A 57,058-nucleotide genomic window follows, 5' to 3' on the forward strand; every position below is an offset into this window, starting at 1 on the left:
TAGCCCGGCCAGCAAAGTAGACATGCGAGCGACGTTGCGATTGTCCTCACCCGCCTGGTTGGCACAACCCAGCAGGACGTCATCAATCAAGGCGGGGTCGATGTTTTGGTTGCGAGCGATAAGCGCGCGAATGGGGATTGCACCGAGGTCATCGGCCCGGACGCTGGATAACGCGCCTGCGTAACGGCCAATGGGGGTGCGTACGGCATCGCAGATAAATGCGTCTGACATGGATTAATCCTTGGGTTCGGTAGTGAAGGGCGGTCGGCTCAGGCCTGATCGTAATCCAATTCGACGGAATCGGTCAGCGGCATGGATTGGCAAGTGAGTATGAAGCCCTTCTCAACTTCCCACGGTTCCAGCGAGTAGTTGATCGCCATTTCGACTTCGCCTTTGCTGAGCTTGACCCGACAAGTGGAGCAAACGCCGCCCTTGCAAGAGTACGGCAGGTCGAGGCCAGCGTCTGCAGCGGCATCGAGAATTGACGGTTCATTGCCGGTCATATGGAATGTTTGCCGATGACCGTCGAGCAGTACCTGAACTTCGATACCCTCGGCAGGAACTTCCTGGCGCCGTGGCGATGCCGGTATTGGCTCGCGGAGGATCGCCCGAAACCGTTCGGCGTGCACTTGTTCTTGCGGGTAATTCAGAGAGGTCAATGCAGCGCTTACGGCATCGATCATTGCGTTCGGACCGCATATGAAGATGTCATCAGGGCGATTTTGCTCAAGGAACGCGGCATGGAGTGCCTGTACTTTGTCGCCGTCCAGTCGGCCCTGATACAACTCAACTTCGCTCGGTTCCTGGCTCATGATGAAGTGCAGGGAGACGCGTGCCGGGTATTGATTTTTCAATGCCCACAAATCTTCCATGAACATTGTGGTCGCGCGGCTGCGGTTGCCATAGAAGATAACAAAGCGACTTTGCGGCTCGGTCTCGAGCGCGGTTTTCGCAATCGAAAGTACCGGCGTAATACCGCTGCCGGCGACGAACGCTGCGTAAACCTTGGCCTGCGTCGGCTTGAGTTCGGTGTAGAAGTGTCCAGAGGGCGGCATGATCTCCAGCGTGCCAGCAGGCTGCAGTTCATCTGCCAAATAATTGGAGAAGATGCCATCCGGCTGTACGCGCACACCGATACGCAGCGTGTCTTCAGCAACGCTGCTGCAAATCGAATACGTGCGCCGTACGTTGTTCTCGCCAATAACCGCACGAACGGGCAGGTGCTGGCCTTGTTGATAGCGAAAGTCCCCACGAATTTCATCGGGCACAGCCAGTTCGATGCAGACAGCGTCATTGGCCGTTGCGGTTTTGCTCACTACGGTGGCGGGATAGTACTTACGCATGTTTTGTTCTCAGATACATTTGAAGTACTCGAACGGCTCCAGACAGTCGCCGCACTTGTACGCTGCTTTGCAGGGGGTGGATCCAAATTCGCTGACTTTCACAGAGTTCGTGCTGTTACACCGCGGGCAAGCGATTCGCAACTCATCGCCGCGCAATGATTTTTTTGCCGTGCTGCCGGCTGGTGGGGCAATCCCGTACTCGGCAAGCTTCTTACGACCATCAGCGCTAATCCAGTCGGTGGTCCACGGCGGTGACAGTACCCGGCGCACGTGGACGTCAGTGATCCCATTGGCCCGCAAGTGCTCGTAAACACTGGCTTCGATTACCTCGGTAGCCGGGCAGGCGGAGTAGGTGGGGGTCAGCGTCACGGTAACTTTATCGCCGTCGATTGCAACGTCACGAATGATACCGAGATCGGCAATGCTCAGGATCGGGATCTCGGGATCGGGTACTTCGCTTAGTAACTTTTGGACGTCCGCTACTACCACGCTGCACCTGGGTAGGCGCGCTGCATATGCTGCATCTCAGCAAGCAGGTAGCCCAGGTGTTCTGTGTGCCGGCCGTTTTTGCCGCCGGTATCCATCCACCCGTCCTGTGGCCTCGTTAAGGTCGCTTCCTGCAGTGCTTTTTGCACGTACTCATTCCACGGCGCTTGCAGCGTTGTCGGATCGGGGCCGACCTTCTCTGCGGCCGCCCACTCGTCGATTTCGTCCGCAGTAAACATTTCACCGGTGAACCGCCAGAGGTCATCAATAGCTTTTTGCATGCGGTGATGGCTCTCGTCCGTGCCATCGCCGAGACGTACGAGCCACTGACGTGTATGCCGTAACTGGTACGCAACTTCTTTGACGGCGCGCGCAGCAATTTCGGCAATACGTACGTCCGAGGAACGCGTCAGCGCTTCGAGCTGAATCTGATAGGCGCTCAAGTACAGGAACTGGCGTGCGATGGTGCAGGCGAAGTCGCCGTTAGGTTGCTCCACAAGGAGAATGTTGCGGAAGTCGATCTGGTCGCGCAAGAACGCCAGTTGATCTTCATCGCGACCCTGACCCTCGATTTCGGCAGCGTACGTGTAGTACATCCGGGCCTGACCAACGCAGTCGAGTGCGAAGTTGGCCAACGCCATTTCCTCTTCGAGTTCTGGAGCGCGGGTAACCCACTCGCCCAATCGTTGGCCGGAGATCAGGGCGTTGTCGCCCAACCTGAGCAGGTATTCGAAATGCGGCATTGTGCTCACAGGTTTTCAATTCCGTCCGGTACTTCGTAAAAAGTAGGGTGCCGGTAAATCTTGTCTTCCGCCGGTTCGAAAAGTGCAGAAGAGTCCGCCGGGTCTGAAGCCGATATGTCGGTAGAAGCGACGACCCAGATGCTAACTCCTTCGCTGCGTCGCGTGTACAAGTCGCGGGCATGGTCAAGGGCCATCGTCCGGTCAGCTGCGTGCAAGCTACCGACGTGACGGTGGCTAAGCCCGGCCCGTGCCCGAATGAAGACTTCGTACAGCGGCCATTCCTGTTTACTCATTTTCGTATCCTGTGATTCAGGCAGCTTTGCGTGCTGCTTGTTTGGCGGCATAGGTGCGTGCAGCTTCGCGTACCCAGGCGCCATTTGCATGTGCCTCCTGGCGTCGACTCAGTCGTTCGCGATTGCACGGTCCGTTGCCAGCCAATACATCGAAGAACTCCTGCCAGTTAATTTCGCCGAAGCGGTAATGCCCTGCTTCTTCATCCCACTCCAGATCGTCGTCCGGGATGCGCAGGCCAAGGTGTTCTGCTTGCGGTACCGAGGCATCGACGAATTTCTGGCGCAGCTCGTCATTGCTGAAGCGTTTGATCTTCCAGGCCATCGACTGTGCGCTGTGTTCGGAGTCAGCATCGCTGGGACCAAACATCATCAGTGCAGGCCACCACCAGCGATTCAGTGCATCCTGCGCCATCCGCTTCTGTTCGGCGTTGCCACGGCTCAGGCTCAACATGATCTCGAAGCCCTGACGCTGATGGAAGCTCTCTTCCTTGCAGACCTTTACCATCGCGCGAGCGTAGGGGCCGTAGGAGCAGCGGCACAGCGGAATCTGGTTCATTATCGCAGCGCCGTCGACTAACCAGCCTACGGCACCGATGTCTGCCCAGGTCAGGGTGGGGTAGTTAAAAATGCTGGAGTACTTGGCCTTGCCACTGAGCAGTTGGTCTGTGAGTTCATCACGCGATACGCCCAGCGTTTCGGCGGCGCTGTACAGGTAGAGCCCGTGGCCCGCTTCATCTTGTACTTTGGCAAGCAGGATAGCTTTGCGGCGCAGGCTGGGTGCGCGCGTTATCCAGTTGCCCTCCGGCAACATGCCCACAATCTCGGAGTGAGCGTGCTGCGATATTTGTCGAATCAATGTCTTGCGGTAGGCTTCCGGCATCCAGTCTTTGGGTTCGACCTTCTCTTCAGCATCGACATGCTGCTGGAAAGCCGCCATGCGTGCCGCTCCGTCCACTGGCTGAGCGACGGGGTCGCCTTGTTGGTCGAGGCCTTGCGTGTACATGACGTTCTCCTGAATGCTGGCCGGCGATTATGAAACAAAAAATCGAGAATCTCAAACAAAACTGTATCAGATAGTGACTGCCCGGTAAGACCGCTTAGTCTGGTTCCGGCAGCAAGGGTTCGTTCCGGGCGTGCGAGTGGCCGCGAAAGAGGCCAACCGTCCTGCCATCGTCCGTTTTGACCTCCACATCGTAGACACCCCGCCGTCGACCGCGGACCTGTTCTTGGGCACAGGCGAGCAAGCGATCGCCCAAATAGGCCGGTGCCAGGAATTCTATGCTCGCACCGGACGCTACAGTAACGTTGTTATAGGTATTGCAGGCAAAGGCAAAGGCAGAGTCGGCCAACGAAAATATGAAGCCGCCGTGGCAGCTGCCATGCCCATTCAGCATGTCCTTACGAACGGTCATGCGCGCTTCAGCATAGCCGGGCTGAACCGCCGCTATTTCGATGCCGAGCCCTTGCGTGGCTGGATCGCATGCAAACATGTGTTTGGCGCACGCATTAGCCAGCGTATCTGCGGCGTCGTCAGACATGCCGTCAGCTCCCGTATTGTTGAGCATTCTTGGGCGTCAAGCCGCCAAAGCGTTGATAAAAGTGTGCATCAGCGGGGGGCAAAGGGCCATCCGTCGTTTCCAATTCCGAAACGAGATAAGGTTCGGCGGGGCCGGCCACCGCACTGTACAGATTTCGACATAATTGGTACGCGGCCGCACCGTCCCAGCGTCGGGGTAACAGTTCTTCCGGTAATAATGGGTCGCGCAGGTGAATTTTGCGGTACTCGTGGATCAACAAGGTTCGGACCTGAAAGCAACGCTCTGCATCCAGCGGACCTCTCTGTCTGCAGGCACTGGCGTAAACCGGCTGGAATTCGTTCAGGAACTTTCGGTAGCGACCGGCAATTTCGTCCAGCGACCAGGCAGCATGCACTTGCTTCATCAATTGCGATTGCTGCCGTTCATTGCTTACGCGGGATTCCATTAGCATAACGCGATCACTGCAGCCCGCGGCAGCGAGGCATTCCTGCACCGCAGCCAGGTCGGGCGCGGGATGTGCGAGCACGCACGTGGAAAATGGCGCAAAGCCAAGCCAGCCAAGCTCTTTGCGCAGCGTATCGCGTTCCTCTGCGGAAAGGGCTCCGGTCATGACCAGATACCACGTGCCGGGCCATGCGTGCTGTGGCTCCGTGTAGATGCGCTTGCTGGCTTGATCGAAACGGTGACGGCCGCTGGCGGTAAGGCGGTAGAAACTGCGCCGACCGAGTTGCTCGGAGTCGAGCCAGCCATCTTTGGCGAGGCGGAAAACAGAAGTACGCACGAGGCGTTGGTTGACGCCGAAACTTTGCAGGGCCTGAATCAGGTTGCCGAGCCAAACGGTGCCGCCGTGTACAGCAATGGAGTCGCCGAAGACACTGATGACGAGCGAACTCGCCCGAATCGGCCTTCGCTGCACGAAATGGCTCAGCAGTCGGTCACAGGCGAGGGCAAAGCTGCTTCGGCCCGGGGCATTGTTTGTGGTTTGGCGGTGCGTCTTTCTCATTATTATTGTGTTGTTGTACACGCGCAGTTCGATATGATACTAATTATATAGCAATTCCAAAAATTTTGTTTCATAACAGGGGTGGTGCATGAAGCTCGGGTGTTACGCAGAGAATCAGTGGGTAACGGGCGGTGGCGATGGCGTAGTGTTGCGCAGTGCTGTCGACGGCGAGCCGATTGCGACGGCCAGCAGTGACGGGATCGATTTTGGTGCGATGCTCCAGTTCGCTCGCCAGAAAGGCGGTCCGGCACTCAGGGCAATGACATTCCATCAGCGCGCGTTGATGCTGAAGGCGCTGGCGCTGCATCTCAATGAATGCAAGAAAGAACTCTATGCGCTGTCGACCCAGACCGGCGCTACGAAAGCCGATTCATGGATCGACATCGACGGCGGAATCGCCACCATGTTCGTGTATTCGAGCAAAGGTCGTCGAGAACTGCCGAATGATCATGTGCTGGTTGACGGTCCGGCGGAAGTCATATCCAGGCAAGGTACCTTCACTGGTCAGCACATCTTTGTGCCGCGTCGCGGCGTCGCCGTACAGATTAATGCATTCAACTTCCCTTGCTGGGGCATGCTCGAGAAGCTGGCACCCACGTTGTTGGCGGGTATGCCGGTCATTATTAAACCGGCGACCAGCACCGCGTACCTGACGGAACTGGTCGTTCGCAAAATGATAGAGGCCAATGTGCTGCCTCCCGGAGCTGTACAGCTCGTGTGCGGCAGTGTTGGCGATTTGCTGGATCGGCTCGATTGCCAGGACGTGATTGCTTTCACGGGTTCCAAAGGCACGGCCGATTACTTGCGCAAGCATCCGAATGTAATGGAGCAAAGTGTTCGTTTTACAGCTGAAACGGATTCGCTCAATTGTTCGGTACTCGGGCCTGACGCCGGAGCGGGCACGCCGGAGTTTGATCTCTATATCGATGAGATCGTTAAAGAGATGACGACGAAGGCCGGCCAGAAATGCACAGCGATTCGTCGCATCATCGTGCCTGAACAGCACAGCGCCGATGTGGTGCGTCGATTGTCCGAGCGGCTTGCCGCAATCAAGGTCGGCAATCCTGCGAATCCGGACATGGATATGGGCGCTCTGGTGAGTCAGGGGCAGCGTGATGAAGTTATTGAGCGCATCGCCGACTTGCAAAAAGACGGCACCATCGTGCATGGCTCGCCGGACAACTTTACGGTTGCCGATGGCGACGTAAAAAAAGGCGCCTACTTTGCGCCGGTATTGCTCGAATGTGCCGATCCTCTGTCAGCCACAACACCGCATAGCGTTGAGGCTTTCGGACCAGTAGCTACAGTGTTGCCGTACCGTGACCTGGAAAGTGCTGCAGAGCTGGTGCGAATGGGCGGCGGCAGTCTCGTTTGCTCTCTGTTCACCAATGACAACGCGGTAGCCCGCGAACTGGTTCTGGATTGTGCGGCGTACCACGGCCGCATCATGACCATCAATCGCGATTGCGCCGCAGAATCCACTGGCCACGGTTCACCGTTGCCGCACCTTGTGCACGGCGGACCCGGTCGCGCCGGTGGTGGTGAGGAACTGGGCGGAATCCGCGGAGTACTGCACTACATGCAGCGCACCGCATTGCAAGGTTCTCCATCGACCTTGTCAGCGATCACTAATCAATGGATACGCGGCGCTAAAGAAATCCGCGACGCTGTGCACCCGTTCCGCAAGACGTTCGAAGAATTGCAGATTGGCGAAACCGTGCATACTGCCGCGAGAACGATCACTCTTGATGACATTGAAAAATTTGCCGAGCTGAGCGGCGACAAGTTCTACGCGCACATGAGTGAGCCTGACGCCGCGCGCAACCCGTTCTTCGAGGGGCGTGTGGCGCATGGCTATTTCATCGTTTCCGCGGCAGCGGGCCTGTTCGTTGATCCGGCCCCAGGTCCGGTACTGGCAAACTACGGCGTGGATAATCTGCGCTTCGCTGCGCCGGTCAATCCGGGTGACACGCTCAAAGTGCGCCTGACCTGCAAGCAGAAGAAGTGGCGCGAAGCCAGCGGCTACGGTGAGGTGTATTGGGATACCGAAGTCATCAATCAGGACGATGAAATCGTTGCTACCTACGATGTTCTGACCATGGTCGCGTCCGCGGAAACCATGCAGGAAATCGAGAGTGCTTGAAGCAACAAGCTGATGCTCCGCTGCTACGGTTGTTCCGGCGGCGTGCAATAGCTCGCTAAGAAATCATTTTTTATCAATGTGTTATGAGGATCACTGACCGCGTTCGCAAGCGGTCAGTGAGCTGATCTCGATCTATACTCCTCGCTGAAACGGCGGGTTGGCGCCAAATGCCTGCTTGATGTGGCAGGTCCGCAATACTATTCACTCGACCGGCTCGGTACCGCGGACGCTGGTGTTGCTGAGCGGGAATTGCCAGATATGCTAACGTAGCGTCGCCCGAAACCGGCCGTGCCTCCGGTGTTCCGGCGACACACAATCCCGTTCCTGTAAGTTCAGGCATAACATCGGCAGGTCGACTTAGTGAAAAAATTCAAGAAAATTCTTGTTGCGAATCGCAGCGAGATAGCGATCCGAATCATGCGCGCGGCGCGTGAACTCAATATTCCCAGCGTAGCGGTCTACTCGACAGAGGACCGCCTGACACTGCATCGATTCAAGTCTGAAGAGGCTTATTGCATAGGCGTTGGTAAGTCTCCGCTCGAAGCCTATCTGGACATCGACGAAATCCTTCGGGTTGCGTTGCAGACCGGTTGTGATGCGATTCACCCGGGTTACGGCTTTTTGTCAGAGAACCCGGATTTTGCCGAACGCTGCGCAGAGCAGGGTATAACGTTCATCGGTCCACTGCCTGATGTCATGCGGCGTCTCGGGAACAAGGTCGAGGCGCGTGCGTTGGCGGTTGCAGCCGATGTGCCGGTCATGCCGGCAAGCGAGCCTTTACCGGCAGACCCCGCCGCGGCATTGGAAGTGGTCAACGCTATTGGCTTCCCCGTCATGTTGAAAGCCAGTTGGGGTGGCGGTGGCCGTGGCATGCGGGTGTTGGAAAACGCAGCGGAGTTGCGGGATCAGCTCGAGATGGCGAAGCGCGAAGCGAAGTCGGCCTTCGGCAACGACGAAGTGTATGTCGAGAAGCTGGTACGCAATGCCCGGCATGTGGAAGTTCAGGTCATTGGCGATCAGCACGGCAACGTCGTTCACTTGTTCGAGCGCGATTGTTCCGTGCAGCGACGGCATCAGAAAGTGGTCGAACGCGCGCCAGCGCCGTACCTGAACGAGGATCAGCGCGATGAGATCTGTGCCGCTGCATTGCGGTTGGCGCGCTCGGTGAATTATTCCAATGCAGGTACTGTCGAGTTCTTACAGGATGTGGATACCGGGCGCTTTCACTTCATCGAGGTGAATCCGCGGGTACAGGTTGAACACACAGTAACCGAACAGATCACAGGGCTGGATATCGTCAAGTCACAAATACGCATTGCGGCGGGCGCGCGAATTGGCAATGTGACGGAATCCGGCATCCCGGCGCAGGCTGAGATTTCCCGAGTGGGGTCTGCCGTGCAATGCCGTGTGACCACCGAGGACCCGCACAACAACTTCATCCCGGACTATGGCCACATCATCGCGTACCGCAGTCCTGCCGGACCTGGAATCCGCCTCGACGCAGGTACCGCGTACTCCGGCGCTGATATCACACGCCACTACGACAGTTTGCTCGTTAAGGTAACGGCATCAGGTTATTCGGACGATGAAGCAATTGCGCGTATGAGTCGCGCGCTCAGTGAGTTCAAGGTACGGGGCGTTGAAACCAATCTCACGTTTCTGCTTGGACTGATATCGCACCCACAATTTGTTGGCGGTGATTACAACACTCGTTTCATAGACGACACACCGGAATTGCTGCAACTGCCACGACGCAAGAGCAACGGAAGTTTACTTACCGAGTTCATTGCCGATGTCATCGTGAATGGCAATACGCAGGTTCAAGGTCGTCCTGAACCGCGAGTACGGCGCACGCCGGTTCCGCCGGAAATCGCTCGCGGCGATAGACCGGACGGCTTGCGGCAGATGCTGCAGAAGAGCGGGGCAGGTGCAGTAGCCAGCTGGCTCAAAGCGCAGCCCGTACCCCAGATCACCGATACAACCTTTCGGGACGCACACCAGTCATTACTTGCGACCCGCTTTCGTTCCGCAGACATGTTGCGAATTGCGCCGCACTACTCACAGTGGCTGCCCAACCTGTTTTCGGTAGAAAGCTGGGGTGGCGCGACGTTTGATGTATCGATGCGTTTTCTGAATGAAGACCCCTGGCAACGCCTGTCTGATCTGTCGGAGGCTATGCCGAACCTGATGCAGCAGATGTTGCTGCGCTCCTCGAACGGTGTCGGCTACCGGAATTACCCGGACAATGTTGTGCGCTATTTCATTGCGCAATCGGCTGAAGCTGGCGTGGATGTATTTCGTATTTTCGACTGCCTGAACTGGGTCGAGAATATGCGTTTGGCAATTGATGCTGTCGCCGAAAGTGGCAAGCTGGCTGAAGCTGCAATTTGCTACACCGGCGACATACTTGATCCGGCGCGCTCAAAATACGATTTGAAATACTACGTGACGATGGCCAAGCAATTGGAAGCGGCCGGTGCTCACATCCTCGGTATCAAGGATATGGCAGGGTTGCTCAAGCCCGCAGCGGCCCGCCTGCTGGTGCGAACTCTGAAGGAAGAAGTGTCACTGCCAATTCATTTTCACACGCATGACACGAGCGGTGCCGCAGCGGCTAGTATTCTCGCCGCGGTGGAGGCCGGTGTGGATGCCTTCGATGCCGCCATGGACTCTATGAGCGGCTTGACGTCGCAACCGAATCTAGGTTCGCTGGTTGCAACCCTGCAGAACTCAGAGAAAGACAGCGGATTGGATCTGAAGGCAATCCGTCGTATCAGTGATTACTGGGAAGAAGTTCGGGGCCAGTATGCGGCGTTCGAACCCGATGTGCGTTCCGGTGCGTCTGAAGTCTACTTGCACGAAATGCCCGGCGGCCAGTTCACCAATCTGAAAGAACAGGCGGAGTCACTGGGTATAGGTCGGCGCTGGCACGAAGTGGCTCGTGCGTACGCCGACGTAAATCTCGCGTTCGGCGACATTGTCAAAGTGACTCCATCGTCGAAAGTGGTGGGTGACATGGCATTGATGATGATCACCTCGGGTATCACCATTGACGACGTCGTAAACCCCAATACGGAAATCGCGTTTCCGGAGTCCGTGGTGTCCTTCTTCGCGGGCGACCTGGGACAGCCGCCGGGCGGCTTTCCTCCGTCCCTGCAAAAGAAAGTATTGCGAGACAGACAGCCAATTACAGTTCGTCCTGGCAGCCAACTGAAGAACGTTGATCTGGATGCGGAGCACGCGGTACTAAACAAGGCAGGTCGTACTGCGGTCAGCAAATACGATCTCGCATCGCATTTAATGTACCCCAAGGTTTTTGACGAATTCCGAAGCCACCGCGATACTTTTGGCGATGTCAGTGTCTTGCCCACTCACGTTTACTACTATGGGATGGAGCCTCGTGAGGAGTTAACGGTCACAATGGAGGGCGGCCGTCAGGTTGTCATACACTACTTGACGTCGACCGAACCGAATGAGCAAGGCTATCGGCGCTTGTTTTTTGAAATCAATGGTCAGCCAAGTTCGGTTCGTGTTCTGGATCGCAAACTGGCCAGACCCGAACTTACTCTGGAGAAAGCGGACCGTAACAACTCCGCGCACGTTGCGGCACCAATGCCCGGCTTGATAACAACCATTGCCGTGGAAGAAGGGCAGAAAGTCAAACGAGGCGATGCCTTGTTAACCATGGAAGCCATGAAGATGGAAACGGCGGTATCGGCGGATCGCGATGGAACGGTCAAGCGCATTGTTGTCGCTGTCGGAACCCAGGTGGACGCCAAAGACTTGTTGGTCGAACTCGAATAGCACGCGTTCAACCGCTGGTAGCTGGTACAGCACGGAAGCAATAGAAGAAAAAGTCATGAGAAAGTATGTTGGCCTGGTTTGTTTGCTATTGGTTTCCGCATTCGCGGAGGCATCGGCGATTTCTATTGAGAATGCGTGGGCAAGAGCAACGCCACCTGGGGCTCGGAACGGTGCCGCCTATTTCGCTCTCAGGAATGACGGGCCAGCGGATCGCCTCATTGGCGTCAAAAGTCCGACCGCCGAAAAATCGGAAATTCACACGCACGTGGCCGAGGGCGGCATGATGCGTATGCAGCACGTTCCGGTACTGGATGTCGCTGCTGGAAGTGAAGTCGAGTTTGGGCCGGGAGGACTGCATGTCATGCTGATGGGGCTCCATGCGCCGCTACGTGCCGGAGAAAAGCTGGAACTGACCCTGGTTTTTGAGCAGGCAGGAGAGATGGAGATAACGATCGGTGTTATCGATGCTCGCAAGGACATACCGTAATGCGCCGATTGTCGCTGGTCGTTGTCGGTGCTGTCGCATTGGCAGCGGGTTTGTACTTTCAAATTCAGCGCACGGCACCGCTGGGACGCCCCGAGATTGGCGGGTATGTGCTCGATACGCCGCGTGGTTTGCCAGAATTGTCGCTAGTCGATGCCAACGGCAATGCGGTTAGCGAGAAAGATTTTCTCGGTGACTGGTCGTTCGTGTACTTTGGATACACGTACTGTCCCGATGTATGTCCGCTGTCGTTGGTCGAACTGGCGAGGGTCAAACGAGCTTTCGCGGAAACCTTGCCTTCGATCTCGGATCGCTACTATTTGGTGTCTGTCGACCCACATAGAGATACGCCGGAGCGGCTGCACGAATACGTGACTTATTTTGATCCGGAGTTTCGCGGTCTTAGTGGGGACGGTGACGATCTGGCGAAGTTCGCATTGGCCGCTGCGGTTGTGTACGAGGTCCCGGAATCACCTGCCGATCAAAATTATCTCGTCGGCCATACCTCCAGCGTGACGGTAATTGACCCGCAAGGCCGCGTGTACGCGATCTTCACTCAACCTCACACCGCGGCGCAAATAACGGCAGACTTCCCACACATCCTTGAGTACTACAACCAGCAGCAATGAGAGAGTGGACTGCAGGGATAAACCGCGGCAGTAGTCTTCACGACGTTTCGGCGATTAACGGTGAGCTTCTGTCCGGCGACCGATGGTCGCCCATGAACTGAGGACAGGCGAATTCATAGCGCCTTCGGCTGAACGCCGCGTCGAAGCCACTAGCGTGAAGTCCTGACTACATTATTCCAACAGTTCCGTTAGACTTTGCCGCTGTCGTTCAGGCAAAGCCGTATCAAGTGTCAAACGGCATTGAGCAATCTGAGCGCAGATTTTATGTGAATACGGCCAGGTTCAGGTGGCTCTATGTATTATTTCGCTAAATATCCATCGCCTGCAGTTCTTGAATTATTCGGCGACTGCAGAAGCATGCTAATAGTAATCAAGGATGCAGAACTTGATTGAAAAAACCCGAGAGTACCTGCCCGGTATCATGTTGAGCGCACTAATTGCGCTTGCTTCAGCGTATCTTTCGGAACATTACGGCGGCCCCTCCATGTTGTTTGCCCTGTTGTTGGGCATTGCGTTCAATTTCCTGGCTGACAACAGTAAGACCGGGCCTGGGCTGCAGTTTAGTTCCAAACGAATCTTGCGTGTCGGTGTGGCGTTGCTGGGCGCACGGATCACGTGGACAGAGGTTCAGAACCTCGGTGGAGAGACGGTCCTGCTGGTGATATCCGGCGTGCTTGTCACTCTGGTCGTTGGTACGGGCATAGCCCGGCTCCTCAAGTTGCCGCGCAGCTTCGGAATTCTCACGGCAGGTGCGGTAGCGATTTGTGGGGCGTCTGCCGCGCTGGCAATTTCGTCGGTACTGCCGAACGATACTCGCTCGGAGCGGTGGACGATTGTTACAGTAGTCGGCGTCACTACGCTCAGTACCATCGCGATGATGATCTACCCACTAATCTCCGCGTTTCTGCAGTTCGACGACACGTCGGCCGGAGTATTCATCGGAGCAACGATTCATGATGTTGCACAGGTTATTGGTGCTGGCTACACAATATCCACGGAAGCCGGCGACACGGCTGCCATAGTTAAGCTGCTGCGTGTGTCGTGTCTGCTTCCTGTGGTCGTCGCAATAGGTTTCCTGCAACGAGGTTCGAAATCTGCAGACTCGCCCAAAGTGCCGCTGTTGCCATTGTTCCTTGTTGCCTTTGTCGTGCTCGTTGCGGTGAACAGTTTCGGCCTCATCGGACCGGATCTGGCTGCTCTTTTGGGTGAGGCCTCAAGGTGGTGTCTGCTTTGTGCTGTCGCCGCGTTGGGCGTCCGAACGTCACTGGGCGAACTCGCCGTAGTCGGGCCGGGACCGTTGCTGGCAATGGTGGGACAAACGTTGCTGCTGGCCCTGTTCGCAATTTGTGGTTTGCTGTACCTGGGCTAAGGTAGCCGGATGGCATGCGCCGTTCAACTGTCTGAATGCTGGCGGTGAGGCCGAACAGGTGGTTAAGGCCAGCCTGTTCGACGTCCTCCGATAGGCATTGAGCCGTTGCTGCGTAGCGTTATCGACCTTCGCGAATCTTAATGCCTTCGATAGCGGCAACCGTCATCCGATTCACGGCATTAAGCGTAATGTCGTCCGGGTCATTGGCGGGGATTGACGCGAAGCCAATTGCAGCGGCTTTGGGGTACTTCGCAAAGATTTCTTTGAACATTGCTGCCAGTTCATAACTGGTGGGGCCGTTCTCCGTCGGATAGTTATGAAACGGCACTTCTTTGGCGTCGAGAATGTCGAGATCAATGTGAATATAGATCTTGTCGGATACGGCGCTCAGCGCATCCATCTGATCGTAAACATTCTGAGTAATTCCGCGAATATCATCCACTGTGATGTTCTCGATGCGGTTTACATCAAGCAGATGTTGCTCGCCCGGATCTACGTCGCGTAGGCCAGCTGTGACTATATGATTGGCAGGGAGGGGCGGTTCCACTTTCGAGTCGCGGCGCACCTGGTGCAGCCCAAGGCCGTTTGCAATGGCCAGCGGCATTCCACCCATGGAGCCGGAGCGGGTGGTTTCCGGTGTGTTGTAGTCTGCATGCGCATCAAGCCACATGATGCTAACGGAAGAAGTGTCGGTCGATGTCAGCGACTGCTGCAAACCACCAAGTACGCCGAGTGCCGACGGGCAGCTTGCCAGATAAGCAACGGTGAAATATCCATCGGCTTCATTCTGCATGATGTTATCGGCAAGACGGCCATTGGCGTAACCCATCTTTCGCCAGTTTCCGTATTCGGTTTTCTCACGGTCGGAGAGCTCGGCGTTCGACACTCGAACCGTTGCATTCATTTCGCGAAGAATGTCCTGAATGCCGCCGTTGGCCATTACGTCAGGGCCGTCGAGGGCATTCTTGCCGCCACCGGATGACGGCCGCTGCGGCTGCTTGGCAATGGCAATACGCATTTTGCCGTCGGCATCAAAGTAGTTTCGTTCCGTAGTGTCGTCCTTCTTCACGAGTTGCGCAGATGCAAGCACCGGCAACAGTGAAAAAAGCATGGCGTATCCAAGTAGCTTAATTTTCAAGTTGATAATCCTTCGTGAGAATTAGTCGTTACTTTATTGTGAGCTCCAGCATTCTCTGCAATGCATGGGCTTTACCGGGTACTACGACGAGCCTGCCATTCTGTAGTTGTCAGTTGGTACTTTACCGGCAAGGTTTCACCAATGAAACTGCAGGTGCGGTCTGCGGCTCGGATACATTGCTGGTGCAACGATTTCGTGCGGTCGGATACGGTGCGCCCAAGACCCGTTGGGGCGTCGCTTGGATTGCTGCGGTTTGTCTTTTTTCGGCTGGTCCAGTCTCTTGGCGCATTAAGTATCGATTGAGACTATGTGGCTTGTTGACTATTTTTCGCCATGACCAAGTTCAGTGAAAACGATGAGTTGTAACGGTTAGGGCGGGTTCAGTTGCACACGGGTGTTCTGCGTCGGGTGTAATGTGTGCACTGGCTTCTTGCAATGAGCTGCGAAACTGACCGTTCAGGCGTACCATCGGGGTCCTTGCCTTGGGAGGGTCCGTTATGAACTTCTGTAAGTACATTGTCGTAGCTAGTGCTGTCATGGTGTTTGGCTGCGATCAGGAACCTCAAGCAGAATCGGCAGTGGTTTCTCAGGAGACCGATCATGCGATGCACGGCAGTTCGAGCGACGGGCTTGGTAAAGTGCATTTCGAAACAAGCTGCAGCCCTGCAGTCAGGGAAGAGTTCGACCGTTCCGTAGCGCTGCTGCATTCCTTCTGGTTCTCTGCCGCGATTGAATCATTTCAGGCTGTTGCCGCCAGTGATCCCGAATGCGCGATGGCGCATTGGGGCATTGCGATGAGTTGGTGGGGGAATCCGTTTGGTGGGTTTCGCCCGGAGACCTCAATAACCAAAGGTGCGGCGGCGGTAGACGCGGCGACCGCAGCAAATGCGAAGTCGGCGAGAGAACGTGATTACATTGCGGCGGTTGGTCTGCTTTACAAAGATGCGAAGACGGTTGACCAGAGAACTCGTACTCTTGCCTACGAAAAAGCGATGAAAGAGATTGCCGACGAGTATTCTGATGACGCTGAAGCCAGAATCTTCTACGCGCTCTCACTCGACCAAACCAATCTTCCCGACGACAAGTCGTACAAGAACTTGCTCGCCGCAGCGGATATTCTGGAGAACGAATTCAAGGACCAACCCGACCACCCGGGAATCGCGCATTACATTATTCATAGCTACGACACCCCCGCGCTTGCACCGCGCGCCGTCGATGCCGCAAGGCGCTATGCCAGCATCGCTCCTGATGCGCCGCATGCATTGCACATGCCGTCGCATACGTTTACACGCATCGGCTCGTGGCAGGAATCTATAGATACCAACCTTGCCTCTGCCGCCGCTGCGCGGAAAGACAATGCGGCAACCGAAGAGCTGCATGCGCTGGATTACCAGGTGTATGCGTACTTGCAGACTGGGCAGGACGCCGCCGCAAGAAAGGTGTTAGAACAGTCTCCTTCCATTGCGGAGCGCATAGCGTCAGGTGCATCCGGAAACGTCGCGCCGTCACCGGCGGGCTATTTCGCGAACGCGGCGATTGCCGCTCGCTACGCGCTTGAACGAAATGCATGGGACGAAGCCGCTGTTCTACCGGTGCGGACGACGCGTTTCGAATGGGTTGATGCAATCACCCATTTCGCCCGCGCGCTCGGTGCAGCACGTAGTGGCGACATCATTGCTGCGAAAACAGAAGTTGAGACACTGGCAGCTACACAGAAAAAGCTTGAGGAAGTGGGAAATTCTTATTGGGCCGGCCAGGTAGCTATTCAGCAAAAGATCGGGCGCGCGTGGATCGCGAACGCGGAGGGTCGCAGGGGCGACGGCCTGAGGCTGTTGCGTGAGGCAGTGCAGATGGAGGACGCTACTGAAAAAAGTGCGATCTCACCTGGCCCGTTGAAGCCGGCGCGCGAGTTACTTGGCGAGATGCTTCTCGAACAAGAGCAAAGCGCTGAAGCGTTGGCGGAGTTCGAGCAAGTATTGATCAAGGAACCCAATCGTTTCCGGGCTTTGTACGGTGCGGCGACCGCCGCGGAGCGTAGCGGGGACCCTGCGAAGGCGAAGCAGTATTTTGTGCAGTTGCTAGAGGTTTGTGAAAGGGCGGACGTTGGAACGAGAGCTGAGCTGACAGAAGCGCGGCAAGTTGTTGGTACATAAAAATTACGGACGAGTACGACAATGGCCGTGGCCGACTGGCCAGTTGTAAAATTTGATGTCTAAGACAAGAATTGGTCGGGGTGAGAGGATTCGAACCTCCGGCCCCTGCCTCCCGAAGGCAGTGCTCTACCAGGCTGAGCTACACCCCGATGGTGGGTTCAGGTACGCCGGCGGACGGAAAAGTCTGCGATAGCGATGAGAGCCTCTTTCCAGTCCGATGCGGGAATATCGGACAAAGCGGCAATGGCCAGATCAGCGGCCTCCTGAGCGCGCGCGGAAGTGTACTTTAGCGCCCCGGTCGATTCAATAACTGCCTGTATATCGGCGAGACGTTCGATACCGCCTTCTTCAATGGCCGTGCGAATCATGTCGCTCTCGGCTTTGCTGCCTTTTTGCATGGCATAAATCAGCGGCAAGGTCGCTTTACCTTCTGCCAGATCGTCACCCAGGTTCTTGCCAAGCTCTTCCGGCGTTGAGTCATAATCCAGCGCGTCGTCGATGAGCTGAAACGCTGTCCCAAGATTCTGCCCGTAGGCAATCATGGCTTTCTCATCGGCAGGGTCACGATCGGCGAGCAATGCGGCGATCTGCGAGCCGGCTTCGAACAGGCGCGCCGTTTTTCTGTAGATGACCTGCCGGTAGTCATCCTCGGTAACGTCCGCCTCGTGAACGTTCATCAGCTGCATCACTTCGCCGGCCGCGATGGTGTTCGTGGCATCCGCCAGAATTTGCATGACGCGCATCTGGCCGACATCGACCATCATCTGGAAGGCCCGCGAATACAGGAAGTCACCCACGAGCACGCTGGCCTGGTTGCCAAATACCGTGTTCGCCGTGTCCCGGCCACGGCGCCGCGCAGACGAATCGACGACGTCGTCATGGAGCAGCGTAGCTGTGTGAATAAACTCAATGATGGCGGCGGCGTGGATATGCCGGTCGCCGGTATAACCGAGGGCTCGCGCTGCCAGCAGCACGATGAGCGGGCGCAAACGCTTGCCACCACTGGTAACTATATATTCAGAAACCTGCGAAACCAGCGCAACGTCGCTTTCGAGGCTAATGCGGATGAGCCCGTTGACGGCGTCCATATCGGCTTTCGCCAGGGCGTTAACGTCCTGAAGGCTCATAGAAATGGCTGAATTTTCGGCGGCTTGCATCATTTTGCGATAATGCCTGAAATGCGCCGAAGGTGCGACCCGGCAAGGCAAAATCCGCTTGATTTCATGGCCTTGCAAGCTATTGAATTAAAGCTAGATTTTCTTTGGCCTGACGTTGACCCGCAGGCGTCAAATCTATAGAATTCCCGCTCTTTTGTAGCGGCAGGCCATTTTCTGGCAGCTTTGTACTGGCCGCTGACTCAGGATTACATGAATTGAAGCGGATCGCCTTTCGGGTGGACTGCAGACTGGAGTAGGTAACGATGTACGCGGTTTTTCGCACAGGCGGCAAGCAATACCGGGCAACGGCAGGCGATCGCCTGCGGGTCGAAAGGCTCGATGCAGAAGAAGGGTCAGACATCACGTTTGACGAAGTGTTGCTGGTTGGCGAGGGTGCAAACATTAAAGTTGGCACGCCATTGCTGGACGGTGAAAGTGTCAGCGCGAAAGTGCTGCAGCAGGGCAAGAGCCGCAAAGTAAACGTGGTTAAGTTCAGACGCCGCCAGAACTACCTGCGACAGGGCACTCATCGCCAGTTTTTCACCGAAGTCGAAATTACGGCGATTGGTGGCAAAGCGGCGAAGCCGAAAGCAGCCGCTGAGAAGCCTGCTGCTGACAAGCCGGCCGCTAAAAAGCCAGCGGCCAAGAAAGCCGCTGTCAAAAAGCCGGCGGCGAAAAAAGCCGACGCTGACAAGCCGGCCGCCAAAAAGACAGCCAAGAAAAAAGCAGCCAAGAAAAAAGTTGCCAAGAAGACCAGCAGCTAAGGTCTTATTACCCTTTAATTATCCGAAGCTTGGCGAAAGTCGGGCGCAGTGAGACAGGAGCAGTACAATGGCTCATAAGAAAGCAGGCGGCAGTACCAGAAACGGTCGCGATTCAGAATCCAAACGCCTGGGCGTCAAGATGTTTGGTGGCCAACAGGTTATTCCCGGTAATATTCTTGTTCGTCAGCGTGGCACGCGTTTTCACGCTGGCCTGAACGTTGGCATCGGCCGGGACCATACCTTGTTTGCCAAGGCTGAAGGTCAGGTCAAGTTCGAGAAGAAAGGCCCGCACAGCCGTCAGTTCGTGAGCGTCGTTTCCAGCTAGTCTGAACACGCGCCCGGCTGTATAAAGACCCCGCGGCTTGCGGGGTTTTTTGTATCTGGGCTGCCGATTGCGGCCAAGATTACTGGTCCGATGGGGTGTAGCAGGCAAATCAGGACAGCAGCATGAAATTCGTTGATGAAACCACCATTCGCGTCATTGCCGGCAACGGTGGCCACGGCTGCCTGTCATTCAGGCGAGAAAAATACGTCGAACGCGGCGGTCCCGATGGCGGTGATGGCGGGCACGGTGGCGACGTATGGTTGTTGGCTGACAACAGCACCAATACACTCGCTGATTTCCGCGTCGCCCGTAAATTCCGCGCCGAGAACGGCCAACCCGGGGCAGGTCGTAACAAGACCGGGCGATCCGGCGAGGATCTCGAAGTGCGGGTGCCGTGTGGCACGATCGTCTACGACGTTGATACCGGTGAGTTGATCGGCGACCTGACCCGGCCGGGTCAGCGGCTTAAAGTGGCAAACGCTGGCCGTGGTGGACTGGGTAATACGCGCTTCAAGAGCAGCGTCAACCGGGCGCCGCGCAAGATTACGAACGGGTCGCCAGGCGAATCCAGGCACTTGCAGCTCGAACTCAAACTATTGGCCGATGTCGGTCTCGTTGGTATGCCCAATGCCGGCAAATCAACGCTTATTTCCGCGATGTCGTCAGCGCGGCCGAAGGTTGCCGACTACCCCTTCACAACCCTGCACCCGAATCTCGGTGTGGTTTCGGTTGGCAGGCTGCAAAGCTTCGTCATGGCCGACGTGCCGGGCCTGATCGAGGGTGCGGCCGAAGGGGCAGGGCTTGGGATTCAATTCCTGAAGCACCTGCAGCGTACCCGCTTGCTGTTGCACCTCGTTGATATCTCACCGCCGGACCCGGACGACAACCCGGCCAACAGTTTTGCAGCCATTGAACGCGAATTGGCGAAATTTGCCGACGATCTGACGGATAAGCCACGTTGGCTGATCATCAACAAGGTTGATCTGCTCGCCGACGATCAATTGCCTGCGGTTCGTGAGGCGTTCCTGCAGGACAGCGGCTGGACTGGCCCGGTTTTCGAGGTTAGTGCTGCGAGTGGTAAAGGTACCGAAGCGTTGGCACAAGCGATCATGCGGCATCTGGAAGAGATCGCGGCCGCAGAAGCGGAAGCCGCGGCCGAAGCGACCGCTGCGCAGGACTGAACACCGGCCAGTTGACTTGCAGGCATAAAAAAAAGGGCCATGTGGCCCTTTTTTTACGCGCTGTACAGCGAGGTGAGTGACCTAGCTGGCAAGCGCCTTGATCTGCTTGTTCAGACGGCTCTTATGACGCGCCGCTTTGTTCTTCGTCACGATGCCTTTGTTAATCATGCTGTCGATGACGGGAACGGCTGCTTTGAAAGCGGCGTCGGCGGCGGCTTTATCGCCTTGCTCGACGGCTTTCAGAACGTTCTTGATCTGGGTGCGCATTTTTGAACGCATGCCCATGTTGTGCAGGCGAGACTTCTCTGCCTGGCGGGCACGTTTTTGCGCTGACTTGATATTTGCCACTGACTAATTCCGTTTGGTTGGGAGCCGTACCCCAGGCAGCAGTGCTGTCGGGGCCCAAAGAGCCGCGTATTATTCGCGGCTCGGTGGCGAAAGTCAATGCCCGTCCTGCCTGCGACCGTCGAGCTGCTGTCATGGCCTAAATGCCTGATTTTCAGCTATTTCCGGGCTAAACTAGCGCCACTTTTCGCCCCGCGCAGACCCTGAATGACGCAACAGAAGTCCAACGACGACGATCGCGGCGCCACGACCGGCCCAATTCCGTCCGGCCAGAGCGCGCGCGGACTGTTGCGCTCCACCTCCGTGGTCAGCGGAATGACCCTGCTATCCAGAGTCTTGGGTCTCGTCCGGGACGTAGTGTTCGCCCGCTATTTCGGCGCCACGATCATCATGGATGCATTCATCGTCGCGAACCGCATTCCCAACATGCTGCGCCGGTTTTTTGCCGAAGGTGCATTTTCACAGGGTTTCGTACCGGTGATGGCACGTTACAAGGAACAACATGAGCACGAAGAGGCGCGCGAACTGATCGATGCGGTCGCAGGCACGCTGGGCTTGATTCTGTTTGCCATAACGTTGCTGGGGGTGATCGCTGCCCCGTTGCTGGTGCTGATCGTAGCGCCCGGTTTTGTGGGTGAGAACGGCCGCTTCGATCTTGCCACCGCCATGCTGCGGTTTACCTTCCCGTACCTGTTATTCGTTTCGTTAACGGCTTTCGCTGGCGGTATTCTGAACACTTACGGCCGATTTGCCGCCTCCGCATTTACGCCGGTGATCCTGAACGTTGTACTGATTGCGTGCGCGCTTTGGCTTGCACCGCTGCTCGCGGAACCCGGTATGGCCCTAGCTTACGGTGTATTCCTGGCCGGTATCGCGCAGTTGCTGTTCCAGATTCCGTTTCTGGCGAAGCTGCATGCGGTCCCGCGGCCGCGCTGGTTACCAACGCATCAGGGTGTCCGGCGCATCGGCAAACTCATGTTGCCCGCAATATTCGGCTCTTCAATCGCTCAAGTGAACGTCTTGCTGGGCGGTGTTATCGCATCGTTGCTCGGCGTCGGCAAGATCAGCTTGCTGTACTACTCGGACCGCCTGATGGAGTTTCCACTCGGTTTGTTCGGCATAGCCTTGGCGACTGTGACATTGCCGCATCTGTCGCGGCAGCACGCCAGCAAGTCCATTCGCGAATTCGGTGAAACTATTGATTGGTCAATGAAACTGGTCTGTCTGATTGCGGTTCCGGCGGCGATTGGCCTGATCATGCTTGCCGAACCACTGGTTGCTACTATCTTTTTTGGCGGTGAATTTTCGTCCCACGATGTAGAAATGACCGCTATAAGCCTGCAGGCCTTCTCGGTCGGACTCATCGGTTTCTCATTGGTGAAAATACTCGCGCCGGCCTATTTCGCCCGAGAAGATACGACGACGCCGGTTCGGGTGGGACTAATCGCCTTGCTGGTCAATTTTATCCTTAGCGTCGGCCTGGCATGGTGGCTGACCTCGATAGATTACGTGGCGACCCACGCCGGCCTTGCGCTTGCGACCTCTGTTGCAGCGTTGCTGAACGCGTACTTGTTGTACCGGGGACTGCGCGGTGACGGGGTGCTGGTTCATGCGCGCGGTTGGTTGCCATTGCTGCTGCGCTTTGCACTGGCAAATGTGGCAATGGCTCTATTGCTGTACTCGCTGGCACGACCGCTCGAGTGGTGGTTATCCGCGGATCTGGCATCGCGTAGCGGTTGGCTTGCCACGACTATCGTGGCAGCTGCCGCCGTCTATTTCCTGCTATTGCTGGCGGCCGGTCTGCGACCGATGCATTTGCGACTGGGTCGATGATGGTTGTTGGGGATCGATGGGTTAGGCGCTGTCCGCAGCGGCGCATTACAATGACCGCCAACTGATCCGCACACCAGCGACGGAACTAAACTCTCGTATGTACTTGGTAAGTAATCCAACAAGCGAACTCTTCCAGCGGGTTTCCTCTGGCAGCGTCGTCACAATTGGGGCCTACGACGGCCTGCATCTGGGGCATCAGAGGTTGTTGTCGCGGGTCGTCGCCGAGGCACGGGAGCGTGAGCTGCCAGCCGTGGTCATGAGTTTCGAACCAACCCCCAAGGAATATTTCGCAGGCGACCATCCGCCAGCCAGGTTGATGCGATTTCGTGAGAAATTTGAAGCTCTGGCGGAGTCGGGGATCGACATCTTCTATTGCCCGCGGTTTAACCAGGCGATGTCGGCTATAACGGCCGATACCTTTGTCAGGCAATTGCTGATTCACGCCCTGAACGTCCGGCACCTCGTGATTGGCGATGATTTTCGGTTTGCTGTACGGCGTGAAGGCAATATTGAAGTCCTGAAACGCGCGGGTCAGGCGCTGGAGTTTGGTGTGGAACAGATTGCCAGTATCACGGTTGGTGATGAGCGGGTCAGTAGTACTGCAATTCGTGAGGCACTAACCGCGGGAGATATGCGAAAGGCAGAGCGCCTTCTCGGGCGAAATTACCGCATGTCCGGTAAGGTTGTGCGGGGCGAGAGTATGGGGCGGAAGCTCGGCTATCCGACGGCTAACGTCAATCTGAAACGGCGTCTGAGTCCGGTTTTCGGCATATTCGCCGTTCGCGTTTCCGGATTGGGCGAGCGAGTGCTCGATGGCGTTGCCAGCGTTGGCACGCGGCCAACGTTTCATGGCAAAAAGCCGCTGCTCGAAGTCCATATCTTTGATTTTGACGAGAATATTTATGGTCGACGCATCCATGTCGACTTCGTCGCACGCCTGAGAAACGAGGAGAAATTCGACGATGTACAGGACCTGGTTGAACAGATGCACCGCGACAGTGCTGCAGCTCGTGAGATACTTGCCGCATGAATGAACAGCAATCAGTTGATGTCGAGCAAGGTAAGCCGGCCAAGACAACACACCGCAAGTTTATCGTTTGGATGATACTCGCCGTGGTCGTGGTGATACTTGATCAGGTGAGCAAGTGGATGATTCTTGAACACGTGCCGCTGTACAGCAAGTCGGCACTCTTGTCGTTTCTCAACATTACGCACCAACAAAATCCAGGCGCGGCATTCAGTTTTCTGGCCGATGCAGGAGGCTGGCAGCGCTGGTTCTTTACGGTGCTGGCAGCGGCAGTCAGTGCGTTTATCGCGGTTTGGTTGTGGCGATTGCGTAATGAGCGGCAAACCGTGCTGGCATTGGGTCTGGCATTGGTGCTCGGCGGAGCGATAGGCAATCTGGTTGACAGGGTTCGGCTAGGCTACGTGGTCGATTTTATTCAGGTAATGATTGCGGGTTGGCCTTTTCCGTCTTTCAACGTGGCTGATTCGGCAATCACTGTTGGTGCTGTCCTGCTGATCGTTGATGCATTTTTCTTTTCCGGACGCCAAGAGCGGGCGACGGACGAATCAGACCCGGCAGAATAAAAAAAGCCGGTGGAAATGATCCACCGGCTTCGGTTCTGAGCTTTCTTTCAACGGCGTGTTGCTTAACGTGTTCGAGTCCAGCAGTCCGGGTTTGGCAGTGAGGTCTTGGCGCCACGCCCGTCAATGGTGAATGAACTACAGATGCCGGCTTCGTCGTCCGCGTTCAGATAGGTAGCGGTCGCGGTAAAGTTATTGGCGTCGGCGTTCGGGATGCAAACCGTATAGGAACCAGAGCTTGTCGTATGACAACCGCCGGCCGGGAAACCAAGGTTGGCCAGATTGTTGGTGTACGTGTTGTTCTGCAGGTAGAAACGTTCCTGGTTGGTTGCGATTTGCAGCAACGCCGCTCGCGCTTCCGTGCGCTTTGCGCGTGCAGCGTATTGCCGATAGTTGGGGTACGCGATGGCCGTCAGGATGCCCAAGACGACCACCACTATCATCAATTCCATCAGCGTTACGCCGCGAACAAACTTATGCATAGTCTTCACTCTGTATACCTCGCGTCTGGACGCTAGTTAATACCGTCTTGCGTCCATAGTGTGCGTACAGGATTGTTCGCGAAGCCTGGATCGAAACACTCCACACCAACACAGCCAATAGGCGGCGGTGAACATTCCTGACCACTACAGTTCGGGTCTTCCGGGCTGGGGAACAGGAACATCGGTTTCGGCGCGATGCCGCCCTGTTCGAGTTCTGTAACCCGTTCTTCGTCAATGGCATCCGGGTCGTTCGGGTCCAGTGTATCAAGGTCGACCACCGGGTCACCGTTTCGAACTGACACACGGTACAGACGGTTCACACTAAGGCCGGCCTGACAAGGATCAGCAGACGCTACCTGAGGCTCGAACGAGACGAAATAAACGGAATCATCAAAGGTCTGTGATTCCACCAGCACACGCTCGCCGGAGGGGAGTGTGTACTTCCAGCCGCGGTCGCTTGAGCTGAGAGTCACGTTCGACTGACCGCGGGTTTCGACAAAGTCATCGTCATAAGCTATCGGATAAAACGCATATTGCATTTGCGTCAGTGAATTGAACACGTCCGGGTCGCGGAACGAATAGAATCGGTCTTCAGCAGAGTTGTTGAGCGGGTGCGCCCGATAACCACTGCCGACGCTAACCGACAGATAACGCCGATTCTGTTGCTCGTCGAGGAACATGGAGACGTCTGGAGCTGCATAGAACCTGCGAGTGTCGGCAGCAGAGGGGAATAGCATGCCCTCGGCACCCATTCGTGCGACTACGCCGCCCGCCACCAGTGAACTTGGCGCATTGCCATTCGCAATATCGAATCGCCAGAGCTGGCCGCCAATATCAACCGAGTACATGCGGTCCGCAAAACCGTCACCGGAAATATCCAGAACACGTATACGACTGGGGATTGAGCGGGTCATGCGGCCCAGGGTCAGGTCTGCGCCAAGATCAATGCCGGCGCGCCACAACTCGGCTCCGGTGTGCAGGTCGAGCATGAAGATACCAGCACCCTCGTTGTCAGGAAGCAGCGGCATGGACGGTTGATCGTGCGTGGTGTCGTAACCGCCGCCAACGATCAGAACTGCTTTGTCCGAGTTGACGCCGGTCACATCGACTTTTGCGACGACCGGAGGCGACCAGGTCTGTCCCATTTGCGGACGTGATTGAATCCATTTGACGCGCGGGTTGTTTTTGTCAGTTACGTCGAGTGCGTAGTAATTGTTGCCGCCACGTCGCATGCCGAAAATGATGTACACGAAGTCGGATCCAACATCGACCACACCATTCTTGTTTCGATCCATGATGACGGGAACGATGTCGCCGTCAATGCCATAGTGTTTGTAGTTGACGGCATTGTCGAAATACAACTCGCCAAGATCGCCCAACAGTTCACTGGGAATGAACGACCACAGTTCGACGCCGGTATCAGCATCTATCGCGTGCAGATAGCCATCGTTCGTTGCGGTGAACACAACTACATCCATATTCGTGCCGGAACCGCCGTAAACAATAGATGCCGGTTGCGAATGCAGTGTATCGCCCATCGCATTGCGAACCAATGTGGCTGGGTTGCTGTCTTCATCGCGCACGTCAACACCGCGAGCCCATTGAATGATGTCGTTAACGCTTGGGTCACCCGGCGAGCCATCAAGGCCAAAATCCTGCTGGGTGAAATTCGCTGCATTGCTCGGCGAAATCGCATTGCTCGGGTCGATCAGGTTGTTGCCGTTCTTGTTGGTAAACAGCCGACGTGTAGAGGGGTTCGGCAGTTTGCTGGACGCGCCACCCAGGCTGACATTGGGGCCGTCGGGCACAGCGCCGTCGGTCCAGTAGCTGTGCGATCCATCGGCGAAATAGCCCGTTGTCGGGTCAACCGCTGGTGCATCGTTCTTGTCGCGAATCTCACCTTCGTAAATTCTGTACTTCTTGAGGTTGCCGGGCCAATGGGTCTTGTTCTTGGCGCGGAACACCGAGATATACAGGTCGTTCAAATGCTGTGTGCGGTTGAACGCATTGACTGACACCGCTGGAGCTGTGAACGATATGTCGCGATCAAAGATATTGGTGACAATATCAGTCAGCGCTTCCGTCAAAGACCGGACGTCACTGGCGAGGTAGTACTCGCCGCCCGAATTTTCTGCGGTTTCTTTGAGGATGTCGAGATCGACCGTAAAGCCAATGGTGTAGGTGGTTACGTGCTGATCGCCCGGGAGACCGTAATTGATGTCTTCCTTAGACAGGTATTCTGCAATGTCATCCAGACAGGTGCCGTCGGAACGGCCGCCTGAGCAGGTGGTTCTACCCATCGCCGAAGGATACCCAGGCAAATCGTCAACGCGGTAGTAGGCGTCGACATCCTGTGTAGGCTCGCCGTCGGTTAGCAATACATTGAAGTTCTTGGCACAGGCGTAATTTGCCGGCTCATTGTAGCGGTAATTAATCAGTCCACCGTTAAGCAGCTGGATAGATGCTGCATCGGGGTCTGTGTTGGTGGATCCGTAGTACGGTTCCATGCCGCGCCAGTAACGTGCGGCTTCGAACATGGTTTCGCTGAGCGGTGTCCAGTCTGAGGCCGGTAACGCGTCCACTCGCGCATTGATCTGCGCGCGGTTTGTATCCAGATCTTTCACCGCGTGGATGACAGAGCCGCCCTGCGAAAAGTTAAAGCGCATGAGTCCGACGTTGGCATTCTGCATTGAATTCAGAACATTCTTGGTCACGGTTTTGACAATGTCTGTTCGGCTCATCTCAACAATCGGCGAGTTGTTGAACCAGTTCATGTAGTTGCCGCTGAACGCGGTAATTACACGCTCGGTAGGCGAGCTGCCCCATGACACTTCGCTGCCAGGATTGGCAGTGAACTCTTCCTGGTCCGAGCCATTGCGAGCGTAAGGTTTTGCGGGGTCGCCGCCGCCGTGAACACCTGAGTCCCGTTCGCATTCGAGCAGCTCGTCGCGGTTTCCGGTCGGCCGTTGCCATTTCCAGCTGCCACGTCGTTGCCGGTACATGGCCATCGTGTCGGTATAGCGGCCAGCCGTTGCCAGTGCGGCTGTGCCGGTCGCGCAAACGAAATTCGCCGCGCTGACCCAATTATCAGTTCCGCAGCTTGGAGGATTGTCACCCGTCGTCCAATAAACACGAGTAGGATCGCAAGCGCCCGGGTACAGATGGGTACTAAGGAATGGCTCCTGGGTACGTTCGATAGTCGTCATACTTCCCGAACTATCAAGAATAAACAGGATGTTGGGCTTGTCTGCGCCGCCGCTGTTCGGGTTCGACAGCAGTAGTTCGACATCGTCTGCATAGGCAGGTACGCCTGAAAGCAGAGTCAGCAAGAGTCCTGCACCGATCCACGCGGTGCGATTCCTGGACATATTCATGGGTCCGTTCCTCAGTAGTCAATCCGTGACCAAATCGCTCAATCAGTCACACAGTCAAATTAGTTAGTCTTCTAGTTGCGTGATCTGCAAACTAGTGACAATGAATGATTTAGCGTCATAGCTGACCAGCGCGTAGTGATCCATGCCACGCGGCAGGTTGTAGAAAGCGGCGCGAAAATCGACGAAATCCAGAGCGGTACCGTCGACTCTGAATTCAGTCGCAGGAGTCAGGCGTGCTGATAAAAACTCAACGTCGCATTCACCGGCGCACGGCTTGAAGCTCAGACGGCCATTCGTAGATGTCGGCACATTGATGTTTGACGTCGTAACCTCAACCGCGCGTACGACAGTGATGAGGTCGGCCGCCGCGTTCAGGCTCAGGCCCAGTGCCAACAGCAACATGCTGATCCGAATCTTCATTGTTCTCACTCCAGTAAAATCCCTTTATTGAAACTGCTGCGCAGTTCCGGGCAGTATGTCTTCATATTCAGTGATTTCAGTTGCTTATACTAGGAACCACTGCACAATTTGCCTATTGAATGCCGTCCTGGCTCCACAGAGTTCGCACCGGATTATTGACAAATCCGGGGTCAAAGCATTCGCGCCCGACGCAGCCAACCGGCGGTGGTGAGCAGGCGGCGCCTTCGCAATCCGGGTCCACAGGGCTCGGGAAGAGGATGGTCGGCGAGGGTGCAATACCGCCTTGCGCGAGTTCATCGCGACGGGCGTCGTCCGCATCGCCGGGATCCAGCGTATCGAGGTTATTGACCACAGGATCGCCATTAATGACGCTCACTCGGTAGAGGTAGTTCATGCCAACGCCCGGCAGGCAGTTCGCTTGAGCGTTACCCTGCGGAGAAAATGCGACGAAGAAGACTTCATCGTTGAAGGTAATCGAGTCGGCAAGGACCTTTTGGTCACTCGGCAATGTAAAGCTCCAGCCCCGGTCCGCCGGTCCTAACTCAACCTGCAATCGGCCGCTTACCTCGACCAGATCACTATCGACAATGATGTCGTAGTTATCATAGTCAGTTTGCTCAAGCTGACGGAAAACGTCCGGATCCCGCAGAGAAAAGAATCGATCGGCCGCAGTCTGGTCAAACGGGTGTGCGCGGTAGCCGCTACCTATACTGATAGCGAGGAAGCGACGATCCTGCAGTGGATCGCTGAACATTGACACGTCCGGTGTGTTGTAAAAACGCCGGGTTGTACTCGGAGCGGTCAGATTGCCCGACACTTGTTCTGCCCCGAGCTGCGCAATAACACCGCCGCTGACCAGATTGCCTGGCGTCTGGCCGCTACGGATGTCGAACCGCCAAATTTGACCACCAAGATCGGCCGCGTACATGCGATCGGCAAAGCCATCTCCGGTGATATCCAGCGTGCGTATGCGAGTGGGTATAGCCCGGGTCATTCGCGGCAAGGTCAGATCCGCGCCACCATCTCGGCCTGCACGCCACAGTTCCGCGCCAGATTCGAGGTCCAGCATGCGTAAGCCAGCGCCGCTGCTATCCGGTGTGGACGGGTGTGCAGCACTGTCATGCACCGGGTCGTAACCATCAGCGATGATGACCACAGCGTTCTCCGCATTCTGCCCACCGGTATTCACGTCAACCCGTGCCACTACCGGAGCTGACCAGCTTTGACCGGAATTGGCAAAGCTTACGTTCCAAAGCAGGCTGGGGTTGCTGCGATCAGTGACGTCGAGCGCGTAATAACTGCTGCCACCCCGACGCATGCCGAAGACGATATAGACGAAGTCGTTGCCGTCCACAATGCCGTTGCCGTTTTCGTCACGAACAACTGGGACGATGTCGCCATCGATGCCGTAATTCTTAAAAGAAGACTGGGGGTCGAAATACAAACGTCCCATATTCGATAGCAGTTCGCGCGGCACGAATGACCATATTTCCGCCCCTGATTCGCCATCGATGGCGTGCAGGTAGCCATCGTTAGTCGCGACGAATACGACGAGGTCAGGATCTTGTGCGGTGCCGCCGTACACGATGGCGGCCGGCTGTGAGTGCAGCGGGTCACCCATCGCATAGCGCACCTCCGTGCTGGGGTCACCGTCTTCGTCGCGAATGTCCTCGCCACGCATCCAGCGGATAAGTTCCTCAACCGAAGGATCGTCGACCGAACCGCTCAAGCCAAAATCGCCGGCTGTATAAGAACCGGACTGCGATGGAGTCAGTTGATTACTGACGGCGGTCAGGTCGGCAATTCCGTTGTTGGTAAACAGGTTGCGCTGGTTCGGATCCGGTAGCTGCGTTGCTGCGCCGCCGAGTTGCACGTTGTTGCCGTCCGCCCCTTCAGTGCTCCAGAAGTTCTGTGCAGTATCGAAAAAATACCCGTTGGCAGGATTAACCGCCGGTGCGCCATTGAGGTCAATAATGCCCTCACCCGACAACTCGAAACGCTTCAGGTTACCCGGCCAATGGACATTGGTTCGGGTTCCGAAAACCGTCAGGTACAGGCGATTCAGGTTTTGCGTGCGGTTGAACGAATTGACAGACACGGCGGGTGCGACAAATGACATCGAGCGCTCATTGATATTGGCGACGATCTGCAGCAATGCCAGTGTCAGGCTCTCGACATCGTCTGCCAGAAAGTACTCGCCGTTCGATGCTTCTGCCGTCTCGCGCAGAATAGGCAAGTCAATATTGAAACCAATCGTATGCGTAGTGACGTTTTGTATGCCGGGGATATCGGGTGTGATGTCGCGTAACGCCATGTACTCGGCGATGTCATCCAGACAATCGCCCTGATTGGTTCCGGTGCAGGCGGCACGTTCCAGCAAGGTGCTGAATCCTGGCAGGGTAGGTGCGAGCGCAGCGGTGTCGCCGTCAAGTACCGGTTCGCCGTCGGTAAGCAATACGTTGTAGTTCTTGGAGCAGGCGTTGACTACCGGTGTCTGGTAAACGGCCGGACTGTTTGAGGCGAGAGCGTTCGGGTCCGTGGTGTGTTCGTTGACGTTTTCGCCATAGTGGGCGGGCAGGCCGTTCCAATAGAGCGCTGATTCATAGAGGGTCTCTGAAAGCGGTGTAAAACCGTCGGCATCCAGGCCGTCGACTGTGGCGAGAATCTGCGCCCGATTGGCTTCCAGGTCGGTAATGTCTTGAATAACCACGCCGCCGTCATCGTTGTTGAAGCGCATAACACCGACATTCAGGTCATCGAGGGAACGCAATACGGTGCTGACGACACTGCGCATGATTTCATTGCGCGACATCGTGACGTTCGTTGGGTTCTCACGCCAATTGAGGTAATTGCCGTCGAAAACGGTGTACGAAATATTGCGCGGTGAACTGCCCCAGGATATCTCGAGCAACTCGCTGGAGGTCCACGCGTTTATCGGATCAGGCACTGCTGATGCGTACAATCGGCCAGGCATGCCATCGCCGTGTATACCTGAGTCGGGCTGGCATTCAATTGGATCGGTGCTGTTACCAGCCTGAAGGTCCTGCCAGCTTCTGACAAGGCCAAGCGAGTCAGTCCGATACTGGACCATGATGCTCGTGAAACTGCCGATACCATTTATCTGGTTGGTTGCTGCATTACAGTGAAAAGACGACTTCTCGACGAAGCGAGTATTCGTCGCATCGCAGCTGGGCGTAACGTTTACGTCTGTCCAGTAGAGATTGTCCGGATCACAGGATCCGGCGTAGGTTTGCGTCGAATCGTAGGGCTCAACCGTTACCTCGTCGGAGTCCATGCTGCCGGATGTGTCCAGGATGAACATGACATTGGGCGTTGAACCTGCGCCAGCGGCCGGATTGACGAGCAACAATTCTGTGTCGTCCGCGATTGCCGGCAGGCTGCATACGGCTGTACTGATCAGTGCAGTCGCTAGCTTTTTGCAGTTGGTTTGAAGGCTGGGCATTCTCATTTCCCCTGGTGATGGCAATGCACGATCTTTAGTAATTGATCGAAACGGACGTAACTACGTCTGACTCGAGGTCGTGCTCCACTATTACCGCCTGAAATTTGCGATCACGAATTTGCAAAACGTGGCTGCGAAATTCTTTGAGATCCACCGCGCGCTTGTTGACGTTGTAGCGAGTCCCGGTTGTGACCCGAAAGGACTGGCTGTCACAAGTTTCACAAGTTCGAAACCCGAGCGTGCCGCTCTCTGTAACAGGCAGTCGAAAACCATCCAGTGTCGCCTCGTAGGCCCGGCTTACAGTGCGAAAGTCAGCACTGGCAACTGTGCATATGGCTGAGAGCAAAACGATTGCTGTAATTTTCCTAAGCATGCTCTGTTCTCCGGTTCGCAGCCTGAGCTACAACGTCGGGGCTTCCGGTCCAACAACGTAGAAGGCCTGAGTGTGTGTCGCCGCAGCGTCGCGGTCGGTAACTATGGCTCCGTCGCGGCGCGATTGCGCAACGGCCGTGGCATTGAAGTGGTAGGCCGCAATGCCGCTGCCGACGCCGAGACTAAACGCACGGTCCGGCACCATCGTTGAGTCTTCAAAACGAATCTCGCTGGCGACGGTATCGTTGTTGATGACGTTGGTGTTGAAATTTACGACATTCAATGTGTCGAAACGACCTTGCGCCAGTGCTTGTTCGAGTCCGGTTTCGGCCGCCTGAAACGCGTTTTCATAACTTTGATCATTGCGTGCCATCGCCAGCTCGGTGGTTGCTGTGTTCATTCCGGAAATGGCCAGAACGGTAACAACGACCAGCAGGATCAGTCCGACGACCAGCGCTGCACCTTCCTGTTTATGTACGGTATTGATGGTTCTCATTTCGTTCCCCGTGGGCGATTCTTATGTGCGCGCATTGCGCAGCAATACAGTCTTGGAAACCTGCAGGCGTCGGAAGTTATCGTTCGGGACACCAAGGTTTACGTCGCCGGGCTGGTAATTGCGTTGATCGTTCAGACCGAGCTCAGGTGAAACCGAGCGAACTACTAACCAGATGCGTGCCGTGATGACCCGTGCGGTTGGGATGAAGTTGACATTGCCGGGTGTGATGATCGGATCAGCCGGATTGACGTAGCGGTCAACGGTGTTGTCCGAATCAACATCCACGCCAAACTGCAATTGCATATTCTCAACACCAGGCGCTACTTCCTGATCAACAATCGCGGGGCCGCCACCTGCTGAAACCAGCGACTTTCGACGCAACGTCGGTACGCCGGGTATCAGTGCCGATGTTGGTGCAACGTAATAGGTGTTAACAAGCAAGTCATGCGTCTCGGAACGTGCCGGATCGAATGCAGGTGGTACAGCTCCGTTCGCGAACAACTGGCCCTGAATACGCGTCGACTGAATTTGCAGGCGACCATTCTGCAGAGGCGTGGTCGCAACAGTGGCGCGGCGGCTGGTTACCGTATCCGAGTTCGCCTGATTGCCGCCCGCCGCTGCACAGGGCAGGGTGTAGCCATTGTTGTCGCCGACGACCGGTCGTGCCAGATCCAATGCCCAGGCAGCACCGCAAGCACCTGGCGCTGGCAAACCGTTTGGATTCGCCGTGCCAATGATTGAACGACCTTCGATAGCAGCGCCGCGGCTGTGTCGGCCCCAGTTGCTCGCCATGCGCAGGTCTTGCTCAATCGTGTCCATCGCGAATTGTGCGGTTTCCTGCACGCGCGCGATTGATTCGTTAATAACGAAGGCTTCGCGACTCTGATTGTAAACCTGTACGGCGCCAATGATGAGAAACGAACCGATCGACAGTGAGACCATCAATTCGATCAGCGTCATTCCGCTTTGCCGGGCGGCTCGGTTTGCTACGTTTGATTTCATGCTGGCCATATCAGATTCCGAATACGGGGATAGTGATCGAATAATTCATGATCTCGCCGGGTTCTACCCAATTCACTGTTATCTGGTAGGTAGGCGGCGCCACACCGTTGTTGAATACGATATCGATATCGCCGTTCGGCAAGGTATCGAGCGCTTGTTGATCCCACAGCAAGATGTCGTGCGCGGCCATTTCAGCCGGCGTGCAGTTAACGCCGCCCGACACGCAATTGTTGTCAGCGCCGACGCCGGCGTAGGCGGCAGCTGCACGCGGGTTGGCGCGAATGCGATCCGCTACGTCACCCGCCAGGATGACGGCATTGTGGCGGAACAGCGACGTGCGCCCGGCCTGCATGCTGTGTACGTACAGGCCGGCAATGCCGAGCATGCCGACCGACATGATGATCAATGCAATAAGAACTTCGATCAGTGAGAAGCCCCGGACCTTGCCCGGCGCGCTGTGACCTCGTGTGAAAGTGCTGGCAGTCATTGGTTTAATCCTGGTCGCTGCAACCTGTGAAACGGCACCCATGTCTAGGGGCATCCGCCGGCGTTATTGATCTGATTCACGTCCCGCAGAATCGTGGCCCGGCCGATGGGCGTAACGACCAGAAAGCGTGCGGATGATGAACCACCGGCAGCGAGTTGATTGCCTCGCTGGTCGCATATCACGGCTGTCTGCAAAGCCGGTCCAGCAACATCACCCCGGCCCAGACCGGTAGGTGCGAAACTGAAATACGTGGCTGCTGCATTGGTCGATATATCGATGCCGTCAGGGATTGCTGGCAGCGTTCTCAGGATCGGTTCGGCCGCGTCACGAACAATATCGCCGTCAAGGTCGACGAAGATGATCCAGCCACGGTCAAATGCGACACCGTCACAGCTGGGATTCGCGCCTTGCGGGTCGTTGCTCGTGCAAATCGTGACATTGGACTTGGCACGAGCCGCTTCGGAACGCGCGAGCAAAAAGCTCGAATGCAGGTCGTTGGCTATGCCGGATATGCGGCTGTTACGCGTAAACTCGCCGAGATTCGGAATGCCGATCGTCAGGAGGACCCCGGCAATCAACAACGTGATCATCAGCTCGTAAATCGTGAAGCCATTCTGGGAGTTTTTGTTCATGGACCGCAATATACGCTGCACATTGTTCACAGGTTCCGGATTCCGACGAACGGCTGGACTGGCTGGACGAGCGGTTGAAAAGGTCAGCCGGCATTTAACTTAATCCGCACACGTGTACGGCTGGCCACGGGTGTCGCGGTCTGTTACCCGCGGCCGGCCGGTATAGCTGATCACCAGCGCCCGGTTGCGGGTACGTGCGGCGCGGTCGCAAAAGATCAGCGTGCCATTGGTTGCCCGCAGCTCTGTGGCGCGGAGCGTGAACGAGTGCCTGTTGGCACTGATCCTGATACGCGTGTCCCCCTGATGCACGGCCAGCAAGGTTTCGTCGTCATCACGCCAGGCCGGCATATCGCGATCAGCATTGACGAACATGATCCAGCCGGGGGACCAGTCGTTGTTGTCGCGACACTGGAGCTGATCGGTGCTGGGGCAGAGGGTGATCACCTGGCGGCGGGCCACCGACGTCTTGCGGGCCAGGTGAATGGCATGGAACAAAGGGTCGATCTGCGCGCGGATACGCTGGTCGGCGGCAATCCGGCCAAATGACGGCAATCCCAGGGTCATGACCAGGGCAACGATCGTGAGTGTTACGAGCAGCTCGTAGAACGTGTAGCCGCGGCGGCGTGTGTATCGTTGCATGGTGGCCTCCCGTTACTGACGGAGACTAGGGCGACGGGGGGCATCTCGCAGCCGCCGTAACGGGGCAATTTCGGCTGATTCGCACCCGGCAACGCGCACTGAGCTGGCACGAGACTCGCGGAGTATTTCGTTTATACTCCGCAACTATCTGATTCAAGGGTGCTTGTAATGTCCCTGAGGGAAATCCGCGAAAGACTCGTAGCCTGCGGGGTCATGCCGACGCCGCAGCGTATGGAGGTGGCTGAAATTCTTCTGGAGAAACCGCAACACATGGCGGCAGATCAGATTATCGACCTGCTACGCCAGAGCGGCTGCAAGGTATCCAAAGCGACGGTCTACAACACCCTGAACCTGTTCAGCGAACGTGGCCTTATTCGCGAGCTGAGTGTCGATACCAGCCGTAAGTTTTATGATTCGACCACCCACCCGCATCACCACTTCTTCAATGTCGATTCTGGTGAGTTGCAGGATATTCCTGATGAGCAGATACAGATCATCGGCTTGCCGCCGTTACCGGCAGGCACGGAACGGGAAAGTGTTGAGGTGTTGATTCGGGTTCGCGGCAGAAAGGACGTTACCTAGGCCGACGAACTGTGGCGCGGGAGTCAGGGCGCAGCTATACTCGCGCCCCGGGCCGCATCGACCATCGCGTCTGCGCCTCGTCAAATCGCCAAAAACACGGTTTGGCAACAGAAAAGCCAGGCATTGCCGGATTAGCTCAGTTGGTAGAGCACATCATTCGTAATGATGGGGTCAGGTGTTCGAATCACCTATCCGGCACCATTTCTTATTCCTTCCCCATAGTCCGTGATAACGACTGCAGCAGCAACGCGTTATCGGACTGCAGTGTTTGTCGTACGTTGCGGTCGGTTGTTGCACAGCGACTGGCGGGGTATGGCGGCAAGCTCCAGTCTGTCGCAGGTACCGGCAGACGATAGTCTCGTCTGCCGGTTCTGTTTCGACAGGCCAGTCAGTTACACGGGCGGACGGCCACTGAGTGCGCCGGCCAGTGCGCTGACAATGAGTAGTGCCAGGAATACGAAGAACAGTATCTTGGCAATACTGGCGGCGGCACCGGCGATACCGGTGAAGCCCAGAACGGCCGCAATGACCGCGAGTACGAAAAACGTAAGTGCCCAAGAAAGCATGTTGTCCCCTTTGTTTGCTACCAAACCTGACGCGGTAAAAACCGCCTTCACTGGGGATAATGCAGGTAACGTGCCAGCGCGCCCGATTGACAAGAATCGCTCAGTTCCGCGGTTTTACAGCCGACATGTGTCCGCCGCCGCTTGATTGCGGGCAAGAATTACATGCTTTGGTAAGTTTTACCGGGCAATGATTGCACGGGCAATGTCCTCGCGAATTCCATCGCCGGCTTCTGACATTGCAGTTCCCGTGCTAGCCTTTGCGCTCAATTGCCAAGCAGCGGAGAGACAGTGGACAGTAGTGAGAAAAAACAGGACGGTTTGTTCCTGTACGAACAGCTAGAACTCATGTCGGCAGAACAGCACGGCGCGCTGGGTTTAACGCCAGCCGATAAGCCTTACGCGTTCGCCAGCGATGTCAGGGCGATCCCATTGACGCTCGCCGAATTTGGCAGTGCGCAGAGAAATTTCCCGATTGTGTTTACCAATCTGGAAGACCCGTTTCCCGTTGCCGTCGTCGGTTTGCTTGAGGACGAAAACCTGTTCATAAATGACGGCGTCTGGGACGAGGCCAGCTATGTACCTGCGTACCTGCGGTGCCATCCGTTCGCGTTTGCGGGCGAACAGGATGGCCGTATCGCCGTGGTTATTGATCGTAAAGCATCGACGGTGACAGAAAACGCCAAGTACCCGTTTTTTGTCGACGGCAAACTCGCGACTGAGACGGAATCAATGATGCGTTTCTGCGCACAATACGAAGCCGAACGTGTTCGTACGCTGAAGTTTTGCACGCAACTGCGAGACCTCGGTTTGCTGGCAAGCCAACGCGTGAGTCACACGCCGGACGGCAGTACGGAAGAGAAGGTTTTGGCCAACTACGTAAGCGTCGACACAAAGAAGCTGGCTGAACTCAGCGACGAGGCAGTCGTGGAATTGCACCGGTCCGGCCTGCTGGCGTCCGTGTACTTGCAAGCCTACTCAATGGAAAACTGGCAGCCATTGATGTTCCGCCGGGATCAGCGGACCCGACGCGCCGCTACGGACAAATAGAGACTGGCTACAAAGCGCTGGGCCGCCGGGTCAGCCGCTGCTCGGGTGGCGCCGGGAGTTGGTCGCGTAGACGGCTTGCTTACCGCTCGATGGGTGGCTGGAACGGCGCGACTTGGGCTCGCGCCGTTTACTGACAACGGGCATACAAGGGCGGTTCGTGGTCAGGGCGTGGCGTTGGGCGCGACGTAGAGGCCCGGCGCCCGGCGAGGTTACCGAAGGCTCACTGCCTGCGCTTGTGCCGCCGTAGCCGTTTCCCGGAGAACTTAAAAAAATACAATTACTTATCTTGTATTCCTGCGGTATCGTGTCAGAATGCGGTCGTTACGGCGGTAAAAAACCGCGTTAGACTGACAAGAGCAAAAAGACGGGTAAAGCGGCGACCGCATGACAGGCTCCTCTCGCAGTGACAACACGGGAACATTTATCGCCCAAGCCCGGCGACCGCGGGCCGGTGAGCGCACGCGCGGTGCAGTTGATGCGCTGCAAACAAAAATTGCCGTCAACCTGCAGCAACTTGATCCCGCTCGCCATACCGAACAGCTCCGGGAAAACATCGCTGAATTGCCGGATGCCCTTGGCTGTGATGCGGCGTTTCTCGCCCTCTTCAACAAAGACGCCTCGGCCATTGAGTCGATCTATGCGTCCAGTTCCGTATTTTGTGCCTGCAATCCGGATGCGCTGGCCAAGGACAGCCTGAAGGACTGGCCGTGGCTCAGTCAGCGACTGGACCATTTGCGCGTCGTCGAAATCGCCAACACGGACAACGGACCCAAATCCGCCGAGGGAGAATTCGCTCGCCTGGCAGGCATCAATATCGGCTCCTGCCTGATCATTGGCTTTAGCGTTCGCAACGAAGTGGCCGGGTTTCTCGCGGTCGCCAATGAACGCACCGTCGATGCCTGGGAAGCCAGTTTGCACCTGTTGCTCAAACTGGTAGGTGCGTCGCTCTCGTCCGGCATGGAGAGATTGCGTACTGCCGAGTTGTTGTTTGAACTCGAAGATCGCAATGACCTCATCAGCCACACCGCGAATGACGGCATCTGGGATTTCGACGGGCAGACCAAACGAATCAAGTTGTCGCGACGCTGGAAGGAAATGCTGGGCTACGAAGACCGCTCGGACATTTTGCCCGACTGGTACCGCCTGGTGCACCCGGACGACATGGCCCGCGTTCAAGCCAAGATGCGTGAGCATCTGGAAGGGAAGACCCCATACTTCGAATCTGTCCACCGCATGAAACACCAGAACGGCGAATGGCGCTGGATGACGAGCAGGGCGAAAGCACGCCAGGATGAGCGCGGGCGTCTAATTCGATTACTCGGCGTTGAAGTCGATATCACGGAACGCAAGCTGTACGAAGAAGCCCTGTTCCGAGAAAAAGAAAGCGCTCAAATTACCTTGCGTTCGATCGGTGACGGCGTGATTACCACGAACGCAGATTGCACTGTGGAATACATCAATCCGGTTGCCGAAGAGCTGACTGGCTGGAAAGTGGACGATGCCAGTGGCCGCCCCGTCGATGAGATATTTCGCGGTTTCCACGAAGAGACCTGCGAGCCGCTGGAAAACCCGTTAGCGGTTTCGATCCGACGCAATCGCCCGATCAAATCTGTCCGCCCGACGTTGCTTATCCGGCGTGATGGCAATGAGTTGTACATTGAAAGCACTGCATCGCCGATTCGCGATGGTCGCGGTGATGTCACGGGTGGTGTGCTGGTGTTCCATGATGTCAGCGAATCGCGCGAACTTAATCGTCGGCTTAGTTACCACGCGAGTCACGATATTCTCACTGGGCTTGTTAATCGCCGCGAGTTTGAGAATCGTCTGGAGCGCGCGCTGAAGAGTGCGCGGGCACGCGAGACCAGCTACGCATTGTGTTACCTCGATCTCGATCAGTTCAAGATCGTCAATGATTCCTGCGGTCACAGCGCGGGTGATGCCTTACTGGGGCAGTTGGGCGCACTGCTGAAATCGAAAATACGCTGGCGCGATACTCTTGCGCGGCTGGGCGGCGATGAGTTTGGTGTGTTGCTTGAAAGTTGCAGCCTCGAAGAAGCGATGCAGACTGCGGAAGTCTTGCGAGTGGCAATCGGCGACTTCAAGTTCATGTGGGACGACCGCAGTTTCCGGCTTGGCGTCAGTATCGGGGTAGTGCCTATCACGGCCGAGAACGAAGACGTTGCGGCATTGCTGAGTGCCGCAGACAGCGCATGTGCCGCGGCGAAGGAAGCGGGACGAAATCGTATTCACAGCTTCCAGGAAAACGACATCGATTTGATGCGCCGCCGCCGCGAAATGCAATGGGCGGCGCGAATAAACAATGCCCTCGAGGAAAATCGCTTCGAACTTTTCCGGCAGACCATTCAGCCGTTGCAGGTCGAAGACCTTGGCGCGCATTACGAAATATTGTTACGTATGCGAGACGAGCAGGGCGGTATTATTTCGCCGGAACTGTTTATTGCGGCTGCGGAGCGCTACGGTATTACGCCCAATATTGATCGCTGGGTGATCACCAATTCATTTCGCTGGCTGGTTTCGGAGGCGGATGAGCGCGAGCGCTTGTCGTTGTGTTCCATCAACCTGTCCGGTCAGAGCCTCGGCGATGAGAAGTTCCTGCCCTTCGTTGTCGATCAATTTCAAATCAGTGGCATTGACGCCACCAAGATCTGCTTCGAGATCACTGAAACGGCGGCCATCGCAAGTTACTCTCAGGCGAATCGCTTTATCAATGCGCTGAAAGAACTGGGCTGCAAGTTCGCGCTCGATGACTTCGGAACCGGTTTGTCGTCATTCGGCTACCTGAAGCACTTCCCCGTCGACTTCCTGAAAATCGACGGCAGCTTCGTTAAGGAAATATTGCACGATCCTATTGATCGCGAGATGGTTCGCTCAATTAACGAGATCGGTCATCTGACGGGCAAAAAAACCATTGCGGAATTTGCCGAGAACGAAGAAATCATTACCATGTTACGCGGCATGGGTATCGATTATGCGCAGGGCTACGGCGTTTCCGAACCGAAACGGGTCACACGTGCCGTTGCCTGACTCCGCAGTTTCCGGCTAGTCAAACAACATCGATAAATCGGCAGCATGCACGTGCTTGGTCAGCGCACCTACCGAAATAAAGTCGACCCCGGTTTCGGCAACCGCTTTCAGATCATCAATAGTCATGCCGCCGCTGGCTTCCAGTTCCGCTGCCTTGTCACCGTGCTTTCGATTGCGAAGTACAGCGGCCTGCAAATCGGCCATTGAAAAATTGTCGAGCAGAATGCGGCGTACACGAATGGCCAGCGCCTCATCAAGTTGTGCGATTGTTTCAACTTCGACTTCGAGCATAACGTCGGCGTTGATTTCCCGCGCACGATTGACAGCGGCTGCGATACTGCCAGCACTGGCGATGTGGTTCTCCTTGATCAGGATCGCATCGAACAACCCGATCCGGTGATTCTGACCGCCACCGCAAGTGACTGCGTATTTTTGGGCTTTTCGTAATCCGGGAATGGTCTTGCGTGTATCGAGTATCCTGGCGTCGGTGTGTGCAACAGCGGCAACGTAACGTGCAGTCGCCGTCGCCGTCGCAGAAAGTGTCTGCAGAAAATTCAATGCAGTTCGTTCAGCACTTAGCAACGCTCTGGCCGCGCCACGGAGAGTGCACAGCGTGTCGCCAGCGGCCAATCTTTCGCCGTCACGAACCCGCCAGGTGATTCTTACGTCTTCGTCGAGCGCCCGAAAAACCCTGTCGGCCCACGGCTGACCCGCCAATACCATGTCCTCGCGGGCGATAATGCGTGCGTCAGCTATCTGATCAGCGGGCACCAATGCAGCCGTGAGGTCGCCACTGCCCAGGTCTTCGCTCAGGGCCGCATTTACATTTTCTTCGATTACTGCTTGTAGTGCTGTTTGCATCAATCATCCTGGAATAAGAAACCCGGCACTAGGCCGGGCTTCACTGTTGGCGTTGTGGTATTGCTTACATGCTGAAGCCGTGGTGTGCGCCGATCATGCTCATCACCATAGGAATTGACATAAGTGTATTGGAACGTGAGGCGAGAAACGCTACGCGTTTTGCTTTGGCGATTTCATCGGCCGTGGCCTCGACCATACCCAGTACCTTTTTCTGGTTGGGCCAGATGAGGACCCAGACATTGAACAGCATCAATGTGCCGAGCCATGCGCCGATACCGATGGTCATTGCATAAGCATTCGGCATGTCGCCGAGCATACCGAGCGTAAACGCGTTGGCAAATTGCTGGTTGTGCATCAGGTAGGAGGCGCCACTTAGCCAGGTTACCAGCGCGCCCCAGCGAAACCACCACAACGCGCGAGGTGCTACGTACTTGGTGATTCCAGCGCCGCCCGGGCCGCCTTCGTCGCTGGCAGCCTCGCCCAGCGCGGGAACCTGCACGAAGTTGAAATAGTAGAGCAGGCCAATCCAGGTCACGCCCGCGAGCACGTGCAACCAGAGGATGAAGGTTCCCGCAGTTGCAGGCATTGCAACGCCCGAGGTAGCAAAAATGACGATGACGGCAAGTACGATGCCACCGACGATGGTTCCGGCAACGGTATTCAATGGATTCATTATTCTTATCTCCCTGACAATTGGTTGTCGTTATCGTTCTGTTGTCATACTCAGGGCGTGTGCCCTCGCTCTGGCCGATTGTGGCGCTATTATAGTGGCTGGCGGGCTTAAAATCCTGACTCATTGAGGACGCCTGGGCGCCATGGTTCGAGTGTTGTCGCAGACTTTAAGTTAATGAAAAACAATAAAAAAGCAGAGCTCCTTACAGGGCTGTCCAGACGTGGATGAGCCTGCCTCGAACGCCCTGCCGCAGGGGCGCCCGGCATCGCCGTGTACCCGCGTGTGTACCCTGGATGATCAGAATGTTTGTCTTGGCTGTTTGCGTACATTGGCGGAGATCGTAGGCTGGTCGCGAATGACGGCCGAAGAACAGCGGCTATTGATTGATGAATTGCCGGCCCGCCGCCAATAGCCAAGCTTGCACATGGCGAGGGCATCTGACGTACAATTCGCGACCGGTTGCTACGAGGGACGATCCACTCATGCGAATTTTGCTGATAGCGTGCGGGCTGATGCTGCTGTCTGGATGTACCGCCCTGATGGTGGGCGGCGCGGCGGCAGGCGGGTATCAACTCGGGAAAGATGAGCGCTCAGCCGCTCAGGTAACCCGCGATGGCGCGACAACAGCGGCGATCAAGAGTCGACTCATTGCCGACAAGACCGTCAGTGCTTTTAATGTCAACGTCGATACCTACGAGAATCGTGTCACCTTGCGCGGCACGGTGGGAAGTTACGCTGCTCGTGCGCGGGCCGAGGCCGTTGCGAACGAAGTGGATGCCGTAGTCGCCGTGGATAACCAACTTAAGGTGGTTAATTCGCGCTAAGCGAGCCAGCGCACTTGATAACGAATCTGTCGGTCTTATCTATAGAGATCGGCGCCGAATCAAAAATTGAAGAGAGATTGAAAAAGTGGACGTAAACGAGAGAATCGAATCGCAATTGAAAGAAAACCCTGTGCTTCTGTACATGAAAGGCACACCGGACTTTCCTCAGTGTGGCTTTTCCGGCCAGACAGTGGCTGCGCTCAAAGAAGTCGGCAAGCCATTCGCGTTCGTCAATATTTTCGAGGACCCGGAAATTCGCGAGGGACTCAAGGCGTATTCAAACTGGCCGACGTTCCCGCAGTTATATGTCAACGGTGAGCTGATTGGTGGTTGCGATATTATTGTTGAGATGTACCGTTCGGGCGAACTGCAGACGCTGCTGAACGGCGAAGAAGCGGGCGCCTGAGCAACAGGCGTCAGCCGAGACCGGCGCTGTCGGTCTCTTTCTTGATTGTTTCCCAGTCGGATTCCGAATTGACCGAGTCGTAGACCGGGCGAAAGCGGTTGACGATATCGCAGAAGATGTCGGTCGTAATTTCTGCATCGTAGGCCGCCGAGTGGGCTTGTGACTCGTCCCAGGCCATACCAGCGGCCTTAACTGCGCGAGCTAACACGGTTTGACCGTAAGTGACGCCACACAAGGTTGCGGTGTCGAACGAGCTGAACGGGTGAAACGGATTGCGCTTGATAGCAGTACGTTCTACGGCGGCATTGACGAAGCCGAGGTCGAACGATGCATTGTGGCCGACCAGCACGGCGCGACTGCAGCCGGCCTCTTTTACCGCGCGTCGTACTTCACGAAATACCCGTTGCAACGCATCCCGCTCGTCGATTGCGGGGCGAAGCGGATGATCGGGATCGATACCGTTCACAGCCATTGATGCTGGCTCCATATTCGCGCCTTCGAACGGCTTTACGTGATAGCGAACGGTGTCGCCGCGCACGAGAGTACCGTCGGCATGGGCTTCAACAAACACCGCCGCAATCTCAAGCAGTGCGTCTGTTCTCGAGTTGAAGCCGCCCGTCTCTACATCGACCACAACGGGTAAAAAGCCGCGAAATCGATCGGCAATTGCGAATGGTTTACTCACAGATATCCTGTTTGATAGAGAAAGTGTCTGCTCAGGACTTCAGCATGTGCTGATCAAGCAGCAGGTTCATCGTGAAGCGTACGCCAAAACCGGTGATCGTGGTTGGAATATGTCCGAGGCCGCCCTTGCGCATGCAGGCGCTCAGGTCGACATGTACCCAGGGCACGTCCTTCGCTACGAATTCGTTCAGGAACGTGGCCGCAAGAATATGGTCGCCACCACCGTTCGGTGAGCACTGTTTAATGTCAGCGGTCTCACTGCTCAGTTCGGCGAGAAACTCTTTGTCGACCGGGAACGGCCACACACGTTCGCCGCTGTCACGGCCACTGCGCTTCAATACCGGGTGCAAATCGGGTCGATTAGTGAAAACGCCGCTGTACCGCGTTGTGACGGCATTCATGCACGCGCCCGTCAACGTAGCGTAGTCAATTATCAGGCCGGGCTTGTCTTCACTGGCGAAATGCAGCACATCCGCCAGTGCCATTCGGCCTTCAGCGTCTGTGTGGATGATCTGAATCGTTTTGCCATTGGCGGCCGTGACTACGTCCTGCGATTTGTAGGCGCGCGGTCCGGTACGGTTCTCGGTAATTGCCAGCCAGCAGTCCACCGCGTGCGGCAAACGGAGTTCCGAAATGGTCAGCAAAGTGCCGACAGCGACCGCGCTGCCGCCCATGTCGATGTGCATTTCCAGCATCGAATTAAACGGTTTCAGGTTCGTGCCGCCGGTGTCGAAGATAATGCCTTTGCCGACGAGCGAGAGTGCAGGGGACTTCACTTTCTTCTTGCTGGGTCGATAACGCAGGCGAATGATTGCCGCGCTGTCGTCATCATTGCCTTGGGCAACTGCGAGAAAGGCACCCGCGCCCTTCTTCTTAAGTTCGGCGGTGCTGAACTGTTTGAATTGCCAGCCGCGATCTCTTGCCAGCGAACGCAAAATGTCGCAATACGCCGTCGCATCGAGCTTGTTGGGCGGCATACTGGTTAGCGCGCGGGCCAAATTATTGCCAGCTGCTTCAGCCTGCACACGAGCCAAATCCAACTTGTTGCCAAGCCCAATTACACGCAACGTTGTGAACGGTTGTGAGCCCGATTTGCTCTTGCACGTTGGCATGACGAAGCCTGCCGCTAAAGCTGCGGCAATGAAATTTTCAGCGATTGATTCCTGTTGCTCGTCCGCGAAACCTGCGATCCAGAGCGACACGCTGGAGGTTTTTTCTGTTAACGCGGCCGCGATCATCTTGCGAGCGAAACTCAATGTGTCGAACGCCGAGGAGTCTGCAGCGAGCGTGCCCACATGGACGCCGCTCTGCCGCTTATTCGTCAGCCGACTGCTTACGGTCGGGACGTGACCGTCTTTCGCACGTTTGCAGAGTTCCTGCAGTTTGTTACTGTCGGGTAGCTCATCCCAGACTGCCTTCTTGGCTTTTGCTGGAATGATTATGACCAGTTGATCGGTATTGTTGATATTTCGTGCTGTTGGAGATCCTGGCGACTGGATTACTTTGATTTTGGCTCCAGTGAACTCACCTGCGGGAAAACTTGGCATCGGGGTACTAACCTTTGTCGTCAGCATAGGCCATAATACGCGCTCCGGTAGCGCGGGCACTACACTGCGTTATTGATTTGGGCGGTGCGACAGAGCGGTGATCCTAGCAGGACAGTTGTGCGAATTCACGCCGCCATTTTCCAGCTGTAAATTCACGTAGGAAGGTTTTTGGACAGTTTATGAGCGATTTCAGCAGATTTGACGATATTGACCCTACAGAAACCCGTGAGTGGCTAGAATCCATTGATTCGGTTCTGCGCACACACGGCCCGGAACGAGCTCACTACCTGCTGAATCAGATGATCGACTTTTCTAGGCGATCGGGGGCCTATCTGCCCTACAGTCCGAACACGGCATACCTGAACACCATTGCGACCGGCCGTCAGCCGGAGTATCCGGGTGATCGTTCCATAGAACGCCGCATCGAAGCGTACATACGCTGGAATGCGATGGCCATGGTGGTTCAGGCGAATCGCAAGAATTCAGAGTACGGCGGCCATATTTCGAGCTACGCGTCATCAGCAACGCTATACGAAATCGGTTTTAACCATTTCTGGCGCGCGCCGTCAGATGGCCATCTGGGGGACATGATTTTCATGCAGGGGCATTCGTCGCCCGGTATATATGCGCGTGCTTATCTGGAAGGAAGGCTGGACGAAGCCAAGCTCAATCGGTTTCGCCAGGAAGTTGGCGGTGACGGTCTGTCCTCGTACCCGCACCCCTGGTTGATGCCGGACTTTTGGCAGTTCCCAACGGTGTCGATGGGGCTTGGCCCGATGATGGCGATTTACCAGGCGCGCTTCATGCGTTACCTCGAGAACCGGGAAATGATTCCGGCGAGTGATCGCAAAGTCTGGGCATTCATGGGTGATGGCGAAATGGACGAGCCCGAGTCGATGGGCGCGATTACGATGCCCGTGCGGGAAGGGCTCGACAATCTGGTTTTCGTCGTCAATTGCAATTTGCAGCGCCTCGACGGTCCGGTACGCGGCAATGGCAAAATTATTCAGGAGCTTGAAGCGGCATTCAGCGGTGCAGGCTGGAATGTCATCAAGGTCATATGGGGCTCACGCTGGGACCCGCTGCTGGCGAAAGATCACAACGGTACATTGCGCCGGGTAATGGAAGAGTGTGTCGACGGCGAATACCAGAACTTCAAGTCCAAAGGCGGCGCGTACGTTCGCGAAAACTTCTTCGGCAAGTTCCAGGAAACCGCCGAGATGGTTGCGAACATGTCGGACGACGAAATTTGGCATCTGAATCGCGGTGGCCACGATCCGCTCAAGGTGCATGCAGCGTATGACGCCGCGGTCAATCACAAAGGTCAGCCAACGGTAATTCTCGCCAAGACAGTGAAAGGTTTTGGCATGGGCGCAGCGGGCGAAGGCCAGAACATTGCGCACCAGCAGAAGAAGCTGGATGTTGAAGCGCTCAAAGCGTTCCGCGATCGTTTCAATATTCCAGTGTCGGACAAGGACATCGACAGCGTTCCGTACTGCAAGCCGTCGCCGAACAGCGATGAGATTGAATACCTGCACGAGCGTCGCAAGAAACTCGGTGGTTATCTGCCGCAGAGGCGCATGAAGTCCAAGCCACTGCCTGTCCCACCGCTGGAAATGTTCAAGTCTCAGCTTGAGGGCACCGGCGAGCGTGAGGCGTCCACGACTATGGCGTTCGTGCGCATCCTGTCCTCGCTGATACGCGACAAGCAGATTGGCAAACACGTCGTACCCATCGTGCCCGACGAGGCACGTACGTTTGGTATGGAAGGAATGTTCCGTCAGGTAGGCATCTATTCATCGAAAGGTCAGTTGTATACGCCTCAGGATGCGGATCAGCTGATGTTCTACCGCGAGGATAAGAAAGGCCAGATCCTCGAAGAAGGCATCAACGAAGCAGGCGCATTCTGCTCCTGGCTGGCAGCGGGTACTTCGTACAGCAATCATGATGTACAGACAGTGCCGTTCTATATTTACTACTCGATGTTCGGTTTTCAGCGCATCGGTGATTTCATCTGGGCCGGTGGGGATTTGCAGTCGCGTGGATTCCTGATCGGTGGTACGGCGGGGCGTACGACGCTTGCGGGCGAGGGCTTGCAGCATCAGGACGGTCACAGCCTGGTGATGTCGTCGACGGTGCCGAATTGCGTGTCCTACGATCCGACCTACGCCTATGAACTGGCAGTGATTATCCAGGACGGTATGCGACGGATGATCGGCGAGCAGGAAAACGTTTTCTATTACATCACCTGCATGAACGAAAACTACGTGCATCCGGCGATGCCGAGTGGCGTCGAGGACGGCATTCTGAAAGGCATGTATTTGCTGCAGGTCGGCGACCAGGGGCAAGTTCGGCCGCAGTTGATGGGGTCGGGCACTATTCTCCGTGAAGTAATCGGCGCTGCCGAGTTGCTGGAGAAGGATTTCGGTATTCCCTCGGACGTCTGGTCGGTAACCAGTTTTAACGAGTTACGTCGCGAGGCGCTTGCTGTAGAACGCTGGAACCAACTGCACCCGGAACACCCGAAGAAGAAAACCTACGTGGAAACCTGTCTTGCAGATCGGAAGGGTCCGTATATAGCCGCGACTGACTACATGAAGATAGTGCCGGATCAGATTCAGCGCTGGATACCCGGGAGCTATGTAACGTTGGGAACGGACGGATACGGCCGTAGTGATGCGCGCAAAGCTTTGCGTCAACACTTCGAGGTTGATAAGCGCTACATCGCCGTAACTGCGCTTAAAGCGTTGGCCGACGACGGTGCGCTCGACCAGAAGACCGTGTCTCAGGCAATCGAGAAATACGGAATCGATCCCGAGAAGCCCGATCCGGTTACGTTGTAACTGAAACAAGAAATTTTGTAATTGGAGTAACTGAGTGTCGGACAGTACAGACATTATCGTTCCGGACATTGGTGATTTTTCTGACGTAGAAGTCATCGAAGTCCTGGTATCCGCCGGAGACAAGGTAGCGCGCGAAGACGGCCTTGTTACTCTGGAGACGGACAAAGCCACAATGGACGTGCCAGCGGCAGCGGACGGAGTAATAGAGTCGTTGTCCGTTAAAGTTGGCGATCGCGTGTCGAGCGGTGACACGATCGGCCGGATGAAGACTGAAGCGGCGACCAGTGATGCAGACGCTGCCGAGGCGAGCACTGAATCAGCAACGCCCGAGGCCGGCAATGGCGTTTCTGTTGATGCCGCCGACGATGGCGCGGAAGACGATGCGGCGGCGGGTGGTGAACAATCGGTCGTCGTACCCGATATTGGTGACTTCGCGGACGTAGAAGTTATTGAGGTTCTGGTCAGTCCTGGCGACGAAATTAAAGTCGACGACTCTCTCGTCACGCTTGAAACGGACAAGGCCACAATGGACGTGCCGTCCACGGTCGCCGGGACTGTGAAGTCGGTCAGTATTTCAGTGGGTGACAAAGTGTCTGAAGGCGCGGTTGTGGCCGTGATTGATGCTGTCGCCGGTGCGCCAGCCAAGAGCGGGCAGCAGGAACAACCGCAACAAAAGGCACAGAAATCAAATACGGCACCTGCCGTTGCAGCACCAGCAGCGGCTGCGCCGCTTCAGTCGAACGTCCCTCGTGAACTGCCGCCGATCGAAGAGGCCGGTTTCTCGCAGGCGCATGCCAGCCCTTCGGTGCGCAAGCTCGCACGCGAACTGGGCGTTAATCTGGTACAGGTTAAAGGCAGCGGCGAGAAGAAGCGCATCCTGCACGACGACGTCAAAGCGTTCGTCAAGAGTGTCCTGAGCGGGCAGTCGAGTGCTGGTACCGGCTCGTTGCCGAAAGTGCCGGTCGTTGATTTCGCGAAATTCGGCGAGATCGATCCGCAGCCGCTCACGCGTATACAGAAAATATCGGGGCCACGTCTGCAGGCCAGCTGGATCAATCTGCCGCACGTAACGCAGCATGATCTGGCGGACATCACCGAACTTGAAGAGCGTCGCCAAGCACTTAAAGGTGCGGCGAAAGAACGCGGCATTTCATTGACGCCACTGGCCTTCATAATTAAAGCCTGCATCGGCGCATTGCAGGAGTTTCCTAAGGTCAACGCATCGTTGTCAGCAGACGGCAGTGCGCTGGTGTACAAGAAGTACTATCACCTTGGATTCGCGGCGGATACTGATCAAGGACTGGTCGTGCCGGTGATCAAGAACGCAGATAAGATGGATGTCTATGAATTGGCGGAGCAGCTCGGTGAACTGTCGCGTGCGGCGCGCGATGGCAAGCTGAAGGGAGACCAGATGCAGGGCGCAACATTTACTGTGTCCAGCTTGGGCGGAATTGGTGGCACTGCATTTACGCCGATCGTCAACGCACCTGAAGTGGCGATACTTGGTGTATCGCGCTCTAGCATGCAGCCGGTGTGGAATGGCAAAGCGTTCGAGCCGAAGCTGATGCTGCCGCTGTCATTCTCTTATGATCACCGAGTTATCGATGGCGCCTACGCGGCGCGCTTCACCACCTTCCTGTCGAAGGCATTGACGGATGTCGATGCAATGCTGGAAGCGATCCCGTAACAACGCAGGCCAATTCGAAAACATGAGTAAAGACAAGACCCTAACCGTTCCTGACCTTGGCGATTTCGCTGATGTCGAAGTCATTGAAGTCCTGGTCAAGGTCGGCGATGCCCTGCAAGTGGAAGACCCGGTCGTAACGCTGGAGACGGACAAAGCGACCATGGACGTGCCGGCCACTGAGGCAGGCACTGTCAGTAAGTTGCGGGTCAAGGCTGGCGATCGCTTGTCGCAAGGCGATGCCGTGCTGGACTATGTTGCGGACGGCTCAGGTTCAAGTCCGGATTCAGATGCTGCTGACGGTGCTGACGCAAGTCCGGCCGCTGCAGCACCAGCGGTACAATCGCCGCGCGCCAAACCGGCAGCAGCTGGTGATGCAACACATACAACGGAACTGGTTGTAATCGGTGCGGGTCCTGGCGGTTATACGGCTGCATTTCGTGCGGCAGATCTCGGTATGAACGTGACGCTGGTCGAGCGTTGGCCGATATTGGGCGGCGTATGCCTGAACGTCGGCTGTATTCCTTCGAAGGCACTGCTGCATGCGGCAAAAGTTATCGATGAGGCTGAGGCGATGGCGGGCCACGGTGTGCAGTTCGGCAAGCCCAAGATCGATGTTCTAAGACTGCGGGACTGGAAAAACGAAGTTGTTGGAAAGCTGACTGGCGGCCTAACGCAACTAGCGAAGCAGCGCAAAGTCAAAGTGGTGCACGGCGTCGCCAGTTTCCAGTCGGCCAATCGGCTTGAACTCGACTCCGGCGAATCCATCGATTTCGAGAAATGCATAATTGCGGCCGGCTCAGAGAGTGCGATGATTCCTGGCCTGCCCGATGACGAACGTATCGTCGACTCAAGCGGTGCGCTGGAACTCGATCCGTTACCCAAGCGCATGCTGGTGGTTGGCGGCGGAATCATCGGCCTGGAGATGGCCTGCGTCTACGCGGCGCTGGGCACCAAAGTCAGCGTGGTCGAGCTTACCGATACCCTGATGCCGGGAACCGATCAGGATCTGTTGCGACCGTTCCGAAAAATCGTCGACAAACGCTACGAAGCGATCATGCTGGGCACAAAAGTGACCGGCATGCGTGCAACTACGCCCGGCATTGAAGTGAGTTTCGAGGGCGACGGTGCACCGGACAAAGAAATATACGATCGGGTGCTGGTTGCTGTCGGTCGGCGCGCGAATGGCGACAAGCTTAAGGCCGAGAACGCCGGCGTGAATGTCGACGGGCGCGGCATCATCAAGGTCGATAAACAGATGCGCACCAATGTGCCGCACATATTCGCCATTGGTGATCTGGCCGGCGGTCCCATGCTGGCGCACAAGGCCACTCATGAAGCCAAAGTTGCAGCAGAAGTTGCGCATGGCGCGAATGTCGCGTTCGATGCTCGCACGATCCCGTCAGTGGCCTACACGGACCCGGAAATCGCGTGGTGTGGTCTGACTGAAACCGAAGCGAAAAAAGACGGCGTCGACTTCGAGAAAATTCAGATTCCGTGGGCCGCCAGTGGTCGTGCTCTGTCGCTCGGCAGGTCTGAAGGTTTTACCAAACTGTTATTTGATAAAACGTCGGGACGTGTTCTTGGCGGCGCCATCGTCGGACCGAATGCCGGTGATCTGGTTGCGGAGATCGGCCTCGCGGTAGAAATGGGCGCGGATGCGGCGGACATCAGTCTGACTATTCACCCGCATCCAACGCTGTCGGAAACCATTGCCTTTGCGGCCGAAGGTTTCGACGGCTCGCTGACCGATTTATACATGCCGCGGAAAAAACGCTAGTCAACTACGGCCCTGGCTGCCACGCACTGTCGTTTTCGAATCAAATGCGTACGGCCGTGCTGTCAAGCCAGCGCGCGAACAGGTGGTCCAGACTCAGCTTGCCTGCGCCTGTGAAAAACAGGGCCAGCAACATGACGAAGTAGGTGATAGCCCATTCAATGCCGTTGTTCGATACGACGAAATTGCCGGCTTCTGTCAGCCAGTCGTAGTTGCCGTGTTCGCGCAGCAGGTCTTTAGCCTTATCCAGTCGCTGCATGGCGCCGTCAATATCCGCGCCTGGAAACGGGCTCTGTGCATCCGCAACCGCCTGCCAGCCGTTTGCCCAATGAACCTTGAAAGCAGCGACCAGCATCGTGACCATCAACGGAATCGCGAACCAGCGAGTCGCGAGTCCGAGCAGCAAAGCGACAGCTCCCAGCACTTCAGCACCAACGGCGAGGTATGCCATCAGGGTCGGGAATGGCAGGCCAAGGCCCCAGTCAGAATTGCCGAACCAGGCGATAACGTTGTCCATACCTGCCAATTTGTTAGTGCCGGCGATCCAGAACACCGGAACCAGATAGAGCCGCAATGCGAGCGGGCCCAGAAAATCCACGGCCCGGGTGGTATCAAGCAAGCCGCGTAAGCGATTCATGATAGTCAGCATAGTGGCTCTCTCTGTCAGTTGAGGGGGTGTTGATACAACGTCTGCGGAGTCAGTCCGGTTCGCGGACTGTGCCCAGCAGTATTCCGGCCGTGCGCATGTCTTGCAGCGCCACAGCACCGTGTTCGAGCAGTGCGTTCTGGTCGGAATAACCGATTTCCTGAGCGAGACCGAGAATGATCTCCCGGCCACTGCGCTGCTCTGGATTGTCAGTGATCAGTTCCAGCAGGCGCGCGGTAACGGGATTGAGTTCCATGAAACCCAGCTCATCGTCGTCTTTGCGATAGACGGACAGAAACGTTGCTTGCTCCGGCGCTTCGTCTGGCTGGTAGGCCGTGTCGATCCGGTGAACCGGAAACTGGTAGGCAAGGGTCCAGGCCAGTACGGACTTGATCGGAACGCCCTGCAGAAGATCTCCGTCGCTGTCTATTCGCGACAAGTCATTGCATTCATCACTAACGGACAAGGCGAGTTCCGCCCACTCGTAATGCGCGAGTTCGATAAGGAACGGTGGGTCATCTTGCGTTAGTTCGTATTCGTCCTGGAGAAACGCAATGAACTCTTTCGGAATTTCCAGAAAGTAGGGCGTCTGCGCCTGGTGGCTGATCATGAATGCGCGAACCAGCCGCCGCCAACCGCTGTCCCCGTAGAGCGCCTTCAGAACCGGGAACGTACTGCCGAGCAATTTAAAGAGATTGTTGAAAAACAGTTCTCTGTAGATCGCCATGCGACGGTCTTCAATGGCGTCCGGTGCCGGTGCCTGTTCAGGGTTACGAATATGCGCCGCGAAGGCGTACTGCTTTTTCTGGAATGCCGGAATGTCAGCCATGCTGGCTACCTGCCGGTTCTGCCGCATCGAGGTTAGCGGCCTGCATGTCCCTGATCGTTTGCACCTCGGCGTACAGCTCGGCAACCGGTGGGAAATTAAAGTCCCGCTCCAGCAGTGTTGGTACCGGACCGAAATGTTGGTAGGCAGAACGGAGCAGTTTCCAGACCTGGTCATCGACGGCATCGCCGTGCGTGTCTACGCGCAGGTCCTCGGCTTCGACGTAGTGACCCGCAAGGTGAAAGTAGCGCAGACGTTCCGCGGGCATGGCACGCATGAAGTCCAGACCGTCATAGCCGTGATTGATGCTGTTCACAACGATGTTGTTAATGTCGAGCAGCAGGTCGCAGTCAGCTTCTTCAAGCACGGCCAACGTGAACTCAGTCTCCGTCAGTGTCGAATCGACAGGGGCGTAGTAAGAAACGTTCTCTATCGCCATACGACAGCCCAGAATATCTTGTGCCCGGCGTAGGCGTGCCGCGACGTAGTGCACGGCTTCTTCAGTGAACGGTATGGGCATCAGGTCATAAAGCTGCCCGTCGTCGCCGCAATAGCTCAGGTGCTCGGAGTATGACTGAATGTTGTGCTCTTTCATGAAGTCGCGCACATCGCGCAGCAACGCTTCATTGAGCGGCGCAGGTGAGCCGATGCTGAGTGAAAGACCGTGGATAAGAAACGGGTAGCGTTCAGTGAAGTAGCGAAACTTCTTGCCGAGTTTGCCACCGACATGAATCCAGTTTTCCGGCGCGACCTCCATGAAGTCGACGTTGCTCGGCGGATTCGACATCAACTGATCGATCAGCCCGCGACGCAGTCCAAGTCCGGCTCCGGAAACAGGGTAAGGACTCGTCGTGTTGGGCATGTTACGGGTACTCCCGGTTGCAGTACGCATCGATACAATTGACCTGCGAACAGGTGAGATTATTACAGAGACAGGCTGGCGCTCGGCAGGTTCAGCGCAATAGTTGCCTTAGCCGTTCAATGTAACGTTGTTCATCAGGCGCAATGCCATCACGTTGCGCTTCCCACAAGGTTTCTGCCAGCGCATCGATCATGCGGTGCTCTGCATCGTGTGGGTCCTTTGCGAGCCGACGAATCTGCTCGGCAAGCTGGCGCACGCCACTCGGCCGGTCGGTCTGCAGCTGATCGCGAAGCGCAAGATGTAAGCCCATGTGCAGAAAGGGATTTACTTGACCCGCTTCAGGCATAAAGTCAGCGTCAACCGCGTCCTGCCGGACGTGTTTGTGGTACTCCGGATGGTCTTCCAGCACCGCAGCAATCTGTGCCTCCAGTGGGCTGACCGGCTGTTTGTCCTGAACCTTTTGCCAGGCGTCGATATACATCTGGCGCAATTCGTTGCGGTCCTGACCGAATATCATTAGCTGCCTGCCAATACGGTTTTGCCGCGGTATTCGCAGAGGTCGTTAATGACGCAATCCACGCATTTCGGTTTGCGCGCAATGCAGGTGTAGCGACCGTGCAGGATCAGCCAGTGGTGCGCATCCAATCTGAATTCGTCCGGAGTGAGTCGAGTCAGTCGTTTCTCAACTTCCAGTGGCGTCTTGCCCTTGGCCAGGCCGGTGCGGTTAGAAACGCGAAAAATATGTGTGTCCACGGCAATCGTTGGCTCACCGAAGGCGGTGTTAAGAATTACATTCGCGGTCTTGCGACCGACGCCCGGTAGTGCTTCCAGCTCTTCACGCGTACGTGGGACTTCACCGCCGTGCTCTTCAACAAGTAAACGGCAGGTCTTCATGACATTGCTCGCTTTGGTGTTGAACAGACCGATGGTCTTTATGTAGCTCTTCAGTCCGTCCAGACCCAGCTCGATAATGGCGGACGGCGTATTGGCCACCGGATAGAGTTTATCTGTTGCCTTGTTGACGCCGACGTCAGTGGCCTGTGCCGAGAGTATGACTGCGATCAGCAGTTCGAACGGCGTACGGTAGTTAAGCTCGGTCGTTGGCTTGGGATTTTGCTCGCGTAGCCGCCGGTAGATTTCTGTGCGTTTTTCTTTATTCAAGGTGTGCTACTGAGTGCTGTGAAATTGACGAGTGGCCAGCGTTTGCTGGTTACGCTGCGCGCGGCGTTCATCGGCTATGTTTTTCAGCGCAACAGCAAGTCCCAGGCTGAAAAACGCACCGGGCGGCAGGATTGCCAGCAAGAATCCGCCATCGAACAACGTCAGGCCCGGCATCACTTCACCGCCGAACAGCATGTCGAGGCGGGCCAGGATCGTCCCTTGTCCAATAAGTTCGCGAAAGGCGCCGAGCGCGCATAACAACAGCGCAAAACCGCTGCCCATGGCCAGTCCGTCGGCGAGGCTGGCGCCGACCGGGTGGCGAGAGGCGTAGACTTCAGCCCGCGCGACAATCGCGCAATTGGTCACTATCAACGGTATGAAAATTCCCAATGAGCGATCGAGCGCGGGTAGCCAGGCCTGGAACAAAAGTTCGATACAGGTCACGAGGCTCGCAATAATCAGAACGTACATCGGAATGCGGATTTCGCTGCGTATGAAACGCCGGGTTGCGGACACGAGTACGTTCGATGCGCTCAGGACAAGGAGTGTGGCAATACCGAGCCCCAGTCCGTTGACGAAGCTGGTGGTTACGGCAAGCAAAGGGCACAGGCCGAGCAATTGCACGAGGCCGGGGTTCTGATCCCACAAGCCGTTGCGCATCCTTGTCAGCAACGTATCACTCATTCGTCAGCGTCCTCTGTCACTTCTTGTCGGAATACGTCGTCCTTGTGTGACTCGAAGTATACCAAGGTCTCTTTGACGGCTTTGATAACGGCACGCGGTGTGATGGACGCGCCGGTCAACTGATCAAACACGCCGCCGTCGCGCTTAATCGCCCATTGCTCTCGTCCAGGTTCGCCCAGTGATTTTCCCGGGAATTGTTCGACCCAATCGGACTTCGTGGATTCAATCAGGTCGCCAAGCCCGGGTGTTTCCCGGTGCTCCAGTACCCTGACGGCGCTCAGGCTGCCGTCGACGTCGATACCGATCAGCAGCCGGATAGGGCCAGAGAAACCATCGCGTGCGGTGACGACGAACAGGGCAGCGACCGGCTGCTCGCCGTTGTAGACACGATAAACGGAAATCGGGCCATTGCCAGGCAGTTCGTGCGGCGGTTCAATTTCTATTGCTGACTTCGACAATTGACTGTCGTAGTAAAGACCGCCAAGTGCCGGAGCAAGGCTAGCCTCGAGAAACGCCTGCCGATTGTCCTCGATCCGATCGACAGTTACTCGGTGAGTCCAGGAAACCAGGAGTGTGCAAACGGCGGCCAGTACGGCAAGTATCACGCCACTGCTCCACACGGATGCCTTGTTATCGTCGGCTGGTGTCATTCGCT

At 56.3% G+C, this 57,058-nt stretch carries 55 protein-coding genes and 2 tRNA genes (2 of these 57 only partly in view); 22 read left to right on the forward strand and 35 right to left on the reverse strand.

Annotation, left to right across the window (positions count from 1 at the left end; genetic code table 11):
• From pcaF to paaX, 8 genes are all read right to left on the reverse strand, one after another.
• Window positions 1–231, reverse strand: partial view of a 3-oxoadipyl-CoA thiolase gene (gene pcaF, locus AC0L8N_RS15585; RefSeq protein ID WP_473668821.1) — the beginning only. The gene continues 972 nt to the left of window position 1, outside the view; 231 of the gene's 1,203 nt are visible here — the first part of the coding sequence; its start codon is at window positions 229–231; its stop codon lies beyond the left edge, outside the window.
• A gap of 38 nt (window positions 232–269) precedes the next feature.
• Entirely contained in the window at window positions 270–1,343 is a 1,074-nt protein-coding gene (locus AC0L8N_RS15590) for a 2Fe-2S iron-sulfur cluster-binding protein (protein ID WP_473668823.1), read from the reverse strand.
• A 9-nt stretch (window positions 1,344–1,352) separates the two neighbouring features.
• Window positions 1,353–1,832 carry a 1,2-phenylacetyl-CoA epoxidase subunit PaaD gene (gene paaD / locus AC0L8N_RS15595; protein WP_473668825.1) on the reverse strand — a complete coding sequence of 160 codons (480 nt, stop codon included), beginning with the start codon at window positions 1,830–1,832 and terminating at the stop codon, window positions 1,353–1,355.
• On the reverse strand, window positions 1,826–2,572 hold the full coding sequence (gene paaC, locus AC0L8N_RS15600) for a 1,2-phenylacetyl-CoA epoxidase subunit PaaC (protein WP_473668827.1): 747 nt from the start codon (window positions 2,570–2,572) through the stop codon (window positions 1,826–1,828). Before paaC ends, paaD begins: the two co-directional genes overlap by 7 nt.
• 5 nt (window positions 2,573–2,577) lie before the next feature.
• Complete coding sequence (paaB, locus tag AC0L8N_RS15605; RefSeq protein WP_473668829.1) at window positions 2,578–2,865, reverse strand: 1,2-phenylacetyl-CoA epoxidase subunit PaaB; 288 nt, start codon at window positions 2,863–2,865, stop codon at window positions 2,578–2,580.
• A 16-nt stretch (window positions 2,866–2,881) separates the two neighbouring features.
• Window positions 2,882–3,868 carry a 1,2-phenylacetyl-CoA epoxidase subunit PaaA gene (gene paaA, locus AC0L8N_RS15610; RefSeq protein WP_473668831.1) on the reverse strand — a complete coding sequence of 329 codons (987 nt, stop codon included), beginning with the start codon at window positions 3,866–3,868 and terminating at the stop codon, window positions 2,882–2,884.
• Between the two features lie 94 nt (window positions 3,869–3,962).
• A complete protein-coding gene (gene paaI, locus AC0L8N_RS15615) occupies window positions 3,963–4,403 on the reverse strand; it encodes a hydroxyphenylacetyl-CoA thioesterase PaaI (protein ID WP_473668833.1) in 441 nt (146 codons plus the stop codon).
• 4 nt (window positions 4,404–4,407) lie between these two features.
• Complete coding sequence (gene paaX / locus AC0L8N_RS15620) at window positions 4,408–5,319, reverse strand: phenylacetic acid degradation operon negative regulatory protein PaaX (RefSeq protein WP_473668835.1); 912 nt, start codon at window positions 5,317–5,319, stop codon at window positions 4,408–4,410.
• Between the two features lie 175 nt (window positions 5,320–5,494).
• Here paaX and paaZ point away from each other — a divergent pair, with 175 nt between their 5' ends.
• The 5 genes from paaZ to AC0L8N_RS15645 all read left to right on the forward strand — a co-directional run bounded on the left by paaZ (window position 5,495) and on the right by AC0L8N_RS15645 (window position 13,835).
• Window positions 5,495–7,549, forward strand: coding sequence for a phenylacetic acid degradation bifunctional protein PaaZ (paaZ, locus tag AC0L8N_RS15625; RefSeq protein WP_473668837.1), 2,055 nt, complete (start codon window positions 5,495–5,497; stop codon window positions 7,547–7,549).
• A 360-nt stretch (window positions 7,550–7,909) separates the two neighbouring features.
• Entirely contained in the window at window positions 7,910–11,353 is a 3,444-nt protein-coding gene (locus tag AC0L8N_RS15630) for a pyruvate carboxylase (RefSeq protein ID WP_473668839.1), read from the forward strand.
• A gap of 55 nt (window positions 11,354–11,408) precedes the next feature.
• The gene (locus AC0L8N_RS15635; RefSeq protein WP_473668841.1) at window positions 11,409–11,840 is read left to right on the forward strand and encodes a copper chaperone PCu(A)C; all 432 of its coding nucleotides are present in this window, start codon (window positions 11,409–11,411) and stop codon (window positions 11,838–11,840) included.
• The gene (locus tag AC0L8N_RS15640; protein ID WP_473668843.1) at window positions 11,840–12,466 is read left to right on the forward strand and encodes an SCO family protein; all 627 of its coding nucleotides are present in this window, start codon (window positions 11,840–11,842) and stop codon (window positions 12,464–12,466) included. The genes AC0L8N_RS15635 and AC0L8N_RS15640 overlap by 1 nt, the downstream gene beginning before the upstream one ends.
• A 376-nt stretch (window positions 12,467–12,842) precedes the next feature.
• The gene (locus tag AC0L8N_RS15645) at window positions 12,843–13,835 is read left to right on the forward strand and encodes a YeiH family protein (protein ID WP_473668845.1); all 993 of its coding nucleotides are present in this window, start codon (window positions 12,843–12,845) and stop codon (window positions 13,833–13,835) included.
• Window positions 13,836–13,953: 118 nt separating this feature from the next.
• On the opposite strand, the gene AC0L8N_RS15650 is transcribed toward AC0L8N_RS15645, so the two are convergent.
• On the reverse strand, window positions 13,954–14,973 hold the full coding sequence (locus AC0L8N_RS15650) for an arginase family protein (protein ID WP_473668847.1): 1,020 nt from the start codon (window positions 14,971–14,973) through the stop codon (window positions 13,954–13,956).
• A 497-nt stretch (window positions 14,974–15,470) separates the two neighbouring features.
• Here AC0L8N_RS15650 and AC0L8N_RS15655 point away from each other — a divergent pair, with 497 nt between their 5' ends.
• Window positions 15,471–17,126: a tetratricopeptide repeat protein gene (locus AC0L8N_RS15655; protein ID WP_473668849.1), complete on the forward strand. Its 1,656-nt coding sequence runs from the start codon at window positions 15,471–15,473 to the stop codon at window positions 17,124–17,126.
• A 72-nt stretch (window positions 17,127–17,198) separates the two neighbouring features.
• On the opposite strand, the gene AC0L8N_RS15660 is transcribed toward AC0L8N_RS15655, so the two are convergent.
• Together AC0L8N_RS15660 and ispB are read right to left on the reverse strand one after the other, a co-directional pair.
• A tRNA-Pro gene (locus AC0L8N_RS15660) sits at window positions 17,199–17,275 on the reverse strand.
• A gap of 9 nt (window positions 17,276–17,284) precedes the next feature.
• Entirely contained in the window at window positions 17,285–18,253 is a 969-nt protein-coding gene (gene ispB, locus AC0L8N_RS15665) for an octaprenyl diphosphate synthase (protein WP_473670191.1), read from the reverse strand.
• Between the two features lie 293 nt (window positions 18,254–18,546).
• Between ispB and rplU the strand changes: the two genes are divergently transcribed.
• From rplU to cgtA, 3 genes are all read left to right on the forward strand, one after another.
• A complete protein-coding gene (gene rplU, locus AC0L8N_RS15670) occupies window positions 18,547–19,047 on the forward strand; it encodes a 50S ribosomal protein L21 (protein WP_473668851.1) in 501 nt (166 codons plus the stop codon).
• A gap of 67 nt (window positions 19,048–19,114) precedes the next feature.
• A complete protein-coding gene (rpmA, locus tag AC0L8N_RS15675) occupies window positions 19,115–19,372 on the forward strand; it encodes a 50S ribosomal protein L27 (protein ID WP_473668853.1) in 258 nt (85 codons plus the stop codon).
• Between the two features lie 122 nt (window positions 19,373–19,494).
• Window positions 19,495–20,553 carry an Obg family GTPase CgtA gene (gene cgtA, locus AC0L8N_RS15680; protein ID WP_473668855.1) on the forward strand — a complete coding sequence of 353 codons (1,059 nt, stop codon included), beginning with the start codon at window positions 19,495–19,497 and terminating at the stop codon, window positions 20,551–20,553.
• 81 nt (window positions 20,554–20,634) lie between these two features.
• Here the strand turns inward: cgtA and rpsT are convergent, their stop codons facing one another.
• Complete coding sequence (gene rpsT, locus AC0L8N_RS15685; RefSeq protein WP_473668857.1) at window positions 20,635–20,901, reverse strand: 30S ribosomal protein S20; 267 nt, start codon at window positions 20,899–20,901, stop codon at window positions 20,635–20,637.
• A gap of 204 nt (window positions 20,902–21,105) precedes the next feature.
• On the opposite strand from rpsT, the gene murJ reads away from it, so the two are divergent.
• From murJ to lspA, 3 genes are all read left to right on the forward strand, one after another.
• Entirely contained in the window at window positions 21,106–22,731 is a 1,626-nt protein-coding gene (murJ, locus tag AC0L8N_RS15690; RefSeq protein ID WP_473668859.1) for a murein biosynthesis integral membrane protein MurJ, read from the forward strand.
• 97 nt (window positions 22,732–22,828) lie between these two features.
• Window positions 22,829–23,761 (forward strand): bifunctional riboflavin kinase/FAD synthetase, encoded by a 933-nt coding sequence (gene ribF / locus AC0L8N_RS15695; protein ID WP_473668861.1) that lies wholly within the window; start codon window positions 22,829–22,831, stop codon window positions 23,759–23,761.
• Entirely contained in the window at window positions 23,758–24,321 is a 564-nt protein-coding gene (gene lspA / locus AC0L8N_RS15700; protein WP_473668863.1) for a signal peptidase II, read from the forward strand. Before ribF ends, lspA begins: the two co-directional genes overlap by 4 nt.
• A gap of 62 nt (window positions 24,322–24,383) precedes the next feature.
• Here the strand turns inward: lspA and AC0L8N_RS15705 are convergent, their stop codons facing one another.
• The 10 genes from AC0L8N_RS15705 to AC0L8N_RS15750 all read right to left on the reverse strand — a co-directional run bounded on the left by AC0L8N_RS15705 (window position 24,384) and on the right by AC0L8N_RS15750 (window position 35,685).
• Window positions 24,384–24,800: a type IV pilin protein gene (locus tag AC0L8N_RS15705; RefSeq protein ID WP_473668865.1), complete on the reverse strand. Its 417-nt coding sequence runs from the start codon at window positions 24,798–24,800 to the stop codon at window positions 24,384–24,386.
• A gap of 32 nt (window positions 24,801–24,832) precedes the next feature.
• Window positions 24,833–28,174 (reverse strand): pilus assembly protein, encoded by a 3,342-nt coding sequence (locus AC0L8N_RS15710; protein ID WP_473668867.1) that lies wholly within the window; start codon window positions 28,172–28,174, stop codon window positions 24,833–24,835.
• A 63-nt stretch (window positions 28,175–28,237) separates the two neighbouring features.
• Window positions 28,238–28,594: a hypothetical protein gene (locus tag AC0L8N_RS15715; RefSeq protein ID WP_473668869.1), complete on the reverse strand. Its 357-nt coding sequence runs from the start codon at window positions 28,592–28,594 to the stop codon at window positions 28,238–28,240.
• 112 nt (window positions 28,595–28,706) lie between these two features.
• Window positions 28,707–32,057 (reverse strand): pilus assembly protein, encoded by a 3,351-nt coding sequence (locus AC0L8N_RS15720; RefSeq protein ID WP_473668871.1) that lies wholly within the window; start codon window positions 32,055–32,057, stop codon window positions 28,707–28,709.
• A 34-nt stretch (window positions 32,058–32,091) separates the two neighbouring features.
• Complete coding sequence (locus tag AC0L8N_RS15725; protein ID WP_473668873.1) at window positions 32,092–32,430, reverse strand: hypothetical protein; 339 nt, start codon at window positions 32,428–32,430, stop codon at window positions 32,092–32,094.
• 27 nt (window positions 32,431–32,457) lie between these two features.
• Entirely contained in the window at window positions 32,458–32,925 is a 468-nt protein-coding gene (locus AC0L8N_RS15730; protein ID WP_473668875.1) for a pilus assembly PilX family protein, read from the reverse strand.
• 21 nt (window positions 32,926–32,946) lie between these two features.
• Window positions 32,947–33,936 (reverse strand): PilW family protein, encoded by a 990-nt coding sequence (locus AC0L8N_RS15735; protein ID WP_473668877.1) that lies wholly within the window; start codon window positions 33,934–33,936, stop codon window positions 32,947–32,949.
• 1 nt (window position 33,937) lies between these two features.
• Window positions 33,938–34,414, reverse strand: a complete 477-nt coding sequence (gene pilV, locus AC0L8N_RS15740) for a type IV pilus modification protein PilV (protein WP_473668879.1) — start codon at window positions 34,412–34,414, stop codon at window positions 33,938–33,940.
• A 44-nt stretch (window positions 34,415–34,458) separates the two neighbouring features.
• Window positions 34,459–35,046 (reverse strand): GspH/FimT family pseudopilin, encoded by a 588-nt coding sequence (locus tag AC0L8N_RS15745; RefSeq protein WP_473668881.1) that lies wholly within the window; start codon window positions 35,044–35,046, stop codon window positions 34,459–34,461.
• A 99-nt stretch (window positions 35,047–35,145) separates the two neighbouring features.
• Window positions 35,146–35,685 (reverse strand): GspH/FimT family pseudopilin, encoded by a 540-nt coding sequence (locus AC0L8N_RS15750; protein ID WP_473668883.1) that lies wholly within the window; start codon window positions 35,683–35,685, stop codon window positions 35,146–35,148.
• A 168-nt stretch (window positions 35,686–35,853) separates the two neighbouring features.
• Between AC0L8N_RS15750 and AC0L8N_RS15755 the strand changes: the two genes are divergently transcribed.
• The gene (locus AC0L8N_RS15755; protein ID WP_473668885.1) at window positions 35,854–36,267 is read left to right on the forward strand and encodes a Fur family transcriptional regulator; all 414 of its coding nucleotides are present in this window, start codon (window positions 35,854–35,856) and stop codon (window positions 36,265–36,267) included.
• A gap of 125 nt (window positions 36,268–36,392) precedes the next feature.
• A tRNA-Thr gene (locus tag AC0L8N_RS15760) sits at window positions 36,393–36,468 on the forward strand.
• Between the two features lie 191 nt (window positions 36,469–36,659).
• Here the strand turns inward: AC0L8N_RS15760 and AC0L8N_RS15765 are convergent.
• Window positions 36,660–36,833 carry a DUF1328 domain-containing protein gene (locus AC0L8N_RS15765; protein ID WP_473668887.1) on the reverse strand — a complete coding sequence of 58 codons (174 nt, stop codon included), beginning with the start codon at window positions 36,831–36,833 and terminating at the stop codon, window positions 36,660–36,662.
• A gap of 288 nt (window positions 36,834–37,121) precedes the next feature.
• Between AC0L8N_RS15765 and AC0L8N_RS15770 the strand changes: the two genes are divergently transcribed.
• Both AC0L8N_RS15770 and AC0L8N_RS15775 read left to right on the forward strand, forming a co-directional pair.
• Window positions 37,122–37,880, forward strand: a complete 759-nt coding sequence (locus AC0L8N_RS15770) for a SapC family protein (protein ID WP_473668889.1) — start codon at window positions 37,122–37,124, stop codon at window positions 37,878–37,880.
• Window positions 37,881–38,264: 384 nt separating this feature from the next.
• Entirely contained in the window at window positions 38,265–40,925 is a 2,661-nt protein-coding gene (locus AC0L8N_RS15775; RefSeq protein ID WP_473668891.1) for an EAL domain-containing protein, read from the forward strand.
• Between the two features lie 15 nt (window positions 40,926–40,940).
• Here the strand turns inward: AC0L8N_RS15775 and nadC are convergent, their stop codons facing one another.
• A complete protein-coding gene (gene nadC / locus AC0L8N_RS15780) occupies window positions 40,941–41,786 on the reverse strand; it encodes a carboxylating nicotinate-nucleotide diphosphorylase (RefSeq protein WP_473668893.1) in 846 nt (281 codons plus the stop codon).
• Between the two features lie 64 nt (window positions 41,787–41,850).
• Window positions 41,851–42,372 carry a urate hydroxylase PuuD gene (locus AC0L8N_RS15785; protein ID WP_473670193.1) on the reverse strand — a complete coding sequence of 174 codons (522 nt, stop codon included), beginning with the start codon at window positions 42,370–42,372 and terminating at the stop codon, window positions 41,851–41,853.
• 307 nt (window positions 42,373–42,679) lie between these two features.
• Between AC0L8N_RS15785 and AC0L8N_RS15790 the strand changes: the two genes are divergently transcribed.
• From AC0L8N_RS15790 to grxD, 3 genes are all read left to right on the forward strand, one after another.
• Complete coding sequence (locus AC0L8N_RS15790) at window positions 42,680–42,871, forward strand: DUF1289 domain-containing protein (RefSeq protein ID WP_473668895.1); 192 nt, start codon at window positions 42,680–42,682, stop codon at window positions 42,869–42,871.
• 70 nt (window positions 42,872–42,941) lie between these two features.
• Window positions 42,942–43,283 carry a BON domain-containing protein gene (locus AC0L8N_RS15795; RefSeq protein ID WP_473668897.1) on the forward strand — a complete coding sequence of 114 codons (342 nt, stop codon included), beginning with the start codon at window positions 42,942–42,944 and terminating at the stop codon, window positions 43,281–43,283.
• 85 nt (window positions 43,284–43,368) lie between these two features.
• On the forward strand, window positions 43,369–43,689 hold the full coding sequence (gene grxD, locus AC0L8N_RS15800) for a Grx4 family monothiol glutaredoxin (RefSeq protein ID WP_473668899.1): 321 nt from the start codon (window positions 43,369–43,371) through the stop codon (window positions 43,687–43,689).
• A gap of 10 nt (window positions 43,690–43,699) precedes the next feature.
• On the opposite strand, the gene rnt is transcribed toward grxD, so the two are convergent.
• Together rnt and AC0L8N_RS15810 are read right to left on the reverse strand one after the other, a co-directional pair.
• Window positions 43,700–44,380, reverse strand: coding sequence for a ribonuclease T (rnt, locus tag AC0L8N_RS15805; RefSeq protein WP_473670195.1), 681 nt, complete (start codon window positions 44,378–44,380; stop codon window positions 43,700–43,702).
• Between the two features lie 25 nt (window positions 44,381–44,405).
• On the reverse strand, window positions 44,406–45,920 hold the full coding sequence (locus AC0L8N_RS15810) for a M17 family metallopeptidase (protein WP_473668901.1): 1,515 nt from the start codon (window positions 45,918–45,920) through the stop codon (window positions 44,406–44,408).
• Window positions 45,921–46,099: 179 nt separating this feature from the next.
• Between AC0L8N_RS15810 and aceE the strand changes: the two genes are divergently transcribed.
• From aceE to lpdA, 3 genes are read left to right on the forward strand one after another with little or no spacing between them, the layout of a single operon-like run.
• A complete protein-coding gene (gene aceE / locus AC0L8N_RS15815; RefSeq protein WP_473668903.1) occupies window positions 46,100–48,763 on the forward strand; it encodes a pyruvate dehydrogenase (acetyl-transferring), homodimeric type in 2,664 nt (887 codons plus the stop codon).
• A 34-nt stretch (window positions 48,764–48,797) separates the two neighbouring features.
• On the forward strand, window positions 48,798–50,450 hold the full coding sequence (locus AC0L8N_RS15820; RefSeq protein ID WP_473668905.1) for a dihydrolipoyllysine-residue acetyltransferase: 1,653 nt from the start codon (window positions 48,798–48,800) through the stop codon (window positions 50,448–50,450).
• 22 nt (window positions 50,451–50,472) lie between these two features.
• Window positions 50,473–52,227 (forward strand): dihydrolipoyl dehydrogenase, encoded by a 1,755-nt coding sequence (gene lpdA / locus AC0L8N_RS15825; protein WP_473668907.1) that lies wholly within the window; start codon window positions 50,473–50,475, stop codon window positions 52,225–52,227.
• A gap of 40 nt (window positions 52,228–52,267) precedes the next feature.
• Here lpdA and AC0L8N_RS15830 read toward each other — a convergent pair whose 3' ends face one another.
• From AC0L8N_RS15830 to AC0L8N_RS15865, 8 genes are all read right to left on the reverse strand, one after another.
• Window positions 52,268–52,873 (reverse strand): HvfX family Cu-binding RiPP maturation protein, encoded by a 606-nt coding sequence (locus tag AC0L8N_RS15830; protein ID WP_473668909.1) that lies wholly within the window; start codon window positions 52,871–52,873, stop codon window positions 52,268–52,270.
• A 49-nt stretch (window positions 52,874–52,922) separates the two neighbouring features.
• Window positions 52,923–53,699 (reverse strand): HvfC family RiPP maturation protein, encoded by a 777-nt coding sequence (locus AC0L8N_RS15835; protein WP_473668911.1) that lies wholly within the window; start codon window positions 53,697–53,699, stop codon window positions 52,923–52,925.
• Window positions 53,692–54,558 carry an HvfB family MNIO-type RiPP peptide maturase gene (locus tag AC0L8N_RS15840; RefSeq protein WP_473668913.1) on the reverse strand — a complete coding sequence of 289 codons (867 nt, stop codon included), beginning with the start codon at window positions 54,556–54,558 and terminating at the stop codon, window positions 53,692–53,694. Before AC0L8N_RS15840 ends, AC0L8N_RS15835 begins: the two co-directional genes overlap by 8 nt.
• Before the next feature lie 91 nt (window positions 54,559–54,649).
• A complete protein-coding gene (locus AC0L8N_RS15845; RefSeq protein ID WP_473668915.1) occupies window positions 54,650–55,075 on the reverse strand; it encodes a DUF1841 family protein in 426 nt (141 codons plus the stop codon).
• A complete protein-coding gene (nth, locus tag AC0L8N_RS15850) occupies window positions 55,075–55,719 on the reverse strand; it encodes an endonuclease III (RefSeq protein WP_473668917.1) in 645 nt (214 codons plus the stop codon). The genes AC0L8N_RS15845 and nth overlap by 1 nt, the downstream gene beginning before the upstream one ends.
• A gap of 6 nt (window positions 55,720–55,725) precedes the next feature.
• On the reverse strand, window positions 55,726–56,403 hold the full coding sequence (gene rsxE, locus AC0L8N_RS15855) for an electron transport complex subunit RsxE (protein WP_473668919.1): 678 nt from the start codon (window positions 56,401–56,403) through the stop codon (window positions 55,726–55,728).
• A complete protein-coding gene (gene rsxG, locus AC0L8N_RS15860; protein ID WP_473668921.1) occupies window positions 56,400–57,053 on the reverse strand; it encodes an electron transport complex subunit RsxG in 654 nt (217 codons plus the stop codon). The genes rsxE and rsxG overlap by 4 nt, the downstream gene beginning before the upstream one ends.
• Window positions 57,050–57,058 carry the final stretch of an RnfABCDGE type electron transport complex subunit D gene (locus tag AC0L8N_RS15865; RefSeq protein WP_473668923.1) on the reverse strand. Its footprint extends 1,053 nt past the window's final position, so the window shows 9 of its 1,062 coding nt (coding positions 1,054–1,062); the start codon falls outside the window, past its right edge; its stop codon occupies window positions 57,050–57,052. The genes rsxG and AC0L8N_RS15865 overlap by 4 nt, the downstream gene beginning before the upstream one ends.

The organism is Woeseia sp. D3-10 (genome assembly GCF_055809415.1).

Coding starts and splice junctions, on each gene's coding strand:
- paaI (WP_473668833.1), bottom strand. CDS start 4,403: ATGTCTGACGACGCCGCAGATACGCTGGCTAATGCGTGCGCCAAACAC.
- AC0L8N_RS15795 (WP_473668897.1), top strand. CDS start 42,942: ATGCGAATTTTGCTGATAGCGTGCGGGCTGATGCTGCTGTCTGGATGT.
- AC0L8N_RS15830 (WP_473668909.1), bottom strand. CDS start 52,873: ATGCTGACTATCATGAATCGCTTACGCGGCTTGCTTGATACCACCCGG.
- nadC (WP_473668893.1), bottom strand. CDS start 41,786: ATGCAAACAGCACTACAAGCAGTAATCGAAGAAAATGTAAATGCGGCC.
- AC0L8N_RS15720 (WP_473668871.1), bottom strand. CDS start 32,057: ATGCCCAGCCTTCAAACCAACTGCAAAAAGCTAGCGACTGCACTGATC.
- AC0L8N_RS15730 (WP_473668875.1), bottom strand. CDS start 32,925: ATGAGAACCATCAATACCGTACATAAACAGGAAGGTGCAGCGCTGGTC.
- murJ (WP_473668859.1), top strand. CDS start 21,106: ATGACGCAACAGAAGTCCAACGACGACGATCGCGGCGCCACGACCGGC.
- AC0L8N_RS15765 (WP_473668887.1), bottom strand. CDS start 36,833: ATGCTTTCTTGGGCACTTACGTTTTTCGTACTCGCGGTCATTGCGGCC.
- ispB (WP_473670191.1), bottom strand. CDS start 18,253: ATGAGCCTTCAGGACGTTAACGCCCTGGCGAAAGCCGATATGGACGCC.
- cgtA (WP_473668855.1), top strand. CDS start 19,495: ATGAAATTCGTTGATGAAACCACCATTCGCGTCATTGCCGGCAACGGT.
- lpdA (WP_473668907.1), top strand. CDS start 50,473: ATGAGTAAAGACAAGACCCTAACCGTTCCTGACCTTGGCGATTTCGCT.
- rplU (WP_473668851.1), top strand. CDS start 18,547: ATGTACGCGGTTTTTCGCACAGGCGGCAAGCAATACCGGGCAACGGCA.
- AC0L8N_RS15775 (WP_473668891.1), top strand. CDS start 38,265: ATGACAGGCTCCTCTCGCAGTGACAACACGGGAACATTTATCGCCCAA.
- AC0L8N_RS15655 (WP_473668849.1), top strand. CDS start 15,471: ATGAACTTCTGTAAGTACATTGTCGTAGCTAGTGCTGTCATGGTGTTT.
- AC0L8N_RS15645 (WP_473668845.1), top strand. CDS start 12,843: ATGCAGAACTTGATTGAAAAAACCCGAGAGTACCTGCCCGGTATCATG.
- AC0L8N_RS15725 (WP_473668873.1), bottom strand. CDS start 32,430: ATGCTTAGGAAAATTACAGCAATCGTTTTGCTCTCAGCCATATGCACA.
- AC0L8N_RS15810 (WP_473668901.1), bottom strand. CDS start 45,920: ATGCCAAGTTTTCCCGCAGGTGAGTTCACTGGAGCCAAAATCAAAGTA.
- pilV (WP_473668879.1), bottom strand. CDS start 34,414: ATGACTGCCAGCACTTTCACACGAGGTCACAGCGCGCCGGGCAAGGTC.
- paaC (WP_473668827.1), bottom strand. CDS start 2,572: ATGCCGCATTTCGAATACCTGCTCAGGTTGGGCGACAACGCCCTGATC.
- AC0L8N_RS15785 (WP_473670193.1), bottom strand. CDS start 42,372: ATGCCTGCAACTGCGGGAACCTTCATCCTCTGGTTGCACGTGCTCGCG.
- AC0L8N_RS15635 (WP_473668841.1), top strand. CDS start 11,409: ATGAGAAAGTATGTTGGCCTGGTTTGTTTGCTATTGGTTTCCGCATTC.
- rsxG (WP_473668921.1), bottom strand. CDS start 57,053: ATGACACCAGCCGACGATAACAAGGCATCCGTGTGGAGCAGTGGCGTG.
- AC0L8N_RS15835 (WP_473668911.1), bottom strand. CDS start 53,699: ATGGCTGACATTCCGGCATTCCAGAAAAAGCAGTACGCCTTCGCGGCG.
- paaA (WP_473668831.1), bottom strand. CDS start 3,868: ATGTACACGCAAGGCCTCGACCAACAAGGCGACCCCGTCGCTCAGCCA.
- AC0L8N_RS15845 (WP_473668915.1), bottom strand. CDS start 55,075: ATGATATTCGGTCAGGACCGCAACGAATTGCGCCAGATGTATATCGAC.
- AC0L8N_RS15705 (WP_473668865.1), bottom strand. CDS start 24,800: ATGCATAAGTTTGTTCGCGGCGTAACGCTGATGGAATTGATGATAGTG.
- paaZ (WP_473668837.1), top strand. CDS start 5,495: ATGAAGCTCGGGTGTTACGCAGAGAATCAGTGGGTAACGGGCGGTGGC.
- AC0L8N_RS15640 (WP_473668843.1), top strand. CDS start 11,840: ATGCGCCGATTGTCGCTGGTCGTTGTCGGTGCTGTCGCATTGGCAGCG.
- rsxE (WP_473668919.1), bottom strand. CDS start 56,403: ATGAGTGATACGTTGCTGACAAGGATGCGCAACGGCTTGTGGGATCAG.
- AC0L8N_RS15715 (WP_473668869.1), bottom strand. CDS start 28,594: ATGAAGATTCGGATCAGCATGTTGCTGTTGGCACTGGGCCTGAGCCTG.
- AC0L8N_RS15735 (WP_473668877.1), bottom strand. CDS start 33,936: ATGGCCAGCATGAAATCAAACGTAGCAAACCGAGCCGCCCGGCAAAGC.
- paaB (WP_473668829.1), bottom strand. CDS start 2,865: ATGAGTAAACAGGAATGGCCGCTGTACGAAGTCTTCATTCGGGCACGG.
- rpmA (WP_473668853.1), top strand. CDS start 19,115: ATGGCTCATAAGAAAGCAGGCGGCAGTACCAGAAACGGTCGCGATTCA.
- AC0L8N_RS15745 (WP_473668881.1), bottom strand. CDS start 35,046: ATGAACAAAAACTCCCAGAATGGCTTCACGATTTACGAGCTGATGATC.
- AC0L8N_RS15750 (WP_473668883.1), bottom strand. CDS start 35,685: ATGCAACGATACACACGCCGCCGCGGCTACACGTTCTACGAGCTGCTC.
- aceE (WP_473668903.1), top strand. CDS start 46,100: ATGAGCGATTTCAGCAGATTTGACGATATTGACCCTACAGAAACCCGT.
- AC0L8N_RS15710 (WP_473668867.1), bottom strand. CDS start 28,174: ATGAATATGTCCAGGAATCGCACCGCGTGGATCGGTGCAGGACTCTTG.
- lspA (WP_473668863.1), top strand. CDS start 23,758: ATGAATGAACAGCAATCAGTTGATGTCGAGCAAGGTAAGCCGGCCAAG.
- AC0L8N_RS15755 (WP_473668885.1), top strand. CDS start 35,854: ATGTCCCTGAGGGAAATCCGCGAAAGACTCGTAGCCTGCGGGGTCATG.
- AC0L8N_RS15840 (WP_473668913.1), bottom strand. CDS start 54,558: ATGCCCAACACGACGAGTCCTTACCCTGTTTCCGGAGCCGGACTTGGA.
- AC0L8N_RS15590 (WP_473668823.1), bottom strand. CDS start 1,343: ATGCGTAAGTACTATCCCGCCACCGTAGTGAGCAAAACCGCAACGGCC.
- ribF (WP_473668861.1), top strand. CDS start 22,829: ATGTACTTGGTAAGTAATCCAACAAGCGAACTCTTCCAGCGGGTTTCC.